Raw genomic sequence first — 56094 nt, 5'->3', positions numbered from 1 at the left:
TTCACTCCGGACATCTTTGATCGACCGGTTCACGATCTCATCTCCGCCACCGCCAGCTCTGCCTGGCGCCGTGAACGCAATCTTGAGATGCCCTCGATGCAGCGTTCCCGCCTGCGCCGGGTGGCCAAAGAGTATGTACGGCCCGGCGTCCACATCGCGGATCTTCACAGCTCCCTGGTCCTGGTCCAGGAGCAGCGGGCTTTGTGGGCTGGCTACGCAACAACCCAGAGGCACCCGGCGGTTCCCTCCGGCCTTGCCGATCTCGGGTCCCTCTACCGGGAACTTGACGGCGAGCTGCGTCGCCTTGGTGATGCGCTCAAGCACACATCCGATGGCGGCTCCCTCCACGGAACACCGTATCTGCAGCTCATGGAACGCCTGGAGCGGCTCGTTGCGGACACGGCCACGTTGGAGACACTTCCCGAGCGGACGCTCCTCATTGAGGAAATGCGCGAGCACGGTCTCGGTGAGCTCCTGGCGGACCTTGCTGCCCGCGAAGTCCCGGCAGCGTCCGTAGCCGCCGAGCTGGATCTGGCCTGGTGGCAGTCCGCTTTGGAAGCCATGATCAGTGGTGACGATTACCTCGCCATGTCGGACGGTGACTCGTTGCGCCGCCTCGAGGCTGAATACCGTCTGGCAGACCAGGCGCATATTGCCAGTGGTGCAGCCCGCCTCAGGTGGCAGTTGGCCCAGAAGTGGCGCCAGGGTCTTCTTGAGCACCCACGGCAGGCGGAGTTGCTCCGTGCCCTGTTGAAGGACGGCCGGGTGACACTGCCCGCCCTGAGCGCCCAAGCACCGGATCTGGTGCCCCTGCTGGTCCCGGTGTGGTCCGTCAGTCCATACTTGCTCACCGGTGTGCTCCCGGCGGAGCAGAAATTCGATGCCGTGGTGATCATCGACGCCGAATCCACTTCTCTGCAGGCTGTTCTCCCGGCAATCGCGAGAGCACGGCAGGTAGTCGCCTTCGGTGATGCCAAGATTGCACACGCACGCACCTTCAGCGTCGCCGTGGAGCCGCCGGTTGCCGGCGTGGCCAGCCATGAGAACGTGGACAGCGCATTCAAGGCACTGGCCAGAGTCCTTCCCACGTGGCAACTGAACTGGGTCTACCGCGCAGTGGACGAGGACCTGATCCTCCAGTTGAGCAAGAACTACTACGACGGCGGTCTGCGTCGTTTGCCCGACGGCAATTCGGTCACGGGCCTGGACCGTTCCATCCACGTGGAGTACATTCCCGACGGCACCGGGCTTCCCGGCGCGGACCACGAGGGCGTCGAGTCTGTCACTGCGGAGGTCAACCGCGTGGTGGATCTTGTCTTCGAACATGCCAGGCTCCGGCCCCGTACTTCCCTGGCGGTAGTGACCGCAAGCTTGCGCCATGCGGCCAGGATTGGCGAGGCCATCAGGCTCCAGTTGCCTAACCACGCTCTGCTGTCCAGCTTCTTCGGAGCAGGCTCTGAGTCCTTCCGCGTGGTGGACCTTGAGCGCGCCCAGGGCCTGGTGCGGGACCACGTCATCTTCTCGCTGGGCTACGGCCGCACGCCGCATGGCCGTGCGCTCCACTCCTTCGGTCCGCTGTCCACCGAGGGCGGTCGGAACCGTTTCGCCTTGGCCATGACCCGGGCCCGCCGCTCCATGCACGTCCTGTCGTGTTTCCGGCCCGAGGATCTTGACCTTGATCGCCTGGCCCATGGTGCAGTGGACTTCTACGAACTGCTGGACCGTGAGCTCTCCGGGAACAGTAACCTCGGAACACCTGCCTCGCGCGCTGTAGCCAGTGAGCAGGCATTGGGTGAAGATCCGCTGGTGGCCGATCTTGGCGAACGCTTGCGCGCCCGTGGAGCCCGGGTATGGCATCTTTACGATGGCGTGCTGGATATCGCTGCGGCTGCGGACCCCGTCCACACCATTGGCCGGGAGGGTGCCGAAATCCCCACTCCCGTTGCCATCGAATCCGATGGCACCGAACGGTACCGGCGGATGAGCGTCCGTGAACGGAGCCGGTTGCGGCCGCAACTGCTGGAGCGCATGGGATGGCGTTACATGTCGCTCTGGACCATCGAGGTCTTCACCGATCCTTCTTCCTGCGCGGACCGGATTGGCTCTTACCTGGGGCTTGAGAACCACATCGCCCAGTCGGCGTCGGCCCACCATGGTTTCCTGTACGCGGATGGGGAACAATTGAATCCAGGAAATGCCCAGCCCGTGCTGGCCGCCGGTACCGAGGACCATGCTGACCGGGAACCTCAAAGCGACGTTCATGAGGCAGAGAATGCGAAAGAAGCACCATTGATGGATCAGGAAACAGGCACTGAGGACACCGCTGCCCAGGAATCCAGCGAGACGGTCACCAGCAGTTCTGCTGAGGATGGTGCGGATCAGAAATCCGCCGCAGCCAAGACCGGCTCCACCGGGATTCTTCCCACCAAGGCCGCCGAGGATGATCCCCGGCGGTGGGGCGATGATTCCGGCTATGACCACGAACAGTGGCTCAAGGAACAGAAGCCCCCGCACTGGGGTTGAGCAGCCAGGGATAGTTGTGCCAACCACTACGGACTGACCAAAACAAAGAAAAGCTTGCCTTGCGTTGATGCGCCGGCAAGCTTTTCTACTTGTTGGGGATCGGCCGCCACCACTACCAGGCCATCAGTGTCACTTGTGCCCAACCATTCACCGGGCTTGCCGCCCAGGGCTGACGTCCAGAGGACAGGTACCGGGCCTGCAAGGATCTGGCTGGGCCTTGCTTCGTCATAGGACCCCGCTGATGTGAGGACCACAGTTACGAGTTGGCCCGGGGAGAGTAGTTGGATGGAGGAGGCATCGGCCATCCTGAGGGGGACCGCTGCTGATCCCGGAGGTGATCCCGTCAGGAGGCCCGGGCCCAGCAGGCTCGACTCCGAAGGTATCTGCCCCCTGCCAAGAGGCGACGCGAGCTGACGACCAACCAAGGCGCTGACGCTGTTCGGAGATCCACTGATAGCGAGGTCGGGTGGCACTTCGATAGTGGTGAAATCAGATTCAGCAAGGCTGGTCCCCGTTGGAAGGTCACGTGCTGCCACTAGGACGCTGACGCGCTTCTCCGGCGCAGGAGTGAGTTGCTGGACTGCGATGCCCGCAGCCACACACAAGAGGAGTGCTACGGCCAAGCGTCGGTTGCGTGCAACCCAGGAGCCGAATTTTGTCCGCTGCCCCCGTTGACCAGAGCGACCTCTTGGACGATTCCCGCTCAACCGCGAATTGGCGCGGGCGCGGGAAAGGCGTGGCGTGGAGGGCGGATGGTTTAGCGGTGGCCAATTACCGGCGGGTCCTGATGAGCGTTCGGCGCGGGCGAGGAGGGCGCTGCGTGACATGTGTGGCATGTCGCCACGTTAGCCAGCTTCCAGGGTCGCAAATAGCGCCCTGATGTCCTATGTGGAAAAGCGCTTAGCTGCTCGCAGCTGCGGTTGCCGGTGCTGCTGCAGGGGCCTGCGAAGGAGCTGCAGGAGCCGCCGAAACGGTGCTGCCCTTGGCGTCACGGGAATCAGTCCGATAGAACCCGGAGCCCTTGAAAACGACGCCCACGCTGTTGAACTTCTTCCGCAGCGCGCCCTTGCACTCGGGGCATTCCGTCAAGGAGCTGTCAGAAAAGGACTGGACGATGTCAAAGGCATGGTCACAGTCTTTGCAGGCGTATGCGTATGTGGGCACTGAGTTCCTCCTTTAGGACAAAATTCAGGTCCTGTGCGCCTTTGGTGGAAAAATCCGCCTTAGCAGTCGCAGGGCCTGAGTGCCAATTCTATCATCGGTCTACGCCAGGTGTACCAGTGGTTGTGCCGGACCTCACTCGATAAGCCAGCCTGGGTCAGCCGTGCTCGGCAGCGTCGTGGAGCTGAACTACGCCGGAAGGGGTCAGCACCTGGCGCACGGGGCGATCAAATGGCTCGGCGGGTATGGAACCTGAAGGTAACAAATCGTCGTCGAACACCACCGCAATGGTGGGCGGCCGCCCGCTGGAAGCATCCAGGCCCTGGAGCAGCCGATCGTAGTAGCCGCCGCCCTGGCCGATCCGGTTGCCGTCCCGGTCCACCGCAGTGGCGGGCATGAAGATACCCGCGGCTCCGGCTACCACCGAGCTTTCAAGGCGTTCACCCTCCGGTTCATCGATGGGCGCATAGGAGGACCGCACAAAGGCCGTTTCAGGTGTCCAATACACCCAGCTCAAGAGTCGCCCCGGCTCGCAAACGGGCAGAAGAACACGGTGCCCTGCCTCGTGCAGGGACGTGATCAGGGGGATGGTGGGTGGCTCGAACGCTACGCCCAGGTACACGGCAAAGGTGGCGGAGGCGCCGGGGGAGACCATGGCTGCCCAGGCTGTCCCGTGCTGTGCAAGTGTCTCGCCTGCATGTGCCAGGTGTTCCGGCGTGAGGGTCCGCCTGTGCAGCCGCCGGCTGCTGCGTATGTCTTCCTTGGAGGCCATGAGTGTCCGATCGTGTGGTCTTCGCTTGCGGGGAGGGCAGCAGGGGGTTATCCACTCCGGAACCCAAATGTGCTACCGACGCGGCGAGGGGTTTAGCCGTTGATGTGTTCCGTCCGTTACATTAGTCCGGTGACTCTAGAAAACAACGCTGTCCGTAAGGCCGTCATTCCCGCAGCAGGCCTTGGCACCCGGTTCCTTCCCGCCACGAAGGCGATGCCGAAGGAAATGCTGCCCGTGGTGGACAAGCCTGCCATCCAGTATGTCGTCGAAGAAGCAGTCAAGGTGGGCCTGCATGACGTCCTGATGATTACAGGGCGCAGCAAGCGGGCTCTGGAAGACCACTTTGACCGTGTACCGGCTCTTGAAGCCACCTTGGCTGAGAAGGGCGATACCGCCAAGCTTGAAGCCATTCAGTCCGCCACCAACCTCGGTGATATTCACTATGTGCGCCAAGGCGACCCGAACGGCCTTGGTCACGCTGTCCTTCGTGCAAAGCAGCACGTTGGCTACGAGCCCTTCGCCGTGCTGCTTGGCGATGACTTGATCGATGCCCGCGAGGACCTTCTGAGCGAAATGATCGCCGTTCAGCAGAAGACCGGCGGTTCCGTGGTTGCCCTCATCGAGGTGGAGCCTTCCAAGATCAGCGCTTATGGCTGCGCCGATGTTGAGGATATCGGCGAGGATGGCTACGTGCGCATCAAGCAGCTCGTTGAAAAGCCCTCTCCGGAAGAGGCGCCGTCCAACCTTGCCGTGATTGGACGTTACGTCCTTCACCCGGCCGTGTTTGACGTCCTGGAGAAGACGGCCCCCGGGCGCGGTGGAGAAATCCAGCTGACTGACGCCCTTGAGGTGCTCGCTGCCGGTGAAGGCGAAGGCTACGGGGTTTACGGCGTTGTCTTCCGCGGCCGCCGCTACGACACCGGAGACAAGCTGAGCTACCTCAAGGCGTGCATCGAGCTTGCTTGCGAACGCGAAGACCTTGGTCCTGAGCTTCGTGAGTGGTTGCCCAACTTCACCGCCACACTTCCCAAATAGACACATGATGTATGGCTCTGCGATCTGGCCGGTAACGCTGGAAAGCGGAGACCTGCTGCTTCGGCCTATCCGTTACCGCGACAAGCGGGAGTGGTCCGAAGTCCGTTCGCGGAACAGCGAGTGGCTCGCGCCGTGGGAGGCGTCCAACCCTGCTCCGGGTGGACGCCTTCCCAGCTACCGCCAAATGGTGCGTTCCTTGAACGACCAAGCCCGTCAGTCAACGGCTTTGCCGTTTCTCATTGTTGAGCGAACCGCGGGCTTCCACGAGCCGCAGATCGTGGGCCAACTGACGGTCTCGTCCATCGTGTGGGGATCGGCCATGATGGCTACCCTCGGCTATTGGGTGGATAAGGACCGCGCCGGGCGTGGCATTGCGCCCACAGCGGTTGCCATGGCAACCGATCACTGCTTCCGGGTGCTGGGTCTGCACCGTATGGAAATCAACATCCGGCCAGAGAATTCGCCGAGTTTGAGGGTTGTGGAGAAGCTCGGATTCCGCGATGAAGGGTATCGGGAGCGCTACCTGCACATCAACGGCGAATGGGCGGATCACCGGTCCTTCGCGTTGACGGCCGATGAAGTGCCGGAGGGACTTCTGCGCCGATGGCTCAGGGGATAAACGGGCAGGTCATCGGCCTTTTCGTCCATATCTCCAGTCATTTGCGGACTCGCCCACGACACACCGGCCGCAATGCCGCCGCACCCGGCGATTTGCTTCTACGGTTTTGAATGTGGACTTCCCTCTCAGCAGCTCAGTGATACTCGTGGTCACTGTCGCGCTGTGGATGGTCTGGGTGGCGCCGTACGTTCTGCGGAACAGGCGGCAACAAGTCCAAACGGCCGCTGGTCCAGCAGAGGCATTTGATGACGAACCAGACGAAACGCAGGCAGGGGTGGTACTGACTTTGGCACCTCAGCAGGAGAAACCGATGGAGACCATGCACAGCAAAGCACCGGCGTCGCCCCAGGAATCCCCAGCGGCTGAGCCTGTCCTCCGGAAGGCGCCCACTACGCCGTTCACGATCCGTTATGCCCGGCTCACACTGGCCTTGGCGGGCCTTGCCCTGTTGGTCACGGCAGCGGTTTCCGGAGTTCTAAGAATTCTTGGTATCGGTTCTGTGTGGTTGCCGCTCGTGTCGCTCGTTGGGGCGGTGCTCGCCGTCGTGACTTTGCGGAAGCTCGCCCTGCGGGACCTTCGTGAACGGAGGGCTCGCCGTGCGGCGCAGGCCTCGCCCATTCCAACACCGGCGCGGTACTTGCCCAAGGAACCGGCGGCCGAAACAAAGGAAACCAAGGTTTTCGACGCCGAAGCCACTAGCCGTGAAGCTGCGCGGTTGTCCGCCGTGGAACTGCGGCAGGCAGCGCTTGCTGTTGCTGTTGCCGCGGGTGATGAATCCGCTCAGGTTGCCAGCGACTCCAAGGGTGCCAGCTGGCAGCCAGTAGAGGTACCGAAGCCCACATACGTTGCTGCCGCCAAAGCGCCGCGTCCAGCTCCTGAGCCGTTGGATCTGCCTGAGGCACCAAAGCCGGTTGGCAAGCCTGTGCTGAAGCAGAACCTTGAACAGGCTGAGGCCTCAGCTGCTGTAGTTGCAAGTGCCAAGGGCCACAGTGCCCTGAGCAACTTGGACGATGTTCTGCAGCGTCGTCGCGCCTAAGAAGAACCCATGGCAACCATGTGCGTTGCGGGCGGAACCGGCCAGGTGGGTGGTGAGGTTGTCCGGCTCGCAGTGGCAGCCGGCCACAAGGTTTCGGTCCTAAGCCGCCACGTCCCGCCTGTTGGTTCGCCCCAGCACCACGACGGCGCCACGTACTTTGCGGGCGACGTCACCACCGGAAACGGATTATCGGCCGCCATGGCGGGTGCCGACGTCGTCATTGATTGCCTTGAGGGGCAGCTCGGTAAAGCCCAAAAGCAATTCGCCGACGGCGGCGGCAGACTTCTTGCCGTCGCGCACCTGGCAGGTGTTCGCAAGGCGGTGGCACTGTCCATCATCAACTGTGACCTGGGCTCGTTCGCCTACTACGCCTCAAAGGCTGCCAAAGAACGGAAGCATGCCGAGTCTCCTCTGCAGACCGGAGTGGTCCGGGCTACCCAATTCCATGGGTTGGTAGCGACGATCTTCGCCGCTGGTGCCAAGGTGCGGCTGATGCCGACGTTCAAAGGGGTCAGCTTCCAGTCGATCTCGCCCGTGGACGTTGCCTCGGCATTGATTCAAGCAGCTTTGGATGATTCGCAGCGGGAGAAGCACCGCGTGGTCACAATAGCGGGGCCGCAGACCCTGACCATGCGGGAGATGGCAGAGTCTTGGAAGTCAACTACGGGCGCGCGGGGCAGAATTGTTCCGCTGCCACTCCCCGGACCGATGGGTGACTTTCTTCGTGCAGGACACAACCTGACTCCGGAGCAGCCGTATGGCAAGGAGACGTTCGTGTCGTGGTTGGAAAAGCGTGGGGAAAGTTTGTAGCCTAGGGACACACTGGCCGGGCAGTAGAGGCTCGATCCAGGGGCTATAGCTCAGTTGGTAGAGCGCTTCGTTCGCATCGAAGAGGTCAGGAGTTCGAATCTCCTTAGCTCCACACTTTTCACGTTCCGGGGTTGTTACCCTGCCGCCAATCCGCCATTGTCCCTACGGGCAGTTCAACGTGCCCGTCAGAGGCTGACCAGTCCAGGCATTGGTTGAGTTGGGCACTTTGTAGTAGCCGCGGATCTGATAGGTCCATGTGCCGGACAAATTCGCCAGGTTCTGGACTCCCGAGCTGTAAGACTTCCCGGAGCTCTTGCTCAGATCGCCGGTGAACTGCACCACTCCGTCCGGATCGATGACCTTCAACTCGTGGTAGTTGGCGTATGCAACCGCCGTGAAGTTGCTGACGCTGATCTTGGCTTGGCCGAACCAGAGGAAGGAATCGCAGCTCTTGGTCACGGCCACCGTGTTGGCTGCCGGTGCAGGTATACGTGCGGCAGTCATGGCCATGGCACTTGAATCGGTATCGGTGAACCTGGCATGTGCAGGTGATATTTGGACAGCCATCAGGAGGAGTACTGCAGCCAGAATGACGGCTGGTATCTGCCAGATGATGCCCTTGCCCTGCATTGCGTGGTCCCCGTTCCCTTAGCGTGGTGTTCTCCTCCAAGTGTGCCGAGCCGGCCTCAGGAAAGACCTCGGTGAACACTCAAGGTCTGCTCAAGAACGGGATGGTTACGTGGCGGTTTCTTCCCCGGCCCCTGCGGCGCCTTCCGACGCTGTCTTGGTGGGGTTTTTGGGGTCTTTGGTCCAGATGGAGGCGAGCATTCCGATGACCAGGATGGCGGGTGCGCCGTACATGAGGGTGTTCATGACGATGGGTTCGCGGAGGGTGCGGATGGCGTTGCCGATGTGGGGGATGGTGGCGATTTGCTTGTCGACGGTTTTGCCTTGGAGGGTGGCGATCCAGGGGTCGATGCCGTTGTTGGCGTCGCCTTTGGTTTGGACTGCGATGCCTCCGTCGGCGGTGGTGGTGATTTCGGTGATGCGGTGGGTTTCCACTCGTTGGTCTTCGACGGGGATGTGGTAGGTGATGATGTCGCCTACTTTGACGTCGGTGATGGGGGTGGGGACGGTGACGACGACGTCGCCCGGGTTGATCAGTGGTGCCATGGATCCGGTGAGCATGGTGGAGGTTTGGTAGCCCAGGATCCGCGGCCCGATGGCCAGGAACAGGAACACCATTGCGGCCAGGATCAGCAGGCCCACACCGATGCCCCTGACCACTTTGCCGGCAACCCTGCGGAATGAGCTGGTCGTGGCCGGAGTGGCCGCTGCGGGCTGCTTCACAGCGGCGGTCTCGGTGGTCTGCAGGGGTTGTGCAGAGGCGGAACGCCGGCCGTGGACTGCGGGGGTGGGGATGGTGCTCAGTGCGCTCATGCCTGGCGTTCCTTTCAAGTGTTCGTTGTGATTTAGTCTGTCCGGACAAACTCAAAGCTGGGTGCGGTGTGGCCTCAAGACTTGCTCAGGAAATGGGCCGGGGACCGGCCTGAAGGGCAAACGGGCCGGTCCCCGGGGCTTCTGGGGGAGCTTTTGAACTCCCTTGGTGGTTCTGCGCTTACTTGGTGGTTTCGGTGCGTTGGGTGCCGGTGAAGGCGAAGGCGATGGTGGAGGTGGCGCCTTGGAAGTCGTTGTTCGCGGTGGTGGGGAACGCGGTGGTGACTTTGAGGTTGTCGGTCTTGGCCGAGGTCAGGGAGGTGAGGTTGGCCAGGGCTTTGTTCGCTGCGATCACGGGGCCGGAGGCCAGGACGGTGCTGCGGGTGCCGGTGCAGTTGTAGGGTGCGGTGGCGCCGGTCCAGGCAACGGAGCAGTTTTCGATGGTCAGTTGCAGGCCGTTGGTGGCGTCGGTGGTGAGCAGGGAGCCGGTGGTCCCGGCGGAGGTGGTGAGGGTGACGTTGTTCAGGTCTGAGTTGCCGGTGTTGGCCAGGGTGACGAGTTTTTCGACCTTGTCGCCGGGCAGCAGGCCTGCGACGGGGACGTTGAGGGTGTTGGCCGGTCCGGGTGCGCCCAGGGCGATGGTGACGGTTCCTGCGGTGACGGCCTGGGAGGCTGAGGTGGAGGAGGTGAACGCGCCGTAGGTGCCCATGCCGGCGACGGCGGCTGCGGTGCCGACCAGTGCGACCGAAGCGAGGATCTTGCCGGAGGTGGTTTTGAGGCTGATGGCCATGGGGATCAGTTTCCTTTCGGGAGGCCACCGTGAGACCGGCCGGCCGTTTCTTTCAGCCTCTCTGGCTGACAAGAACTACTGTGCCGGGCCCGGATCAAGAACAAATCCTGTGTACCGTCAACACTTCCTCAGGAAAACCTCAAGACTCCCGCACTCGCCTGATGGCTGGAAGTAGGCTGTAGCCGTGAATAAAGCGCTGGACGAGGGTCCCTTCTATCACGGCACCAAAGCCACCCTTCGGGAGGGGGATCTCCTCACCCCAGGCTTCCGGTCGAACTACCGTCCTGAAGTGGTGATGAACCACATCTATTTCACGGCTCTTCGGGACGGTGCGGGTCTGGCTGCAGAGCTCGCCGCCGGCGATGGCGAACCGCGGGTCTACGCTGTTGAGCCCACTGGCGCATTCGAAGACGACCCGAACGTGACCGACAAGAAATTCCCTGGCAACCCCACGCGGTCGTTTCGCAGCAGTTCCCCGCTCAAGGTCATCGGCGAAGTGACGGAGTGGACCCGCCTGACTCCCGAGGCGCTGCAGGAGTGGCGGGCACGATTGGCGGCAATCGTTGCGGATGAACGCGGCGAAATCATCAACTAAAACTTGCATCCCTCACCTAGGTAGGTAGTGCACGCTTCGCGGGCAGCAAAAGTCGAGTACCGATTACTCGTGCGGCTGTTCGCCGGCTCGTCTTTACTGAACCCAGCGGATCCACGCACCGGCCGGACGACCCCCCTCGTTGGCCGGAGCTGCCCCAGGATCCGCGGCAGGGGCCGGACGGCGCCACCCAGAAGTGCTGTCCGGCCCTGCGCAAACGAGCCATTGTCTCGGCGCCCATGCATGTATATCGTTAACTATCGTTCAGTATCGTTCGCGACATACCGAGGTGAGCTTGATGCACAATTCATTCCCTGCAAACGGTTTTATGGGAAACAACCTGGACGGCATGTGGCAGGCCGTGGAGGAGTTTCGATCGCGGTTTGAAAAGCGCTCGGGCACCCGGGCAGGCCGCGGAGAGTTGAGGACGGCCATTCTGGCTCTCCTGGCTGAGCGCCCCATGCACGGCTATCAGATCATCCGTGAAATCGAAGAGCGCAGCGGTGGAAGCTGGAAGCCAAGCGCCGGCTCGGTCTACCCAACCCTTCAGCTGCTGGCAGATGAGGGTTTTGTGAGTACTGAGGAATCCAACGGCCGCAAAATCTACTCCCTCACCGAGGCGGGCCGCGAGGACGTTGCAAGTGCTGAAACGGCGGCGCCGTGGGAATCCACTGGCAACTCCTCAGGTTTCGCCGCCCTACCCAAAGCTGGGGTGGAGCTAGCCCAAGCCGCGGCGCAAGTGGGGCGGACCGGAACTCCAAAGCAAGTGCAGGAGGCTGTGACGGTGCTGGAAGAAGCACGTCGTCGGCTGTATTCGATCCTCGCCCGGGACTGAAGGGGGTGACGTCGCCTCGACGCGACCAGATGGATCCCATGGCCGGGGAAGCCCGGGCCCGCTATCGTCGAATCCTCAGGTTTGCCGCATGGCACTTGTTGATGACCTGGTGGTTCGAGTTGTTCCTGCCTCGTGTAGGCCTCCGGAGACTGACAGAGCGTAACCGCTCACAAAGGATGCGGCGATTTGCCCGCCGGTTCCACAGCCTTGCTGTGGAGCTCGGTGGCTTGATGATCAAGGTGGGCCAGTTCATGTCCTCCAGGCTGGACGTGCTCCCGCCCGAGATTACGGCTGAACTGGAGGGTCTCCAGGACGAAGTGCCGCCGGTTCCGTTCCCTGCAATCCGGGCCCTTGCCGAGGCGGAGCTGGGCGCGCCCTTGGAATCCGTGTTCGCTTCGATCGAGGAGGTGCCCATAGCCGCGGCATCCCTGGGGCAGGCGCACCGGGCGAAACTCCTCGCCGGAAATGCGGAGGACACTGGCCTCAGCAGCGTGGTTTTCAAAGTGCAAAGGCCGGGCATCGATACGATCGTGGACGTCGATCTGGCCGCTTTGCGGCGCGTGGGAGGCTGGCTCAGCCGTATCCGCATCGTCTCAAACCGTGCTGATGTTCCGGCACTGATCAAGGAGTTTGCCCAGACCAGCCTGGAGGAGATCGACTACCTGAACGAGGCCGCAAACTCAGAGCGTTTTGCAGCCGACTTCGTCGATGACAACCGGGTGACGGTGCCGGGGGTGGTCTGGGAACGGACCACGCGCCGGGTGCTCACCCTCGAAGACGTCACCGCCATCAAGATCACGGATGCCGAGTCGCTTCGAATGGCTGGGATTGACCCGGCATCGGTTGCCCCCGTCTTCGCTTCGGTGATGTTTGACCAGTTGTTCACCAAAGGCTTCTTCCACGCCGATCCACACCCGGGCAATATCTTTGTCACCCCCGATTCCAGTTCGGGGGAACGGCAATGGAAGCTGACGTTCATCGATTTCGGCATGATGGGCGAGGTGCCGGCGAAGACCAGAAGCGGATTGCGCAAGCTCCTGATTGCGGCTGCCTCGCGGGACGGAAAGGGCCTTGTGGCCGCTATCAGCGATGTGGGTGTTCTGATGCCGTCGGCTGACACGGCTGAGCTGGAGCGGGCCATGACCCAGCTTTTCGCACGCTTTGGCGGCATGGGATTTGCCGAGCTTCGCGAAGTGGACCCGCGGGAGTTCCGTGATTTTGGTGCGGAATTCGGCAACGTCATCAGATCGCTTCCCTTTCAGTTGCCGGAGAATTTCCTGCTCATTATCCGAGCCATGTCACTGACGTCGGGTGTTTGCAGTTCTCTGGATGCCAGATTCAACCTGTGGGACTCGGTGGAACCGTACGCAGCACAGCTGCTGCGAGATGAACGCGGCAACCTCGTCTCTGACGTCGCGGGGCAGGCGTTCGACGCCGCCTCGGTCGCCTTGCGTTTACCGAAACGGCTGGACGGGCTGGTCACCAGATTCGAAGACGGAACGCTCCAAGTCTCCAACCGGCGGCTCGAACGCCAAATGGGCAGGCTCATCGTCTTGGCCCGGCGGGCAGTAGCTGCGGTGATCTTCGCAGCACTGTTGGTGGCAGGCTCGGTGATTCGATCCGAGGACCTCGTGCTCGGCAACCTGGTGATGATCGCCTCGGCAGTTCCGCTTCTCTATGGTCTATGGCCCGGCCGCGGCAATCTGTGAGCCGACTCCGTCGTCGTAGAATTGCGCTGTGACTGAGACCCCCGCACCCCATCCCGAGGCCTCCGGCAAGATGTCCGGACCCATCCTGGTAGGCGTGATGCCCGGGCAGCAGCCCGTGGTCCTGGAGCAGGCAGCGCAGGTTGCTGTACGTGCGGGACTCCCACTTGTTTGCGCGTATGCCGACGCCACGGTGTATCCGGTCGATGGAACCACCGGAGGGCCGGCCGCGCCGATCGACCCGGATGGTGTTGAAGGAGCCCAAGGGGTCCCGGAATCACTGTCGTCAACCATGGCCGAACACTTGGCCGGTTGGGACGTTGAATGGTCCATTGTGCCGCTTGCCGGCGAACCGGCGCACGCCTTGGCCCGTGAGGCTGCGAGCATCGGCGCCTTCATGATTGTGGTGGGCACACGCGAGCATAAGCTGACGGCGGCGCTCAAAGAGCTGACGGCGGGCTCCGTGGCCCGGCGCCTTATTCATCGCCAAGACGTGCCGGTCCTGGTGGTTCCCGTGAACCCCCGTGTCCCGGACGACGATGACGAAGACTGAGGCGAAAAGGCCACTTCACCTTCACTGGGGTTTCATTGGCATAGTGGCGGCCGGCGGCGTCTTCGGAGCGTTCGCCCGGTATGGCCTTGGCCTGATGATCCCAGCCCCGGATGCTTGGCCGCTACCTACCTTGGTCATTAACCTGTCGGGCGCGTTGGCGCTGGGGGCGCTCTTGGAGGGTCTCTCCCGCAGGGGGCCCGACGTCGGCAGTCGCCGGGTTCTGCGGCTCGCCTTGGGTACGGGGTTCCTTGGTGCTTATACGACGTACAGCACCCTGGCTTTGGATGCAGTGCACCTGTTCATGGCGGGGGCGGCACCCGGAGCTGCCGGGTACCTCGCAGCGAGCTTGTTTGGTGGGGCCTTGGCTACTACTGCAGGCATCTGGTTGGGTGCTTGGCATCACCGTCGCGTTACCGGGCGTGTGCCGTGACGGTGATATTTCTTGCCCTTGCTGGTGGAGTCGGTGCAGCGGTCAGGTTCATGGTGGATGGTTTGATCCGGCAGCGCATCAAGACGGCCTTCCCCTGGGGAACCGCGTTGATCAACGTCACGGGTTCGTTTGCTCTGGGGTTCCTTGCCGGACTGGTGATGCGGGGCCAAGCGCCTGAGTCACTGTTCCTGATCCTGGGGACAGGTTTTTTGGGCGGGTACACCACTTTCAGTACGGCGAGCCTGGAGACCATCCGGCTGATCCAGAGTGGAAGGACGGGACTGGCGCTCATCAATGGATTGGGTTCCATGGCAGCGAGTGTTCTTTCCGCTGCGGCCGGAGTGGGTATCAGCCTGTTGCTGCCCTGACTGCGTGTTCCCTTCAGCAGTGGCCAATCTCACCAACAAAAGTGTCAAGCCCCGCCTGTAGGATCGTGCCATGGCTAAGAAGACTTTCAATGAGCTGTTGTCCGCCCAGGTCGCCAACGAATTTGCGGCCTCCCAGCAATACATCGCAGTAGCTGTGTACTTTGACGGCGAAGACTTGCCGCAGCTGGCCCGTCACTTCTATCGCCAGTCCCTCGAGGAGCGCAATCACGCCATGATGATGGTCCAGTACATGCTGGACCGTAACGTGCACGTGGAGATTCCGGGTATCGCCCCGGTTCGTAACAACTTCACCAACGCCAAGGAACCCATCGCTCTCGCCTTGGAGCAGGAGAAAGAAGTTACCCGCAACATCGAGGAGATGTTCCGTGTTGCCCGTGCAGAGGGGGATGCCTTGGGTGAGCAGTTCATGCTGTGGTTCCTGAAGGAGCAGGTTGAGGAAGTTGCCTCAATGACCACGCTGCTGAACATCACCGAACGTGCCGAGAACCTCTTCGACATCGAGAACTACGTAGCCCGCGAGACTGTAGGCGACGGCGGAAACGACGCCAGTGCTCCCTCCGCTGCCGGCGGCGTCATCTAACAACCTGCCACGGGCACCTGCTTCAGGAGGCCGTTGGAAGCTTAGCTTCCAGCGGCCTCTTCGCGTTCCAGTTCTTCGTCCGGATGGGAACGCCTGAGCAGGGATAAACGGCTGGCGATGCGTGCGAGATCCACGGGCAGCACGTTCCCGCTTCCCTCAACGTCGAAGTCGAGGGGTCCGTTGCCGATCAAGAACAAGGTGATGTCCTGGTCGTAGAGCACATCCACCACGTTGCTGAACCGTTGCCAGGCAGGCGCGGATGCAGCATCAGCATCTGTTGGCGATGGAACGTCGTCAATGACCCACGTCCTGAACATTCCGGCCAGGACCAGAAAGTCAGACGTCGAGGTTAACCCACCGCACAGTTCCTCAAATCCAACCCACAAAAGGTCCGGGTCGGAGTTCTTGACCACCATCGGCTGGGTAGTCGGCTGCAATACACGGCCCTGGGATGGCGTTGGCCGGAAGAGGCCGAGGCGCCCCAATTGTCCGGGTGCGCCGGGGGAGATGATGCGTCCTGATCGGAAGGCCCCGGCCCCGGTGGAGGGGTGTGTTCCCGGCGTCGGATAGCGGCGAAAATCCGAGTCGCCGTTGATTTCCACCACGTCCATCATGTCCTTGATGGCCTCGATGGTGGGCAGGAAATGCTCATGCCAGAGGGGATTGGGCAGGAGGTCATCCGGCGCGTAATTGGAGGTGACTACCAAAACAACCCGGCGCTGCGCGGCTGTCCGGAGCAGGCGGGAAATGAACATGCCGTCGCCGATGTCGTGGACGTGGAACTCGTCAAAGAACAACACGTCAACATCGTTCAGGACGGCGTCCACCGACTGCTGGATCGCCGTGCCGTTGCCTGAGTCCAACCCATGGGTGCCGCCATGAAGCCTACGGAAAAAATCGTGAAAGTGGACACGCCGTTTCCGTGCCTCAAGCCGACCGTAGAAGCTGTCCATCAGCCACGTTTTTCCGCGGCCCACCGGTCCGTGAAGGTAGAGGCTTCGCGTCGTCTTTCGTGGAAGCGCCCGACGGCGGCCGGTCAGCTGGGCACCAAAGGTGGCCAACCGCTGGGCTGCTTGCCGCTGACTGGGTTCAAGCTCAAAACCGGACCGGACGGCGTCGCGCGCCATGGCCTCAAGCAAAGTCCTTGCGGTGTCCCGCTGTTTGCGGGGAGGTCCGAAGGGCGTCACAGCCATCCTTTGCGTTTGAAGATGACGTACATGAGCACGGCGGCGCCAAACATCAGACCCACGGCAAGGGGATAACCGAAATCCCAATGCAGCTCAGGCATATGGTCGAAGTTCATACCGTAGACGCCCGCTACGAAGGACGGGGCGAAAAGGATGGCAGCCCAGGATGAGATCTTCTTGACCTGCTCGTTCTGGGCGGCGCTGGCCTCGTTCTGTCGGTTGGCTGTCAGCGTGCCATCCAGGGTGAGGGCATTCTGCAACAGATCCCGGAAGGAGTTCACGCGGGAGATGACGCGCTGCACGTGGTCCTCTACGTCGCGGAGGGAGCGCTGCAATTCGATGTCCACGCCATACTTCTCAAAGCCCTTCTCCAGAAGCGCCATCATGTCCGGGAGGGGCTGGATGGCCCGCTGGAACTGGATCACTTCACGGGATAGCTCGTAAATGCGGCGCGACACTGTGCTGTCGCCGCTAAAGAGCTGGTCTTCGATCTCATCAATGTCGTTTTCAAGCCCTGCCACTACGGGGGCGTAATCATCCACCACCTGGTCCAGGAGAGCGTAGAGCACGGCTTCAGGCCCATGGCAGAGGAGGTCAGGACGTGTTTCCAGCCGGTGGCGGACCCTGGCAACCCCACCGGTTTCAGCGTGCCGGATGGTCACCACAAAGTTTGGTCCGGTAAAGACGTGGAGTTCGCCGAATTCCACCGTCTCGGTCTCATCGAGGTAGCGGGCCGGCCGGAGGACCGTAAAGAGGTTGTGGTCGTAGCGCTCCAGCTTGGGCCGCTGGTGCGCTGAGACGGCGTCCTCCACGGCGAGATCGTGAAGCCCGAATTCCTGGGCAACGGCGGCCATCTCGTCCTTGGTGGGACGATACAGCCCGATCCACGCCATGCCGCCGTGTTCTGACAGCGTCTCAAACGTCTGTTCGAGGTTTTGAGGGGTGGCAGTGCGGACGCCGTCCACATATACGGCGTTATCGATGATGGTCACTGGTTGAACGCTACTGCATGGCTCCGATGATGGCGCCCGCAATGACCATGGCCACGAGGTCGTGGCCGGAGTCGATGAGGGTCACTGCGGATGGCCGCCCGGCGAAACCATTGTGAATGACATGGCCGCCGGCACGGAATACCAAGGCGACGATCAACGCGAAGAAGCCGCCGGCAAGGAAGGTGTTGAGTTCCAGGGCGCTGATGAGGACAGCGAGGAGAATGCTGGTCACGGCCGCTGCCACCATCATGGGAACCCAGATGCCTGCTCCGCCTTCTATGTTCTTGAGGTCGTCTTCGGTTTTGCCGATCGCCTGCATCCACCTGCGGCCAAGGACGGCCGGCATGTACCAGACGAAGCCGATCACCATGCTTGAAACGAAAGCCAGAAGTACGGCAAGCCAGTTGATCTGGGAGATGTGTGAGAGCCAATCCATGCATGAAATCCTAGTGCGTTCAGACGCCGGGACCGGCGCTCCTGGCCTCCTGCCTGGACCGTGTTGGAGTGGCCGCCATTCTGCCGATGAGCGGCTCAGTGCGGTAGGGGATATGGGTGTGCAGTGCCAGCACGGTTTCGGTCCTGATGACTCCCTTGGTGCGTAGCACTGAGCGCAAGGCTGACTGCAGGTTATGGGTATCCGTTGCTACTACCCGGCACCACAGGTCACCGCGACCGGAAATTTCATGGACCTCCAGCACCTGGGGAATCAGGCGCAAGGCGCCGATGACGCCGTCGAGTTCCCGGTGGGTGACTTCAATCGTGACGAAGGCTACGACGTCGTAACCCACCTTTTCGAGGTCCACTTCCCGTCCCGCAGCATGAAGCACCCCGGACCGGAGAAGGCGCTTGACCCTGCTTTGGGCCGTGTTGCGCGCTATGCCCAGTTCGTCGCTTAGCTCGGCGATCTGGATGCGGGGATCCTTGATGAGTTCCAGGAGGATCTTCAGGTCCATGGGGTCAAGGGTGTTCAAATGGTCACTCCAGCTCACTTGGCTCGTAATACTTTGAGTATTTTGCTCAATTCTTGCATCCCTATGGCTCTTTGAGATCAGCGCCATTGCATTCTGTTGCCATCAACAGTGAGCGGGGTTGCGCTTCCCACAAGGAAATCTGCAGCCCGGCCACCTAGCCCGAAGGCAATGAAATGACTGTCTTGAGCGAACTCCGCATGCGTCCGGCTACCGCCGATCGCTGGGGATGGGATGCCTCCACCACCGCACGGCTGGTCCTGGCCGGAGTGGTGATCTTTACGCTGCTGGTCGGCGCCAACCTCGCCACTCCGTTGTATCCCTTGCTCCAGTCCCGTCTTGGCATGTCCTCGCTGGGCGTCACTGTTGCCTTCTCGAGCTACGTCCTTGCTTTGATAGCGGTCCTCATGGTGGCGGGTCATTGGTCGGACCACATCGGGCGGAGGGCAGCACTGGTCCTTGCTGTGCTGGTTGGCCTGGCAGGCGGGGTGATCTTCGCGAACGCGGATTCTCTGGTCTCGCTGTCCCTGGGCCGGGCGCTGCAGGGCGTGGCCGTTGGACTCGCCACGGGAGCCAGTTCCGCGGCACTGCGCGAACTGCTTCCCCAACGGCCCGACTGGGCTTCCCGTTTTACGCTGCTTTCCTCAGCCGGAGGCGTAGCGGCCGGCCCCGCAATCGGTGGCGTCTTGTCGCTTTTGCCGGACCCCACGCGTACCCCGTACTACGTCCATTCGGCGGTGTTGATAGCGGCCCTTATTCCTCTGTGGCTCCTCAAGGCAAGGCCTGCCATCGCTCCGGCGGAAGGCCCGAAACCCCTCAAGGTCCTTGCCCCCAGAAAGCCATCCATCTCACGGGATGCCCGCGGAGCATTCTGGATGGCTGCCGCTACCGGATTCCTCAGCTTTTCGGTGTTTGGCTTCTGCCTGTCCTTGGCGCCGGGTTATTTCGCCGGTGTGGTCCACGTAGATTCCAGGCCTCTCATTGGCCTCCTTGCCGGCCTCACTTTGGGGGCGTCAGCCTTGAGCCAGCTACTGGGTGCCCGCGGCCGCTTCGTTGTACCTGTGTCCCTTGGCGTGCTGGGCGTCTCCGTGGTTCTGGTGGGTGCCGCGGCAGCGTGGTCCAGCCCTTGGCTGCTGGTGACTGCCTGCATCACGGCAGGGGCAGGTCAAGGGATTGCCTTCCGGCAGGTCTTCAACGAGGTTGCCGGCAAGGTGGAAGCGGCACGACACGCCCAAGTCATCAGCACCGTCTACGTCATCACCTACTTGGGCAGTGCTGTTCCGGTGATTGGGCTGGGACTGGCTGTCACGGCACTCGGCCTGCAGGCCGCCGTCGTGGTTTTCACCGCTTTGTGCGGCGTGGCAGCCCTGGCGCTCGCGGCAGTGTCTCTTCGGAAGGCCCTGCGGGGCTGAAAGCCGCCTACTCGGGCAACGGTCCCCGGTTGCCGGGGATGTGCTGGAAGACCATAGTGGTCTCGGTGTGACCCACCACGGGGTCGGTGGCGAGGTTGTCCAGGAGCCAGTTGCGGAGGTCGTCCGTGTTGGCCACTGCAATATGGAGAAGGTAATCCACGGAGCCGGTGGTGTGGAACGTGGAAATGACCGCCGGAAGCTTGGGGACGCGCGCCGTGAAGCGGTCAATCTGGTCCCGGTCATGGGCTCGCAGGCGTACAGCGATGAGGGCCTGAACAGAGCGGCCGATGGCCGGCAGACTCAACACGGCCTCGAAGCCTTCAATGATTCCGCGTTCGGAGAGTGCCCTGGTACGCATCAGGGCCGTGGAGGGGGCGATCCCCACAAGTTCAGCCAATTGCTTGTTGGATATGCGGGCGTCGTCCACCAACGCTGCGAGAATCCGCTCATCGATCGCGTCCAGAGGCTCTGCGCTGCCCGTGGTTGACCGAACATTCTTCGTGGGGTTGCTCACGGATCCTCCTGAAATTGCCTTTCAACCATCTTATGCGGTCAATTCTTCAGGTGACTATCGTTTCGCGGGCGAGCGGCTACCTCGTCGCCGGTCCAACCGTTGGAGCGGTTCGCTGAGGAGCATCAACAGCAGAGGCCAGTTTCCTGCACCGGGAATGACAACGGCCAGAACGAGCGCAGCAAGGAAGAGCCCGGAAACGATCCAACTCGCTCGAATGCCCATCACGGCGTCATAGTCAGCCATGTCGTGGAGGTCAGCGTGGGACCGAAGATAGATGCGGGCCAAAAGAAGCATCAGGCTGGTGGCGAACAAGGTGCCTATATAGACGAGGGGCTGTGCCCAGTCGGACGTCATCTGGGTGGAGAGCGATGTGGCCACGGGCATCACCACAATGGTGAACATCCATGCCACCGTTAACCACAGCAAGCCCGAATCAACCCGCTTGACGCTGCGAAACAGCTTGTGGTGGTGCACCCAAAACACTGCGATGAGGATGAAGCTGAGGACAAAGCCGAGCAAGGCATACTGTTCCTCAGCCAACCACTGAGCCGTTGTGCCGTCATGGTCGGCAAGTTCTCCCACGCTTTCCATGAGCGGCAGGATCAACAACGTCAAAGCAATCGCCACCACGGCATCCGTAAACGCCTGCAAACGCTCCGGCGACGACAGCTCCCGGCTTTTCGTGACCTGTGTCATGCCTCCGATTGTAGGGGCAGATAGGGCGAAATCAGCGGGGGTGGCGCGGTGATCGGTGAACTATCAAGGTGACTGCCGCCGTCGTGCAAGACAGCGCGATCACGCTCAACGCCAAAGCCGTCCAGCCAAATGCCTGAAAGGCAAGGCCGCCCGCCCAACCAATGACGCTGGAACCCAGGTAGTAGGACAGGTTGTACAAGGACGCTGCTTGCGCCCTGCCTGTTGTGGCGATGGCCCCGGTCCACCCTGAACCAACGCTATGGGCGGCGAAGAAACCGCCGGTGAAGATCACCAGCCCCACTAAGGTGGCTGCCAGGTTCTCCACCAACGTCATTGCCAAACCTGCCGACATAATGGCGATACCTGCCACCAGGACGTTCCGCCGGCCAAACCTGGTGGTCAGGCCCGCTGCCCAGCGCGAACTGACCGTCCCGGACAAGTACGCCAGGAAAATGAGGCTGACGACGGTGGCAGGAAGCCCAAAGGGTTCTGCGTGCAAACGGAAGCCAAGGTAGTTATAGACGGCCACGAAGCCACCCATGAGCAGGAACGCCTGCAAGTAGAGGGACAACAGCTTGGGATTGCTTGAGTGCCCACCAAGGGTCCGGAGAGCTCCGCGCAGTCCCAAAACAGGGGCTGGACTGAACCTGCGTTGCTTGGGAACAAGCACCAGGAACAGGACAGCTGAGACCGTGGCCAGCAGGGATACCGCCAGGGCTGCGGCGCGCCATCCCCATAGTTCTCCAACGGGCCCGGCCACCAGGCGCCCGGCCAATCCGCCCAGGGTGGTTCCGGCAACGTAGGTGCCCGCTGCGAGGGCTGTGTGGACTTTGGTGACTTCCTCGTTGAGGTAAGCGATGGCGATTGCGGGGATGCCGCCCAAGGCCATGCCTTCCAAGGTCCGCAGTCCCAACAGCACGGGCACGGTGGGCGCAAGGGGCACCAGTAATCCCAACAATGTGGCGATGGCGATGCCAAGGGCCATGGCGCGGACCCGGCCAATCCTGTCCGCCAGGAAGGACCATGGAAGTACGGTGGCAGCCAGACCCACAGTGGCAAGGGAAATGCTCAGCGCGGCTTCGGCTGCAGTGATCTTCAGGTCAGCTGCCATGAGTGGAAGCACGGCCTGGGTTGAGTACAACTGCGCGAAAGTCGCGACGCCGGCAAGGGCCAGCGCTGCCAGGACGCGGCTGTAGCCCCTGGAGCCTTTGGCATGGCCATCCCAGAATTCGGTGCTGGCTACGGAAATTGCTTTGCTCACCGAGTCAGATTAGGACGGCGCGAACTCCTTATTCCAATGCATAGGTCATCTAGGATTGATGCACAGAAGCATGAATCACCAGCGAAGGAATGCAGTGGAGCCGGATCATCACCAACTCGTTCAGCTACTCCCGTTGCTGCCAGTCCTTGCCGAACTTGGCCGCACGGAACATATGACTGAAACAGCGGAAATCCTCGGCGTTCCACAGTCAACTGTGAGCCGGGCTGTGGCCAGGGCTAGCGCCATAGTGGGCATGGACCTGCTGATCCGGGATGGCAGGGGCATCCGGCTGACCCCTGCAGCCCGGACCCTGTTGCCCTATATCGAGGCAGCACTGCAGGATTTCCAGGCCGGGTTGGACAGGGTACGGCACGAATCGGACGTGGTCCGGGGGCGCATCGGGGTCTCCTTCCAACACACCTTCGGTGAAGCGACACTGCCCCTGCTCATCAGCGCCTTCCGCGGCCGCCACCCACACACTGTTTTCGAATTCTGGCAGGGTCCTCGCGACGATTGCCTGACGCAACTGGCCAACGGGGACATGGACTTCGCGTTGACAGCACCCATCGCCCCGGAAGGGCGGGGCATTCACGCCATGCCGCTGTACCGGGAACCCTTGCGAGCCGTGCTGCACTACAGGCATCCCTTGGCGGAACGGAACAGCGTGCACCTCTCCGAGCTCCGGCACGAGCCCTACATCACCCTTCCCGAGGGAGTGGGGCTGCGGGCGCTGGGTGAGGCGCTGCTGCGGGAAGCCGGCTTTCGTCCGCGGATTGCCTTTGAAGTCCAGGAGTCCACCTCGGCCCGTGGCCTGGTCTCCGCCGGGCTGGGGTTCAGCATCCTGCCCCCGGCAGGACCCGGGTCCGGGACAGGGCAGTTCCTTCCGAAGGCCGAACTCGGGCTCGTGGAAGTAGCCATCGAATCGGACCTGGCCTTCCGGCAGATCGGTCTTGCCTGGCGGGAGCGAAGCTTTGAGCCGGACGCCGTGAAGCTGTTCCGCGAACTCGTGGTCAATGAGGGCGGGGAATTGCTCGCCGAACTCGTCAGAGCCCGTTCAGGAACCCCATGACCACGTCCGTCGCGGATCCTCCTCTGGCCTGCTGCCAGCCTGTCCCGGCCCATAGGTTGAGGCGGTGGGGATCTCCGGCAGCAGATGCTGCACCCCGGACAGGGCTGGTGAGATGGTGGATCGCGGGATAGCCTTCCGGCGCGTCCCGGTGGTCCCGGACGAAGTCGTTAACCAGGGAACGGGCCCATCGTCCCGTGAAAGCCCGGGTCAGTGCCGTCTCCGTAAAAGCCGGATCGCCGAGGGCGTCCTTGTGTGGCTTCCGTGCACCGCTCTCTTCGGTGCGCACCAAGGCGGTACCCACCTGCGCGGCCTCCGCACCCGCTGCCAGCACTTCACGCAGGCCGGAATTGTCCATGATGGCGCCTGCCGCAATGAGCGGAAGTCCGACGGCGCCACGCACCTGGGCCACCAGCTCCGCCGTCGTGTTGGCTGCTGGTCCGGGCCGGCCGGGGAGGAAAGCTGCCGTGTGTCCGCCCGCGGAACTGTGCTGCACCGCAAGGGCGTCAGGCCCCTCCTCCGCAGCAGCCAGAGCTTCTTCAACAGTGGTGACGCTGGAAATAACCCGGCTGCCCGCCTTCTGTAGTGCATGGACCACCGGCTTTCCCGGGAGGCCAAAGGCGAAGCTCACAAACTCCACTGGGTCGGCCAGCAGGGCGTCGATCTTGTCCTGCCACGCGTCGTCGTCATCCAGCCGCAGGGGAGGAAGGGTCACGCCGTAGCGGGCTGCCTCAGGTTCCAATTCGGCCCGGTATGCCTCAATCTGCGCCCGGGCTTCAGGACGTGGCGGGAGCTGACGTGCATCCGGTACGAACACATTCATGCCAAACGGGACCTTGAACTCCCGCGTGGCAGCTATTTCGGCAATCATGGCTTCGGGGCTCTTGTAGCCGGCGGCTATGAATCCCAGCCCGCCACCCTCATGAACTGCCTTCACCAACGCCGGCGTGGACGTTCCGCCGGCCATGGGAGCTGCAATAAACGGTGTACCAAAAAAGGATTCGGGCATGTGCGGTTTCTCCTCCGGACGCTCCAAGCTAGTCTTTCACGGTGAACAATCCTGACTCTGTCCAGCATTCCCACGCCCCTCTGAAAGTCGTGAGCGGCACCGTCATAGGGCTCGACATCGGCGGCACCAAAACCCGCGGCGTGCGGTTCGAGGACGGGTCTCCGGTTAGTGACCAGAGCGCTGGCAGCTCCAATGTCCAGAACGTGAGCCGTGAGGTGGCCGCAGCGAACCTTGCTGAGTTGTTCGGGAAGATCGGTGGCGGCCACATTGACCAGGTGTACGCCGGTGCCGGTGGGATCGATACCGACGAAGACGCCCAAGCGCTCGCAGACCTCATCGCACCCCATGCGCCCGGTGCGCGCATCACTGTGGTCCACGATTCACGCCTTCTGTTGGCGGCCGGGGGAGCGAGCACGGGCGTAGCAGTCATCGCCGGCACCGGCTCAGCCGCGTGGGGCAGGAACGACGCCGGCGAGGAAGCTCGCGCGGGCGGCTGGGGCTACCTCCTGGGCGACGAAGGAAGCGGTTACTGGTTGGGGCGCGAAGCGGTGCGCCACAGCCTGCGCCGGATGAACCAAGGTTTGGAGGCTGATCAGCTCAGCCGTGCACTCTTGGACTCCGTGGGTGTTGACGAACCCGGCAAGCTGATAGCGCTGTTCCATTCACCGGACACCGGGCGCCGTTTTTGGGCGCAGCAGGCCCGGCTGGTGGTGGAAGCAGCCGACGCTGGCGACGAAGTCAGCACGGCCCTCGTGGAGCAAGCGGGACGCGACCTGGCTGACCTCGCCGAACAAGCCGTCCGCCAGCTGGGCCTCGACGGTCCGGTGATCCTCGGAAGCGGACTCGGCATGAACGTCCCGCGGCTTCAGGACGCGTTTAGAGCCAAGCTGGCCGAAAATGGGATCACTGATGTTCGTATTCTTCAGCAGGATCCCGTGTTCGGTGTCCCTCGGTTGGTGGCCGAGCAGCGCCCCTAGCCGCGGGTGCGTGGGCGGAGCTTCACTCCTGGCAGGGGCGGGGCGGGAATGCGTCCGGCCTCCGGCCCAGCGTCAGGACCGTGGCCCGGGACGAAGCCAAAGCGTGAGGTGGCGGCAGCGTCGTCGTCGAGCAGTCCTTCGGCTTCCCATTCCTCGCGCGCCTTTTCCACTTCTTCGTGCGTCCTGCCCACGAAGTTCCACCACATGAGCAGGTCTTCACCGAAGGGTTCGCCACCGAGGAGCATGAAACGGGTTTCCGGCTGCGCCTGGACCGCGAGGCTGGACCTTCCGGCGCCCAGGTAGGCCAGCGGTCCGGCCTCGATGTCCTGGCCGTCTATGACGAGGTGGCCGTCAAGGACCAGGACGGCGTGCTCAAAGTCCGGCCGCAGCGGTAGTTCAAGGGTTCCTGTGCCGGTGATGTCCGCTCCAACAATGGGGCTGAACATGGTGGCGGGGGAGCGCTGGCCGGCAAATTCTCCCACCATGACGGTTGCCCTGAAGCCTTCGCCCACGGCCACCGGCAGGTCCTTCACTTGTTCAAAAGATGGCGCACGGTGCCTGTGCTCCTCAGGTAGTGCAACCCACAGTTGGAGCCCTCGGGACACGGGAATTTCTTCCACCAGAGCAGCAGACCCTCCATCGGCACCGGCCGCGAGGACTGAAAATTCAGAGTGTGAGATGCCATGGCCTGCTGTCATGATGTTCAGCTCACCCGGCTGGACCACAACATCGCTGCCCACACTGTCGCGGTGCCTCACTGACCCTTCCATGGGCCACGTGACGGTTTGTAGTCCGCAATGTGGGTGGGGGAGTACGCTCATGGCCACCCTGTCCGGACCGAAGCTGTCCAGAAAGCACCAAGCGCCTACGGTCGGCAGTCCCCGCTGGGGCAATGTCCTCATGACGTTCATGGCCCGCACGCCACCCAACGGAACCTCTCGCTCGGGCCACAGCTGAACGCAGGGACCTTGACCTTCCGGCGCTGCGGGGCAGACTTCCTGTGCGGGAGAAGTATCAAGATTGGTCATGTGATCATCGCCTGTGCATAAATGTTGGAAATTGAGCTAATCTGTTGCACGTGAACAACGCCCTCCTGAGCTACCGTGACGCTGTCCTTTACCGTTCGGGTGAACCGTATCGCATCCTCGCCGGAGCCATCCACTACTTCCGTGTTCACCCGGCCCTATGGCAGGACCGGTTGCGTCGACTCAAAGCGATGGGCGCCAACACGGTGGACACGTACGTTGCTTGGAACTTCCACCAGCCTAAGCGCGATGAGGCGCCGGACTTTAGCGACTGGCGCGACCTGGGCCGGTTCATCGACCTCGCCGCCGAGGAAGGGCTCGATGTCATCGTCCGCCCCGGCCCCTATATCTGCGCCGAGTGGGACAATGGCGGCTTCCCCGCTTGGCTGACCGGCACTCCCGGCATCGGCCTGCGCTGCATGGACCCGGTGTTCACCGCCGCCATCGAGGAATGGTTCGATCAGCTCCTCCCCATCGTGGCTTCACGGCAAGCGTCCGAGGGCGGTCCGGTGGTGGCCGTGCAAATTGAAAACGAATACGGCAGCTACGGCGACGATCACGAGTACATCCGCTGGAACCGACGTGCCCTGGAGGACCGCGGCATCACTGAGCTCCTTTTCACAGCCGACGGCGGCACGGACTACTTCCTCGACGGCGGTTCCATAGAGGGAACCTGGGCGACGGCAACGCTGGGAAGCCGGGGCGACGAAGCGGTGGCCACATGGCAGCGACGCCGGCCCGGCGAGCCGTTCTTCAACGTGGAGTTCTGGGGCGGATGGTTCGATCACTGGGGCGAACACCATCACCGCCGGGACGCCGAAGACGCCGCCGCGGAGGCCCGCAAGATGCTCGATCTCGGTGGCTCGATCTGCGTCTACATGGCCCACGGGGGAACGAATTTTGGCCTGGGGTCCGGCAGCAACCACGATGGCACCATGCTCCAGCCGACAGTCACCAGCTACGACTCTGATGCGCCCATTGCAGAGAACGGGGCACTGACTCCTAAGTTTCATGCCTTCCGCAAGGAGTTCTTCCGCGCCCAGGGAATCGAAGAGCTGCCCGAGCTGCCCGCGGAATTGCTGGCTGACGCTCCCGTACTGCCCGCCCAGTCCTTGCCACTGAGCGACGGCCCGGACCTGTTGGAGTTGGTGCGCTCCGCCGGAACACCGATCACCAGTGTCAAGCCACTTGGCTTCGAGCAGCTGGGACTCGACGCTGGCATGGTCCTCTATACCTCTGAAGCCATTCTTCCCGGTCGCGCCGACGCTCCCACCCAGAGCCGGTTGAAGATCACCGGGCTCAACGACCGTGCCTACATCTGGGTGGACGGCACCTTCGCCGGGGTTCTGGACGACGTCACCGGAGCGGAGGGCCTCGCCGTTACAGGCACAGGCGTCGCCGCCAAGCTGGAAATCCTGGTGGAAAACCTCGGTCGCATCAATTACGGGCCCCTGACGGGTCACGGCAAGGGAATTCTGGGGGGTGTCCTCGTCAACCAGCGCTACACCTTCCACTGGACGCAGACCCCTGTGGCGCTCGCCGACTGGAATCTTGAAGACCTGGAAGGCTTGGCAGGAGCCGACTTCGAGGTCACCGAGCCGGCCGACACCTACATCGCATTGCCGGATTCCGGGAAGGGCTTCGTTTGGCTCAACGGTTTCCTGCTGGGCAGGTACTGGGAGAAGGGCCCACAGGTGACCCTCTACGCACCCGCTCCGTTGCTAAAAGAAGGCCGCAACAGCATCAAGGTGCTTGAACTCGTGAAGCCGGGGACCGTCGTCGAACTTCGCGAGGCGCCGGACCTTGGTCCCGAAGAAGCAGGCCCCATCGAGGCCGCCGAACTTCCATAGCGCTCGATGCAAGGAATTATGCTGACTCCATGACCCTGCAGTTCGATACCCGCCCAGCCGCTTACGCCGTGATTGTCCGCGAAGAGAAGATCTTGCTGGCGTATTGGAAGCAGGACGGCAAAGAAGGCTGGACGTTGCCGGGTGGAGGCTTGGATCTGGCCGAACATCCTGTGGATGGTTGCCGGCGTGAAGTCTTTGAAGAAACCGGATACGAAGCCCGTATTGAACGAATGCTGGGTATCGACGTCGGACACTGGCCGGGCGAGATCCGTCCCGACGGTTCGGTGAAGGATTTTCAAGCCCTCAGGCTGGTCTACGAGGCCAGCGTCGTAGGCGGCGAACTGACGCACGAAGTGGACGGCAGCACCACCCACGCCGCATGGATCCCGCTGGAGGACGTACAGAAACTCAACCGCGTCTCCTTGGTGGACACTGCACTGCGCTTGCACCGGGAACGCCCTGCCAACGGAAAGCTGACTTAAAGCCCTAGCCAAGAGCACCTCGTCTTGGCTACGCTAAACAACGTTGCCGGCCCACCACTTGCCGGCCCGCATGCCGAGGAGGTGGATTTGATGATTGCCGAGACCTTGCGCGCTCCGCACTCAGTTGCGGCGCGCCGTCATCAGCCCACCATTCCTGTCCCGGCATCAGCCTGCCAAAACTAGGCGGCCGGGCCTCATCAGAGGCATTCCATTGAACACTTACGCTTCTTCAAGCGAACCATTTTTCAGCACCACATCAGAACAATTGCAGGGGCCTGTGGAGTACGGTTTCACAGCTTCAACCGCAGCCCTTTTCAGTACACACACCGCACCTGATTCCCAGGACTCCGCCGTCCCCGGCAGGGTAGTGCGCTTGGACCGGAATCGGGTGCTCGTAGCATCGGCCGAGGGGCAGCTTCATCTGCCCTACCCAACCCAGGGCCTGGTACCCGCTACGGGGGACTGGGTATGGCTCGGCCACAACAGCGCCGGTGAGCCCGCCGTCGTCGAGGTCCTGCCCCGGCATTCGGCGTTGAGCCGTAAGCGCGCGTTTGAAGCCTCTTCGGAGGAACAGATCCTGGGCAGCAACATCGACATTGTGGCTGTTGTGGTCCCCGTGGATCGTCCGTTGACGCACAACCGACTCGAACGGACGTTAGTGGCGGCGTGGGATTCCGGTGCTACGCCGCTGGTGGTCATCACCAAAGCCGACCTCTCCCACCTCGCGGACGATGTTGTAGGGGAGGTCATCCTGCAAGCTGCAGGCGTGGATGTTGTCACCACTTCCGCGGAGCAGGGCGACGGCCTCGAGGAACTGATGCAACACATTCCCCACGGCGCAACGCTGGTGTTGCTGGGTCCTTCCGGCGCCGGGAAATCAACGCTCATTAATGCCCTCGCGGGGAGGAACGTCCAACAGACGGGCGCGGTGCGGGCCGGCGACGGCAAGGGTAAGCACACCACCACCTCGAGGGAATTGGTGCCTTTGACCAATGGCTCGGTGCTGATGGACACGCCGGGGGTCCGTGGCTTCGGGCTCTTCGATGCGGACGAGGGAATGGAGGAAATGTTCGGCGATCTGGAGGAACTTTTCTCTAAATGCCGCTTTACGGACTGCGCCCATCAAGCAGAGCCAGGATGCGCAGTTCAGGAGGCGCTCGCGGAGGAAACCCTTGACCACAGGCGTTGGGCCAGCTACCTGAAGCTGCAACGCGAACTGGCAGCCTTGGCCAGGAAACATGATGCGGCGGCCCGTCGGGCGTATCAGCGCGAATGGCACCAAAAGGTGATGTCGGCGGACCGGGGCCAGCGCGCGGCCGAGCGATACAGGCATGATCAAGCCGAGGAACGGGTGGCGAAGGGCGGCAAGAGACGTAAACGCTGAACATTGCCGATTCATTACGGAACTCGTGGCGGCGCTGACATCGTGAGTGGTGCTGGCTACGCTGGGTGAAGATTGCTTTGCAGCCAAGTAATAAGAGTGCATATGATCATCTGGCTCTACCGATGTTCTCCACCACAGATAGGTAAGCCCTGGTATGGCCGAAGCCATGATTGAGTTCAAGAGCGTTACCAAGCAATACCAAGGCGGGCAACCGGCGGTGGATGCCCTCACCATGTCCATCGACAAGGGCGCCATCACCGTGTTCGTCGGCCCCTCGGGCTGCGGCAAGACAACGTCCCTGCGCATGATCAACCGGATGGTGGAGCCCACCAGCGGAACCATCACTGTTGCCGGAGAAGACGTCTCGCAGGTTCCCGCGGCCCAGCTACGCCGTTCCATGGGTTACGTCATGCAGTCGTCGGGCCTGCTCCCGCACCGGTCCGTCCTGGACAACATCGCCACTGTGCCACGGCTCAATGGCGTTCCCAAAGCGGCGGCGCGGAAACGCGCTGCGGAACTGCTCGACGTCGTCGGGTTGGCTTCTATCTTGGGCAAAAGGTACCCGTCCCAACTCTCAGGTGGTCAGCAGCAGCGCGTCGGGGTTGCCCGGGCGCTTGCTGCTGATCCGCCGGTGCTGCTGATGGACGAACCTTTCAGCGCCGTGGATCCCGTGGTCCGTGACGAACTGCAGCAGGAACTTTTGCGCCTGCAGCGGGAGCTGGCCAAAACCATCGTTTTTGTCACGCATGACATCGACGAAGCCACTGTTCTTGGCGACAAAGTGGCTGTCTTCGCCGTCGGGGGGAAACTCGCGCAGTACTCGGCTCCGGAAGAGATTCTTCGCGCACCTGCCAACGACTTCGTGGCCTCCTTTGTGGGCCGCGATCGCGGCTTCCGGCACCTTGCCTTCAACCCAGCGGACGCCGTGACCTTGCACCCGGTGACCATGGTGAGTCCCTCCGATGGTCAGCACGCGGGCCGCCAATCGGGGGAGTGGGCGCTGGTGGTCGATGACGATTCGCGTCCGCTGGGTTGGTCCTCGCCACGCGAGGGCGCCGGGCTGATCCCCGGCGGTTCACTCTTCCGTAAGGGCGACACGCTGCGGCGCGCGCTGGACGCGGCGTTGTCGTCGCCGTCGGGCCTTGGCGTTGCGGTGGACGACGACGGCCGGGTGGCCGGCGTCCTGAAGGCGCCGGAAGTCCTGGCACTGATCGAAGAAGTCCGCCACCACAGGGAGGACCCCACCTGATGGAGTGGTTCCTCGCCAACAGTGGCATGGTCCTGGGACTGGCTGGCCAGCACATGGTGCTGGCCATCATTCCCATGATCCTGGGCCTCCTGATTTCGGTTCCGTTGGCCCAACTGGCCAGACGCAACAGCGCGCTGAGGTCGGTGGTGGCGACAGCCACCTCACTGCTCTACACCATTCCATCGCTGGCTCTGTTCATCATTCTTCCCACCATCCTTGGCACGCGGATCCTGGATCCGCTGAACGTGGTGGTGGCGCTGACCATCTATGCGGTGGCCCTGCTGGTCCGTGCCGCGATGGACGCGTTCGACTCCGTGGACGACGACCTCCGGAATGCTGCGGTGGCCATGGGCTTCAAACCCCTGGCGCGCTTCTTCCAGGTGGACCTTCCGTTGTCTTTGCCGGTCATGTTCGCGGGTCTACGGGTGGTTTCGGTCAGCAATATCTCCCTGGTGAGTGTCGCGGCGCTCTTGGGCGTTGGCAACTTGGGAGTTCTGTTCACGGACGGTCTCCAGCGCACGTTCATTACCGAAGTGGTGGTGGGTATCATCGCCATCCTGGTACTGGCGCTGTTGATGGATGCAGTTTTGGTGGTCTTGGAGCGGCTGCTGACTCCGTGGACCCGGGCCGTTGCTGGAAAGTCGCCGCGTCCGGACGCCAGCGCCCTGGCAACTGAGCCCAAGGCCGGATCTGCGGCATCCGCAGCGGGACTCGGTCCGGACCCGGGAGCATCCGCATGAACATCTTTGCTGAAACGATTGCCTGGCTGACCAACCCCAAGAACTGGACCGGGACCGGGGGAATCCCCACACGTTTGCTGGAGCACCTGCAGTACAGCGGTCTGGTCCTGCTGATCGCCGCAGTGATTGCCGTGCCCATCGGCCTTTACATCGGGCACACCGGCCGTGGCCGCGTGGTTGCGGTTGCCGTGGCCGGAGCTTTACGTGCCCTCCCGACACTCGGTTTGCTGGTCCTCTTTGCCTTGCTGGCCGGCAGTGGCCTGATGCCTCCCGTGTGGGCGCTTGTCATCCTCACTGTGCCGCCGCTCCTGGCCGGGACCTATGCCGGCATTTCCAGCGTGGAAGCCACCGTGGTTGACGCGGCCCGGGCCATGGGCATGACCGAACTTCAGATCCTCTTCCGTGTTGAACTGCCCAACGGATTGCAAGTCATGTTCGGCGGTATTCGCACGGCTGTTCTGCAGGTCATCGCCACAGTCTCTGTGGTTGCCTACCTTCCGTTGGGCGGGCTGGGGCGGTACTTGTTCGACGGCCTCGTCCTGCAGGATTTCCCCAGGATGCTCGGCGGCTCCCTGCTCATCGCGGGGCTGGCCATCGCCGTGGACCTTATCCTTGCCGGCGTTCAAAGACTCGTCATTTCGCCCGGCCTGACCCTCGATTCAAGCGGACGCCAGAAGGCGTCCGACGATCTCACAGCCACGGTTCCCGCCGGGGCTGCCGTTCAAGGAGGTACACCATGAAAAACACCGTCCCCATGACCCTTACGCGCCGTGGTCTCGGCGGCCTGGCCGCCGGAGTGGGTGTGGCCCTCGCCTTGAGCGCGTGCGGCGGCAGTCCCTTGGCGACGCCTTCCACCTCGGCACCCAGCGGTTCCTCCGGCGGTGGCTCGTTGGTGGTTGGCTCGGCTGACTTCCCGGAGAGCCAGGTCATCGCGGAGATCTATGTTGGCGCCCTCAACGCCGCTGGTCTTACGGCCACGTCCAAGCCGAACATCGGCTCGCGCGAGATCTACTTCAAGGCTGTCCAGGACGGCTCCGTAGACCTCGTTCCGGACTACTCCGGCAACCTCCTGTCCTACGTGGACACGGAAGCTACCGAGGTGTCCGCCGAGGACGTCTACAAGGCACTTCCGGGCAAGCTTCCGGACGGACTTGGAGTCCTGGAGCCGGCCAAGGCCGAGTCCAAGGACGCCATGGTGGTCACCAAGGCCACGGCCGAGAAGTACCAGTTGAAGTCCATTGAGGACCTGGCGAAGGTCTGCAAGGACTTCACCATGGCGGCACCGGCAACTTTTGAGACCCGCGCTTACGGCTTCCCCGGGCTGAAGGCCAACTATGGTTGCGAGCTGAAGGGCCTGCAGCCCTTCAACGACGGCGGTGGCAACCTGACGCTTCAGGCCCTCCTCGAGGACAAGGTCCAGGTGGCGGACATCTACACCACCACGCCGTCCATCGCCGACAACGACCTGGTAGTCCTTGAAGACCCGAAGAACAACTTCAAGGCCCAGCAGGTCCTGCCGTTGGTCAAGGAAGCCAAGATGACGGATAAGGCCAAGGAAGCGCTCAACAACGTCTCCAAGATCCTCACCACTGATGACCTCATCAACCTGAACCGCGCCGTCAGTGGCGACCAGAAGCAGGCGCCCAAGGACGCAGCCGCTGCATGGCTGAAGGACAAGGGCATCGTCAAGTAACACCTGAACAAAACCGCGTACGACGGCGGTGACGGACCCGTGCGGGACCGTCACCGCCGTCGTCGTATCTGTGAGTCAAGTCTCAGCTGAACTACATCACCCGTGTGGCATATTTGAGGGATGGCGAATTTCAAGCAGTCCACCAAGCTTCATAATGTCCTCTACGACATCCGTGGACCGATTCTTCAGGCCGCCCAGCAAATGGAAGCGGAGGGTCACCGGATCCTCAAACTGAACATCGGAAACCCGGCACCTTTTGGTTTTGAAGCCCCCGACGCCATCTTGGTGGACATGATCCGCCACCTGCCTAATGCCCAGGGCTACAGCGATTCCCGTGGCATTTTCTCTGCCAGGACCGCGGTATCGCAGTACTACCAAACACGTGGCATCCAGAACATCCATGTTGACGACATTTACCTTGGCAACGGGGTCAGTGAGCTCATCACCATGTCCCTGATGGCGCTCTTGGACGACGGCGACGAGGTATTGATTCCTACTCCGGATTATCCGCTGTGGACCGCGTCTGTCGCCCTTGCCGGGGGCCGTCCCGTGCACTACCTCTGCGACGAAGAGTCCGGATGGCAGCCCGATCTTGAGGACATGGAATCCAAGATCACGCCGCGGACCAAGGGCATTGTGGTGATTAACCCCAACAACCCCACCGGCGCCGTGTACCCGGAGGAGACACTCAAGAAGATTGTGGCTTTGGCGGAAAAGCATGGGCTGGTTCTTTTCGCTGATGAGATCTACGAAAAGATTCTTTACGAAGACGCCGTCCACGTGAACCTTGCCGGGCTCACCGGGGATGACGTGCTGTGCCTGACGTTCAGTGGATTGTCCAAGGCCTACCGTGTGTGCGGTTACCGCGCCGGCTGGATGGCTATCTCCGGTCCCAAGAAGGATGCCGCGGATTACCTCGAAGGCATCAACCTGCTGGCCAACATGCGGTTGTGCGCCAACGTCCCAGCGCAACATGCCATCCAAACCGCTCTGGGCGGCTACCAGAGCATCAACGATCTCATACTTCCCGGCGGCAGGCTCCTGGAGCAACGCAACAAGGCCTACGACCTCTTGAACGCGATCCCGGGAGTCAGCACCCAGCAGGCCAGGGGCGCCCTGTACCTGTTCCCGAAGTTGGACCCGGATGTGTTCCATATCAGGGATGACGAGAAGTTCGTCCTCGATCTGCTGAAGGAACAGAAAATTCTGGTGTCCCATGGGCGTGCGTTCAACTGGGTTCGCCCGGACCACTTCCGAATGGTGACTTTGCCCAACGTCAAGGACATCGAAGAAGCCATTGGGCGCATGGCGGACTTCCTGTCGAGGTACCCGGGCAACTAGCCTGAGGTCCATGGCCGCGCCACAGGGGCGCGGCCTGGCAGAAAGGCACGCCAATGGCTGCAGCAGTTGAGTTCGCCAAAAGTCCGGCCGAAGTACTGAGGGTGGGGTCCGGGTTTTCGCTGGCAGGCGTGGATCCTGACTCCACTCCCGGCTACACGGGCGGGAAAACGGAGGGCAAAGCACTGCTGGAGGCACAGGATGCGCGGCTGGCGGAGCTGCAGGAAAAGCTCTTTGCCGAGGGCAGGGCGGGCAGCGAGAAACGGCTCCTGTTGATACTCCAAGCCATGGACACTGCCGGGAAAGGTGGCATTGTCAGCCACGTAGTGGGCGCCATGGATGTCCAAGGCGTTCAAGTATCAGCATTCAAGGCCCCAACTGACGAGGAAAAGTCGCACGATTTCCTGTGGAGGATCGAGAAGCAAGTCCCTGCCGCCGGAATGGTGGGAGTCTTTGACCGGTCACAGTACGAGGATGTCCTGATCCATCGCGTTCACGGATGGGCCGACGCTTCCGAGTTGGAGCGCCGGTATGCTGCGATTAATGACTTCGAGACCCGTCTTGCCGAGCAGGGAACCACCGTGGTCAAGGTCATGCTCAACATCAGCAAGGACGAGCAAAAGAAGCGACTCATTGCCAGGCTCGACGATCCCACCAAACACTGGAAATACAGTCGGACGGACCTCGCTGAGCGGGCCTTCTGGGATGACTATATGGACGCCTATAGCGTGGCCTTCGAGAAGACCTCAACGGAAAATGCTCCCTGGCACGTGGTGCCGGCCAACAAGAAGTGGTACGCGCGCATCGCAGTGCAGCAGTTGCTGTTGGATGCGCTCGGGGGTCTGCAGCTGGACTGGCCCAAAGCAACCTTCGACGTCGCCGAGGAGCGCGCCCTCGTCATGGAGTCCTAAGCCGCTAGGTGGCCGCCCGTCGTTGGAACGGGCCGTTTGCTGCTCGTACCTGGGTGCTTTGCGTCCCTACTTGCTGCCTGCCGACGCTCCGCCGTCCTCGCTTGCCTCGCGGGCGGTCGCCAGCCGTTTGCGGGCGCCTTCAAGCCAGTCCTCGCAGCGCTTGGCCAGTGCCTCGCCACGCTCCCAGAGCGCCAGGGATTCTTCCAGGCTGGCTCCGCCTGCCTCCAAGCGTCCCACTACCGCCACAAGTTGTTCGCGGGCTTCCTCGTAGCTCAGTCCGTCAAGGGATTCCGGCGTCGGGGCGCCTTGAGGGGTCGGTGCTGCCTGGCTGTTTTCGGTCATGATGGTCCTTCGTGGTTGTGACGGTGTAACCGGCGAATCAAGGGGCGACTGTGCGGTGCATTCTGGAAGAGCTGTCAGCGTTCCATGATGTGACCTGCCCCAGCGGAAACGGCCCTGAAACGGCCCTCAGCAACGCGGATGCTCAAGGATGTTCCGTCCGGAGCTTCATCGGGGCTGCTGACCACGTGATGACCCGCTTGGTCCTCACCCATGAGCTGAACAACGGCATAGCCGCGGTCCAGCGTCTTTTGTGGGGACAAGGCACGGACCTGCGCACGCAAGTGGTGGACTTGGTCCAACGCCCTGAGAACCGCGGTGCTTACCGCGGAATGGGTCCTTCGCTGGAGGCGGTGGATGTCTTCGAAGCGGGCATCCACCATGGAGGCAGGAGTGGCCAATACGGGCCGGGACCTCAACGCGTGGAGTCGATCCGTCTCCCGGTCCACCATGCGGCTGATACTTCTGCGGAGATGGTCCCTGGCCTGCCGGACCATGGCCAGTTCCTCGGCCACGTCCGGAACGATGCGCTTGGCGGCATCCGTTGGCGTAGACGCCCGGAGGTCCGCGACGTCGTCCAGGATGGGACGGTCCGCTTCGTGGCCGATCGCGCTGACAATCGGTGTAGTGGCTGCTGCCACGGCGCGAATGAGGTCCTCATTACTGAACGGCAAGAGGTCTTCCAAGGCGCCGCCGCCGCGGGCAAGGACAATGACATCCACGTGTGGGTCAGCGTCCAGTTTCTTCAACGCTCCAATGATCTGTGAAACGGCGGTGTTGCCTTGAACAGCTACTTCGCGGACGTCGAACTCAACCGCTGGCCAACGCAAGGCCGCGTTGCGCATGACGTCCTTTTTGGCGTCGGAATCCCTGCCGGTGATGAGGCCGATTCGATGAGGGAGAAGGGGAAGCTTCCGTTTCCGGGAGTCCGCGAACAGGCCCTCGGCTGCCAACGCTTGGCGTAGCCGTTCAATCCTTGCCAGCAGATCGCCCAGGCCCACAGGACGGATGTCCTTCACGGACATGTTGAGGCGTCCGGTCTTGACCCAGAAGTCCGCCTTCACCAAGGCAACCACCCGGGAACCGCGTTCCAGGGGTACCTTTTGGCGGTCAAGCACCGTTGACCAGACTGATGCGGGCAAGGATATTTCAGCGTCAACATCACGCAGTGTCAGGAATGCGTTGCCACCCCGCCGGTTCAGTTCAATGACCTGACCCTCAATCCATGCGGCCGGCGCCCGCTCAATGTGTGCTTTGAGCTTGCGGGACAGCAATTGCAAGGGCCAGGGGTTGTCCGGGCTGGTTTCTGCCGCCGTCCCGGGCAAGGTGGATTCCGGCGTTGCTTCAGCGGACATGGGTGGCCGTTGCCTGGTTCAGTCGCCGTGCTTGTACCTGCATTGTCATAGTCCTCGCTCAGGGGTGCGGCTGTGAGTGCCAACCGGCCTTCCAACTCTATCCATAGCTTGGGCGGGGCCTCCGACATTTTTCCTGTCATGTGGACAGACCTAGGATGGTGGCATAGCCCCCGAGCCTCAAGGATGACCTTGCGTACTTTTGTTTCAGCATTGGGAGTGATCCTCGCTTTACTACTCACAGCGGTTGCAGTTCCGATCGCGTGGGTTGACCAAAACATCGTCAAAGAAGAGGGCTTCGTCCGTTTGGCGGGTGGGCTGGGCAACGATCCTGAATTCCAAAGCCGGCTGGCCGCCGCCGCCGTGGGGACCTTCGAGGCCTCCGTGGAACTTCCAGGACCCATCCAGTCCTTGGCGGCCGACGCGCTCCGCAGCGCAGCATCGGGCATGCAATCGTGGAGCGACTACCCCCAAGCGTGGGAAGAGACAGTACGCAACAGCCACAGATTGAACTTCGGCGCGGTGAACCAAAGCGAGGAGACTGCTGCCACCACTGCTTTGGTCCTTGATATCAGCCCGTTGGTCCGGCTCATCCGCGATCATTTCGCCGAGGCAACCCGGATCAGGATTGATGTTCCTGCCGAAAGCCTGGTGTCGTTGGGAGAGCCCTCACACCGCCAACTGGTGGAGCGGGTGGCTGCTTTTGCGCCCCTATGGTGGGTGGCCGCCCTCGGTGCTTTGATATCCCTGTTGCTGGCCCTTGTTGCCGCGCGACGTCGTTCGCTGGTGCTGGTCTTACTGGGGCTTGGCGGATTGGCGCTTGCTGCACTCTGGACGGCAGGTGCGGACCTCGCAGGAGGAGTGGTTGGCAACCTGTCCAGCGCTAACGGCGTGGCTGAATTGTTCAAGCAGGAGTTCCTCACCGCAGCCAAGACCGGCTTCGGCGAATGGATCCTGATCGCAGCGGTGGCATCCGGTGCGGTCTTTGTGGCAGGCGTCATAGGCTCTGTCGTGTCAGGGCGACGAGGGTCACGTTCGGCCAGCAGCTAAAGTCCAGCCCGATAGCGGGGAGGCAAAGTTCGGCCCGGTAGCATGGAGGAATGACCAGCACAGCAGTTTCCATTCCTATGCCCACGGTGCCCCGCAGACGCCGTTCCCCGGAAGAGGTTCAGGCAGCGGCGCCCGTAACGGGTCCCAAGAAGGTTCTGTTGGCAGCTCCTCGAGGCTATTGCGCCGGGGTGGACCGGGCTGTCATTGCTGTGGAGAAGGCCCTGGAGCACTACGGTCCTCCCGTCTACGTACGCAAGCAGATCGTCCACAATGTGCACGTGGTCAGCTCCTTGGAAGAACAAGGGGCCATCTTCGTCGAGGAGACCGATGAGGTTCCCGAAGGCGCTCTGGTGATCTTCTCCGCGCACGGTGTCTCCCCGGCAGTGGTGCAATCAGCCGAGGATCGCGGCCTGCGCACCATCGACGCAACCTGTCCCTTGGTCACCAAAGTGCACAAGGAAGCCGTGCGCTTCGCCAAGGAAGATTACGACATCCTGCTCATTGGTCACGAAGGCCATGAGGAAGTCGAAGGAACAGCCGGTGAAGCCCCGGAGCATATCCAGATCATCAACGGACCTCATGAAGTAGACAAAGTCACCGTCCGTGATCCGGAGAAAACCATCTGGCTTTCTCAGACCACCCTCAGCGTGGACGAAACCATGGAAACCGTTCGCCTCCTCAAAGACCGGTTCCCCACGTTGCAGGATCCCCCCAGCGATGACATTTGCTACGCCACCACCAACCGTCAGGTGGCCATCAAGAAGATCGCACCCCAGGCTGACCTGGTGATCGTTGTGGGCTCGGCTAACTCCTCCAACTCTGTGCGGTTGGTTGAAGTAGCCCTCGAATACGGCGCCAAGAGCTCATACCGCGTGGATTTCGCCAACGAAGTGGACGAGTCCTGGTTCGAGGGTGTTGCCACCGTCGGTGTCACTTCGGGTGCGTCCGTTCCTGAAGTGCTCGTCAAGGACGTCCTGCGACTCTTGGCTGACTACGGTTACGGCGAGGTCCAGGAAGTGGTGACTGCTGAGGAAGATCTTCTCTTTTCGCTTCCGAAGGAACTGCGGGCCACCTTGAAGAAGGCCGGCGACGTGACACGGGCCCTTGGCGGCCGTGGAAACCGTCCGACGTCCTAACAAATACACGTTACAAAACAGGCCCGCCGTGGTTGCTTTCCTTCGGGAAAGTCCACTGCGGGCCTGTTCAGTTAAGCCGCTAAACCATTAGGCTGCCGACTCCCGGTCCTCGCTGTCATCTTGCTCGCGGGCCGTGTCCTGATGACCGCGGGTGTCCACGGCAAGAAGCTCCGGAGCTGCCAACGCACGCGGGACAACCTCAACGGACATCGGCGCGGCGAGGCCAGCATCGTCCATGGTGTTGAGCTTGCGTGCCGTCGGGAGCACGCGAGCCTCCAGCGTGCCCACCATGGCGTTGTAGCGATCCACAGACGTCTTCAAGGAGCTGCCGAGCTTGCTGACATTCTCACCGAGTGTGCCCATGCGTTCGTAGAGCTGCTTGGCGAGCTCAAACAGTTCGTGGGCGCTATCGGTGAGGACATCCTGTCGCCAGGTAAATGCCACAGACTTGAGGACTGCCAGCAAGGTGCCCGGCGACGCCAGAACCACATTCCTGGACAAGGCATGTTCCAGTAGAGCGGGATCGGCTTCAAGGGCTGACGCCAGGATGGACTCTGCCGGAAGGAAGCAGATCACCAGCTCGGGGGAGTTCCCCGGAATGTCCCAGTATTTCTTGGCCGCCAGAGCATCGATGTGGGCCTTCAGAGCCTTCGAGTGCTGTGCCAGCAGGGTCTTGGAGTCATGGTTGACGGCGGGGCCCACAGATTCGCCGAATGAACCGTCTCCGTGGAGTTGTTCCTGGGCAGCGAGATAGGAAGCCAAGGGCACCTTGGCATCTACTACCAGTTGCTTACCACCAGGAAGCTGGACCACCAGGTCCGGACGCAGCGTGTTGTCGTTACGTCCCGAATGAACCTGCTCATGGAAATCCACGTGCCTGAGCATTCCGGAGGCCTCCACCACCCTGCGGAGCTGAACCTCGCCCCATTGGCCGCGTGCACTGTTGGAACGCAATGCTGAGGCCAAGGCGTGTGTTGACCGCAGGAGCTGCTCATCAGACGATCGCGCATCTTGCAGCTGCTGGGCCAGCTGGCCGTACTGCTCCACCCTGTCTCGCTCAAGGAGCGAAACCTGCTGCTGGACCGCTGTGAGCTTTTCGGCCACGGGAGCAAGCGCGCGCAAAACGCTTCCGTCAGAATTCCTTGCTGCGCTCAACTCGCGGTTCTGTGTAAACAAAAGCCGGCGTTCGGCGTCGGCCGCTGCGAGCTGTGCCGTCACTTCCGAAAGCCGTGAGGAAACGGCGTCGAAGTCTTCTTCCAGGCCGGCGCCCCGGCGTCGGAAGACAACATAGCCGGCCGCGAGACCAACCGCTGCACCAATCAGCAGCATGAGCAGGGCCAATACCAATCCAAATCCATCCATGTGGCAACCCTGTCACAGGGCTACGACAGTTTAAGCGAGGCGGCAGGCGTGGGCCGGGTTTGCAGGTGGTGACAACCCCGGACGTGGTTCCAACGGGTAGAATCAATGCTCGTGGCTCTTACTATTGGCATCGTCGGACTGCCCAACGTCGGCAAATCAACTCTTTTCAACGCACTGACTCGTAACCAGGTGCTCGCTGCGAACTATCCGTTCGCAACGATTGAACCCAACGTCGGCGTGGTCAACCTGCCGGATCCGCGTCTGGCCAAGCTGGCTGAGATCTTCGGTTCGCAGAAGTTGCTGCCGGCTCCCGTGTCCTTCGTGGACATCGCCGGCATCGTCAAGGGTGCCTCCGAGGGCGAAGGCCTGGGCAACAAGTTCCTGGCCAACATCCGTGAAGCAGAGGCCATCGCGCAGGTTGTCCGCGTCTTTGACGATCCCGACGTCATCCACGTGGATGGCAAGGTTGATCCGCGCTCCGATATGGAGACCATCAACACTGAGCTGATCCTGGCAGACCTTCAGACCATCGAAAACGCCATCCCGCGTATCGAAAAAGAAGTCAAGATCAAGAAGCGTGAAGCAGCCGAACTGGCCGCCATTAAGGCAGCCCAGGCGGTTCTGGAACGTGGCGACACCATCTTCTCCTCGATCAAGAGCGACAAGCTGGAGATGGAGCACCTCAAGGAGCTCGGACTCCTGACCGCGAAGCCGTTCATCTACGTCTTCAACGCCGACGAAGGCATCCTGGGAGATCAGGAAAAGCAGGATGAGCTGCGTGCTTTGGTGGCCCCTGCTGATGCGGTGTTCCTTGATGCCAAGCTCGAATCCGACCTCGTTGAACTGGACGAGGAAGAGGCCCGCGAAATGCTGGAAATGAACGGCCAGAGCGAATCCGGCCTGGACCAGTTGGCGCGTGTTGGTTTCCACACCCTTGGCCTGCAGACCTACCTCACGGCTGGCCCCAAGGAAACCCGTGCCTGGACCATTCGCCAGGGCGACACCGCACCCCAGGCGGCCGGCGTAATCCACTCCGATTTCCAGCGCGGCTTCATCAAGGCTGAGGTTGTCTCGTTCGATGACCTGATCGACGCCGGTTCCATGGCCGAGGCCAAGTCCCGCGGCAAGGTTCGTATTGAAGGCAAAGAGTACGTGATGGCCGACGGCGACGTGGTGGAGTTCCGCTTCAACGTTTGATGCTGCCAGGCGACCCAAAGAAGCTGTAGCGCTTTAGCAGGCCGCAGGCTATGAAGTCCAAGACTTCGTTGCCTGCGGCCTGCTTTTTTCACGCGCCATCTGTGTGTCCGGCGTGGAGTCCGTTAGGAATCTCCGGTCTCGTTGTCAGTTTGTTCTTGTTCAGTGTCTGGCTTGTCGTGCGTTTTTCTGGGGATCTTTCCCTCAACATCAGCCGGGACGGGCGGGTCCTTCTCTTCATCGGTAGACATTCGCCCAGCATAATGGGTCAGGATGTAGCAGCCTCGCGTACCGGCAACTTCAAGGAGAACCATGAATCGTGATCTAGACCTCGTGATCGAGCGGGTCATACGGGCCTCCCGGGCCACCGTTTGGAGCGCCTGGACTACGCCTGAACTCTTCGAGCAGTGGTGGATTCCCGAGCCTTACACATGCAGCGTGGAATCGTTCGCACCGCATGCCGGTGGCGGATTCATAACTTCCATGAGCGATGACGGTTCTGCGTTCGTTCCTCATATGGACGCCGCTTTCCTCGTTGTTGATCAGGGAGAGCGCCTGGTGTTTACCAATGCCGTTGACAGCAGTCTTCGGCCCGCCCGCCCGATGCCCGTCGCGGTGACTGGGGAGGTTACTTTCACCGACCACACAGAAGGAACCTTGTACCGCATTGTGGCGCGGCACGGGGATGCGGAGTCGCTCGCACAGCATGAACAGCTTGGCTTACAGGAGGGCTGGAGCCTGGTCACCGCACAATTGGCCGCAGTAGCCGAGCGTCAATAGCCTCCACTACGTCTGTTCTTCAAACGCAAGGACTGAGCCTCGGACCCATGGGACCGGGGCTCTTTCTCTGCCCAAAAATCGCCCTGTCCTGCTGTCAGACAGCGAATGCTACCACCGGGTAACGTTTGACTTGAAATCCGCGCCAATTTAGGCATGTGTAGGTTGCGGAACGGTTACAGTTTGGCCAGCATGTCCCATCATCTGGACACAATGTGGGTAGGCTTACACTCACATGTAGGCAACGTCACAGTAGGAAACTGTGCCTGTGCCTGGGGGATATCACGAATTTCCCCTGCTCAACTCCACGACTCATAGGAGGCGGAATGCGTTTCTCGCGCACTTCCAAAGCTCTAGGCGTAGCGGCGATCATCGCCCTCGCAGCGACCGGTTGCGGCGGCGGTGGCGGCAGCAATACGAATAGCTCGGCCGCAACTGACCCGAACAAGGTCATTTCCGCATACAGCAACGAACCGCAGAACCCGCTGCTCCCCGCCAACACCAATGAGGTGTACGGTGGCCGCGTCGTCGAGCTGCTGTTTGAAGGCCTTCGCGCCTACGACTCCGACGGCAAGCCCGTCAACGCCCTGGCGGAGTCGATTGAGACAACCGACTCGCAGAACTGGACCATCAAGGTCAAGTCCGGCGCCAAGTTCACCAACGGTGAGGCCATCACGGCCAAGACCTTCGTTGATTCCTGGAACTTCGCCGCGCTGAGCACCAACCTCCAGAACAACGGCTTCTTCTTCGAATCCATCGAAGGCTACGCCGATGTAAGTGCAGTCACCGAGACCACCGGAGCCGACGGCAAGAAGACCTCTACTCCGGCCCCGACGGCACAGACCATGTCCGGTCTTGCTGCGACAGACGATCAGACCATCACGGTCAAGCTTGCTCAGCCTGAAGCAGACTGGTCGCTGCGCCTCGGCTACTCCGCTTTCTACCCGCTTCCCTCTGAGGCTCTGAAGGACCCGAAGAAGTTCGGCGAGAACCCGATCGGCAACGGCCCGTACAAGTTCGAGAAGGAGGGTGCCTGGGTACACGACCAGTCCATCTCCCTGGTCAAGAACGCTGACTACACGGGTCCGCGTGCTGCTAAGAACGGTGGCGTGACCTTCAGGTTCTACACCGATCCAGGCCCCGCATACACGGACCTGCAGGGCGACAACCTCGACATCACCGACGTTGTTCCGTCGAACGCCTTGAAGACCTACACCACGGACTTCCCGGACCGTAACTCCACGCGTCCGAACGCCAACAACGCCACGCTGAACATCCCGGGCTACAACCCGAACTTCCAGGGTGAAGCTGGTCTCCTGCGCCGCCAGGCTATGTCCCATGCGATCAACCGCGACGAGATCACCAAGGTCATCTTCAACGGCACGCGTACCCCGGCCACTGAGTTTACGGCCCCGGTCCTCGACGGTTACAACGACGCCATCCCGGGCAGCGATGTCCTGAAGTTCGACGCTCAGAAGGCCAAGGATCTCTGGGCACAGGCCGAGAAGATCAAGCCTTACGACGGTTCAAAGCCGCTCCTCATCGCCTCCAACACTGACGGTGGCAACAAGGAATGGATCGACGCCGTTGCCAACGGTTTCAAGAACAACCTCGGCATTGAGGCTGAAATCCAGCCCTTCGCGAAGTTCGCTGAAGTTCTGGACCTGCGCAAGTCGCAGTCCCTCCCGGGCCTGACCCGCGCCGGCTGGCAGGGTGACTACCCGTCGCTCTACAACTTCCTCGGACCTGTTTGGGCAACCAACGCATCGTCCAACTACGAGAAGTACTCGAACCCTGAATTCGACAAGCTTCTCAAGGAAGGCCTTGCAGCCAAGACTCCGGAAGACGCCAACAAGAAGTTCAACGAGGCACAGGAGATCCTGTTCAAGGACCTCCCAGGCTTGCCCCTGTGGTACCGGGCAACCCCGATCGTTTGGAGCAACAACGTTGTCTCAGCCGAAACGGGCTGGAACGGCGGCATCCGTTACTTCGACATCGAGGCCAAGTAGTCCTCAGGATCTGAACTTGCCTTAGGGCAGAGGGGGTCCGGCCAAAGCGCCGGGCCCCCCTTGCTTGCTTGGCAGGAAGGCGCACATGAAACAGCAACACCCGACCACCGGAGAGGGGTGACCCGTGGTTCGCTTCATTTTCCGTAGACTCCTCCAGGTCATCCCGGTATTTCTGGGGACCACGCTCCTCGTGTACTACATGGTCTTCGCACTACCCGGCGACCCCATTGCCGCTCTCTTCGGGGATCGCCAGCCACCGCAGAGCGTCATCGACGCTTTGCGGGCCCAGTACAACCTGGATCAGCCGTTCTGGGTTCAGTACGGGCTCTTCATCAAGAACTTGTTCACTTTCAACCTCGGCGTTGACTTCACCCAGCAGCCAATTGCCGACTCCCTTGCCAGGGCTTTCCCTGTCACGGCGATGCTCGCCATTGAAGCCCTCATCATCCAGGCCGTGTTCGGGATTGCCTTCGGCGTTTTTGCCGGTCTCAAAAAGGGCAAGTGGTTCGACTCCACCGTCCTGGTCGTCTCGCTTCTGGTGATTGCAGTCCCGACCTTCGTTTTGGGCTTCGTTTTCCAGCTTGTGTTCGGGGTCCAGCTCGGCTGGGCCAAACCCACGGTGGGTGCCAACGCTGATTGGGGCAATCTGATCCTTCCTGCGGTTGTGCTGGGCCTTGTCTCCTTTGCATACGTACTCCGACTGACGCGTGCTTCTGTCAGCGAAAACATGAACGCGGACTACGTACGAACCGCTACTGCCAAGGGCCTTTCCCGGCCGCGCGTGGTGATGGCCCACATCCTCAGGAACTCGCTGATCCCGGTGGTGACCTATTTGGGTGCCAACCTCGGTGGGCTCATGGGTGGCGCCATTGTTACCGAGGGCATCTTCAACGTCCCCGGAGTGGGTAACAAACTCTTCCAGGCGATCTCACGCAGCGAGGGCCCCACCATCGTTGCCATCGTGAGCGTCTTGGTCTTGGTTTTTGTTATCACCAACCTCCTGGTTGACCTCCTGTACGCCTGGCTTGACCCGAGGATCCGCTATGACCAGTAATTACGAACACTTTGTGGCCCCCGTTGAGGAGACGCCCCTTCTGGCCACTGATGCCGTCAAGACAGATCAGGCGCCCCTGAGTCTTTGGGCTGATGCCTGGCGCAAGCTTCGCCGCCGCCCGCTGTTCATCGTCTCCTCTCTGCTCATCCTGCTCCTTGTGGTAGTTGCTCTCTTCCCAGGGTTGTTTACCAGCGTGGAACCTAACAACGACTGCCAACTGGCCAATTCGGAGGGCGGTCCTACTGCAGGCCACCCGCTCGGTTTCACCCTGCAAGGCTGCGACGTATATTCCCGTGTGATTCACGGAACGCAGGCCTCCTTGTCGGTCGGCGTCCTGTCCGTGCTCGCTGTCGTCATCATCGGCGTCTCCCTTGGTGCGCTGGCTGGATACTACGGCGGCTGGTTGGATTCTGTTCTCGCGCGTCTGGGCGATATCTTCTTTGCCCTGCCGATCATCCTCGGCGCTTTGGTCATCACGCAGCTTCCGCTGTTCCGCGAGAACAGGAGCGTGTGGACGGTGGTCCTGACGATTTCCCTGCTCGCATGGCCACAAATGGCACGCATCACCAGAGGCGCCGTCATCGAAGTGCGCAATGCGGACTTCGTCACGGCTGCCCGTTCGCTGGGTGTCTCCAAATTTGGTGCACTGGTCAAGCACGCGCTGCCGAACGCTTTGGCTCCCGTGATTGTCCTCGCCACTCTGGAATTGGGCGTTTTCATTGTCCTCGAAGCCACCCTGTCCTTCCTGGGTGTCGGGCTGCCCGGCAGCGTGATGTCGTGGGGTAACGACATCTCCGCGGCCAACGCGTCCATCCGCACCAATCCGGGAATCCTGCTCTACCCGGCAGCCGCCCTGTCCATCACCGTCCTGAGCTTCATCATGCTTGGCGACGCCGTCCGCGATGCTCTTGATCCCAAGAGCCGTCAGCGCTAAGGAGGCGAACATGACTTCTGCCAACATCAGAATTGATGAAGCCACGGCACCAGTACGGCCCATCCTGGAGATCAAGGACCTGGCCATCACCTTCAAGACCGGTTCCGGTGAGGTCAAGGCGGTTAAGAACGCCCACTTGTCCATCATGCCGGGCGAGACGGTCGCCATTGTGGGGGAGTCGGGTTCAGGAAAATCGACGACGGCGCTGGCCGCCATCGGCTTGCTGCCCAACAACGGACGCGTCTCCTCCGGGCAGATACTGCTCGACGGCGAAGACATCGCGCACGCTTCGGAGAAGCGCATGATCGAGCTCCGTGGCAGCCACATCGGCATGGTTCCCCAGGACCCGATGTCCAACCTGAACCCGGTATGGAAGATTGGCTACCAGGTACGCGAAACCCTGAAGGCCAACGGTCGACCTGACAGCCCCGAGGACGTTGCCCGCGTCCTTGCTGAAGCGGGCCTCCCGGACGCTGCGCGGCGTGCCAAGCAGTATCCGCACGAATTCTCCGGCGGTATGCGTCAACGTGCGCTGATCGCCATCGGCCTGAGTTGCCAACCCAAGCTCCTGATTGCCGACGAGCCAACCTCGGCATTGGATGTTACGGTGCAGCGCAGAATCCTGGACCACTTGGACAAGATGACCACTGAGCTTGGCACTTCCGTGCTGCTCATTACCCACGACCTCGGCTTGGCAGCCGAGCGGGCTGACAAAGTCATTGTCATGTACCAGGGCAACGTGGTTGAGGCAGGTCCTTCCTTGGATCTGCTGCGCAATCCCCAGCACCCGTACACCCGTCGTTTGGTTGAATCTGCACCTTCCTTGGCTTCGCGCCGTATCCAGGTGGCCAAAGAGCAGGGTGTGGAATCTGAAGATCTTCTGGCACCTGTGGCAGTTGCGCAGGACCGCGCCCAGGACGAGGTCCTCCAGATCAAGAACCTGCGCAAGATTTACAAGCTGCGTCAGGGACTCGGCCAGACGTCGGATTTCGCTGCTGTTGACGATGTCAGTTTCAGCGTCAAACGCGGAACAACCACCGCAATTGTGGGCGAGTCCGGTTCGGGCAAGTCAACTGTCGCCAAGATGGTTCTGCAGCTGGAAAAGCCCACAGAGGGCCAGATCATTTTTGATGGCGTGGACACCGCGGGGCTGAAAGGCAAGGAACTCTTCAAATTCCGCCGCCGCGTGCAGCCCATCTTCCAGGACCCTTACGGCTCCTTGGACCCGATGTACAACATCTTCAGGACCATTGAAGAGCCGCTGCGCGTGCACAAGATCGGTAACGCGGCCAGCAGGGAGAAGAAGGTACGCGAGCTCTTGGACCAGGTGGCTTTGCCGCAGTCCATGATGCAGAGGTACCCTAACGAGCTCTCAGGTGGCCAGCGCCAGCGCATCGCGATCGCACGGGCCTTGGCTTTGGACCCCGAGGTGATCATCTGTGATGAGGCTGTCTCAGCACTCGACGTTCTTGTCCAGGCACAGGTCCTGAACCTGTTGGCAGATCTTCAGGACAACCTTGGCCTGACCTATCTGTTCATTACCCACGATCTCGCGGTTGTCCGCCAAATCGCAGACCACGTCTGCGTGATGGAAAAGGGCAAGTTGGTGGAGACGGGCAGCACGGATGACGTCTTCGACAACCCGCGCGAGGCGTACACGCAAGCACTCCTGGATGCCATTCCGGGTGGTTCTCTGCTGTTGCCACCTGCCGTGGCCTAACCGGCGTCGAGCGTTTAGCGGCTGCCTAGCAACAGAGCCGGTGGTGCCCTTCCGAAGGGAACCACCGGCTCTAGCCGTTTAACACACTTGTTGTGGGGCCTGCTTTGCGCGCCAAAGAGCGCAGTAAGCACGCAGGGCGGGCCCCACAACGCCAGTTATGACGACGCCGCGGGCTACTTAGCCGGCTCGGAACTGTCCAAGCGTGCCGTGAGGCCAAGGGCGGTGAATTCGCGCGCCAGTGCGGCGCCCAGCTTTGCGTGCCCGGCAGGCTTCAAGTGCACGCCGTCTTGGAGATCTCCGATCGCGTCGTAGCGGGTGAGCCAGTCGCCCGCGCTGACGAAGGGGATGGCGTGCTTGGCAGCGATCCGGCCAAGGAGCGCATCGACTTCCGTGCGACGTCCACCGCCATTGCTCACGCCCCTGGCAAGGGTTCCAATCATGGCCAAGGTGGTTCCCGGGTAGCTTTTCTTCAGGGCAGCGAGGAGTCGCTCGCAGTTACTGGTGATCTGCGCGTCGGTGGCTCGTTGGGTGGCGTCGTTACCGCCGCCCTGGATCACAATCAACGGTGGGTCTCCGAAGGGAAGCACCCAGTCACCGCGTTGCAACGCATCGATGTAGTTGCCGGTCTTCCCATTGCTTGCCACATAGCCGGTGCCGCCCATGCCCACGACATGCAGTTTGTAGCCCATGGCTGCGATGCCTTGCTGGGGCCAGGAGTCCTTCGGCATTGACTGGGAATCGCCAATAAGCACCGCGGTGTGCCGAACGTCGGCCAGAACCAGTTCGCTGCGGTTGTTGGCGGGGTTCTTATACAGCGAGCCCACGGGCAGGTTGAGGGAACTGGGAGCAGGGGCAATCCGCAGCGGCTTGTCCGCGGCTGCCGTCTTCGCGGGCCCGGGCACGGTTGATCCAGAGGGGGCCGTGATTGGCGCTGGGCTTGGTCCGCAGCCCACCAAGAGAACGCCTGCGGCGATCAATGGTGCGAGCATGCGGAACACGGCCGGAGCTTGTCGCATCGTTGTTCTCCACGTGGCACTGGTTCTGATGCCAATCATGGTGCACGCGACAGGGAAAATCCAGCATTTGGACTTGCGTTTACGTAACATCACAGCCGTGTGAGCGGGGCCACAATGCAGCGCTCAATAGCTTGCTTTTTAGGCTCAGAAATGCAACTGCGTTTAGACTGGATGCAGGTGCCCTGTGTCCCGGGGTCTTTTCGCTGTGTGTTCCGATCATGTGATCAGGTATGCGCGCGGATACAAACAGCTGACTTCACCACTGAAACGAGTCATTAACGCATGTCTGAAACCATCACCAACACTGCGTCGCGGAGCGATCTGCGCAACGTCGCGATCGTCGCACACGTTGACCACGGCAAGACCACCCTGGTTGACGCCATGCTCAAGCAGACCAACTCCTTCGCTTCCCATGGTGAGGTTGAGGACCGTGTCATGGATTCCGGTGACCTGGAGCGCGAAAAGGGCATCACCATCCTCGCGAAGAACACCACGGTTGCCTACAACGGCCCGTCGTCCAACGGCGAGACCATCACCATCAACGTCATCGACACCCCCGGCCACGCCGACTTCGGTGGCGAGGTAGAGCGCGGTCTCTCCATGGTTGACGGCGTCGTCCTGCTGGTCGACTCCTCTGAGGGCCCCCTGCCCCAGACCCGGTTCGTGCTCCGTAAGGCTCTCGCCGCGCACCTTCCGGTCATCCTCCTGGTCAACAAGACCGACCGTCCCGATGCCCGCATCGACGAAGTGGTCCACGAGTCCATGGACCTGCTCCTCGGCCTCGCCTCGGACCTCGCCGACGAAGTTCCGGACCTGGACCTGGATAAGGTCCTCGAAGTTCCCGTCGTCTACGCCGCTGCCAAGGTTGGCCGCGCCTCCCTGGACCAGCCGGCCAACGGCTCAGCACCGGAGAACGAGGACCTTGAGCCCCTCTTCAAGACCATCATCGAGCACATCCCCGCTCCGACGTACAACCCGGACGGCGTGCTGCAGGCACACGTGACCAACCTGGACGCATCGCCGTTCCTTGGCCGCCTTGCCCTGCTCCGCATCTACAACGGCACCCTCCGCAAGGGCCAGACTGTGGCCTGGGCACGTGCCAACGGCGAGCTCAAGAACGTCAAGATCACCGAACTGCTTGCTACCAAGGCCCTGACCCGCGTTCCCGCTGAGTCTGCCGGTCCGGGTGAAATCGTTGCTGTTGCCGGCATCGAGGAGATCACCATTGGTGAAACCCTGACGGATGCCGAGAACCCGCAGCCGCTGCCGCTGATCACCGTGGACGATCCCGCGATCTCCATGACCATCGGTATCAACACCTCGCCGCTGGCCGGCAAGGTCAAGGGCGCCAAGGTCACTGCCCGCCAGGTGAAGGATCGCCTGGACAAGGAACTGATCGGTAACGTCTCCATCAAGGTTCTCCCCACCGAGCGTCCCGACGCCTGGGAAGTTCAGGGCCGTGGTGAGCTCGCGCTGGCCATCCTGGTTGAGCAGATGCGCCGTGAAGGCTTCGAGCTGACCGTGGGCAAGCCGCAGGTTGTCACCAAGACCATCGATGGCAAGCTCCATGAGCCGATGGAACACATGACCATCGACGTACCGGAAGAGTACCTCGGTGCTGTCACGCAGCTCATGGCTGCCCGCAAGGGCCGCATGACCAACATGGCCAACCACGGTACCGGCTGGTGCCGCATGGAGTTCATCGTTCCTGCGCGTGGCCTGATCGGCTTCCGCACCCGGTTCCTCACGGACACCCGCGGCGCCGGTATTGCTGCTTCCATCTCCGAAGGCTACGAGCCGTGGGCCGGCCCGATCGAATACCGTACCAACGGTTCCATGATCGCCGACCGCGCCGGTGTTGTGACGCCGTTCGCCATGATCAACCTGCAGGAGCGCGGTTCCTTCTTCGTGAAGCCCACCTCCGAGGTCTACGAAGGCATGATCGTGGGCGAGAACTCCCGCGCTGACGACATGGACGTGAACATCACCAAGGAAAAGAAGCTCACCAACATGCGTGCGGCTTCCTCTGACACCTTCGAGAACCTGACGCCGCCGCGCGACCTGACCCTCGAAGAGTCCTTGGAATTCGCCCGTGAGGACGAGTGCGTTGAGGTCACCCCGGAATCGATCCGTATCCGCAAGGTCATCCTGGACTCCAACGAGCGCGCCAAGGCTAACCGCGCCCGCGCCAAGTCCTAGCCCGAACTGACTGACACGGTCAGGCATAGCTGAATGAAGAGAGGGGTCGCCGGTACGGTACGCGGAATTTTCGCGGCTGTACCGGCGGCTCTTTTCGTTGCCCTGGGAGGGACGGGGCTGCACCGGCAGACCATACTGTGGTCCGGCGTTGAACTCCCGTGGGGCGTCATCGCAGCCCTGCTGCTGCTGGCGTCCGTACAGTTGTGGCTCGCTGCCTGGTCCCGCTCGGTGGTACCGGCGGCGGTGGCAGGCGTGGTGAGCTACGCCGTCGTCGGAATCCTGTCCTCAGCCGGTCCGGCCAAGCAGTTAATTCCGGGCGACGCCGTGGGGAACGTCTGGGTTTTCGGCATCGGCGGAGTGACGTTAATCATGCTTGTGGTCATCAGTCGGCTGCCCGTCAGTCGGACGCGGCGCGCACGGATTGCCGGCGCGGCGGCGGAGGTGGAACCTCTTTCGCCGCGATAACCATAGCCAGCGGAATGTCGACGTCGGTCGTGCGGGTCCGGACTGTACAGGCGCCTTCGGTGGTTCCTACGAGATAGCCCAGAGCGTCCGTCAGCCCGTCCTCGATCCTGTACCGGACCACCACCCGGATTCCTGGCTCTGCGTTGAGGAGGAACTGTTGGGGCGGCAAATTCGGGGGAGTCACCGTTTCATACTAAGACGCGGGCTAGGTTGGCGTTAGCGCACTGTTGGATAATAGGCTCGGAAGTTGAGTGCCCGGCATGATGCCGGCAGTGTTACCCCGGCCATCGCCGGGACAAACCGTGGAGAGGTCTGGGACGTGACGTACGTAATCGCGCAGCCGTGTGTGGATGTCAAGGACAAGGCATGTATTGAAGAGTGCCCTGTCGACTGCATTTACGAAGGTGAGCGTTCCCTCTATATCCACCCCGATGAATGTGTCGACTGTGGTGCCTGTGAACCCGTGTGCCCTGTTGAGGCCATTTACTACGAGGATGACACCCCGGAAGAATGGGCCGACTACTACAAGGCCAATGTTGAGTTCTTCGACGACCTCGGTTCCCCGGGTGGAGCGGCCAAGATCGGCAATACGGGTAAGGACCACCCGTTCATCTCCGCACTGCCCCCGCAGAACCAAGACCACTAAGGGCGGTTGTTTCGTTGATTTCCGCGGCGCCGGCTTTCGGCCTGAACCTGCCTGACTACCCGTGGGAGGCTATGGCGCCGTATGTTGCCACAGCCGCTAAACACCCCGGTGGCGCAGTGAATCTTTCCATCGGCACGCCGGTGGACCCCACTCCCGGACTCATCCGTGAGGCACTTGCTGCGGCTTCGGACGCCCATGGCTACCCCACGGTGCACGGCACCGAGGCCCTGCGCCAAGCCGTGGTGGACTGGTTCGCCAGCCGCCGTGGAGTGCCGGGGCTGGACCCCAAGGACGTCATGCCAACCGTCGGCTCCAAGGAGCTCGTGGCCTGGTTGCCGTTCCTGCTTGGTTTGAGTGCCGGCGATGTTGTTGTCAGGCCTACCGTTGCTTACCCGACGTACGATATCGGCGCCTCACTTGCAGGTGCCACGGCGGTTGCTGCGGATGACCTCGACGAACTTGATGCAGCCACCCGCGCGAAGGTTCGTTTGATCTGGATCAACTCGCCCGGCAATCCCACGGGCAGCGTCCGTGATGTTGAGTCTCTCCGCAGGATCGTTGGCCAGGCCCGCGAGCTCGGCGCCGTTGTGGCTTCGGATGAGTGCTACGCCGAGCTGGGTTGGGGCGAATGGGATGCCCAACGCGGGGGAGAAGCTGTGCCCAGCATCCTGGATCCCCGCGTCACCGGCGGCTCCACGGACGGCCTGCTGTGCGTGTACTCGCTGAGCAAGCAGTCCAACCTTGCTGGATACAGGGCAGCCTTCGTAGCCGGGGATTCCGCCATCATGGCCAACCTGGTGAACAGCCGTAAGCATGCGGGCATGATTGTTCCCTACCCCGTGCAGGAAGCCATGCGCGTTGCACTGGGCGATGCCGGCCACGTGCTGGCCCAGAAGGATCTGTACCGCGGACGCCGCGAGAGGATTGTGCCTGCGCTGGAAAAGTTCGGGCTGACCATCCACGAATCCAAGGCCGGGCTCTACTTGTGGTCCACGGCCGGAGAAGCAACGTGGGACACCGTGGCGCGGTTCGCTGACTTCGGCATTGTGGTGGGCCCGGGCGTTTTCTATGGAGACGCCGGTAACGGATTCATCCGGGTGGCCCTCACCGGCAGTGATGAACGAATTGATGCCGCCGTGGAACGGCTTACCACAGGGTCATAACAATGCTGTGACTTGCACCACTAATAGCGTCATTCCGCCAGTAACCGGACGGTACGGATTAGTTCCGTAGGGTTACTGGCGGTAGCTTTTTAACTGACTATCAATGGTGGCCTTCTCTAAGAATGCACTTCGGCCGTTGGAGCCCTGCAACAGTAGGGCCGAAGGCGGCGGCACCAGAAGGTGGTTGGACAAGCGTTCGATAGAGGCCCTGAGGCCTCATGAAGGGGACTCCATGACTGAGACCACCAGCGCGACACTGCGCCATGCCGGCGGCGAACTCGAACTGCCGCGCATCAAGGTTGTAGAAGGAAACGAAGGCTACGACGTTTCCAAGCTGCTGAAGCAGACGGGCGCCGTTGCCTATGACCCCGGCTTCATGAACACAGCGGCCACTACCTCGGCCATCACCTACATCGACGGTGACGCAGGCATCCTGCGCTACCGCGGTTACCCCATTGAGCAGCTCGCGCAGCACTCGAGCTTCCTCGAAGTTTCCTACCTGCTGATCTACGGCAACCTTCCCACTCCTACGGAGTTGGAAGAGTTCGATCAGAAGATCCGCCGCCACACACTCCTGCACGAAGAGCTCAAGGGCTTCTTCGGCGGGTTCCCGCGTGACGCCCACCCCATGCCGGTGCTCTCCTCGGCTGTTTCTGCACTGTCCACGTTCTACCAGGACTCGCTGGATCCCTTCAACGCGGAGCACGTGGAAGTTTCCACCATCCGCCTGATGGCCAAGCTGCCGGTCATCGCCGCCTACGCGCACAAGAAGTCCATCGGCCAGCCGATGCTCTACCCGGATAACTCCATGAACCTCGTGGAGAACTTCCTGCGCCTGAGCTTCGGTCTTCCGGCCGAGCAGTACGAAATGGATCCGGTAGTAGTCAAGGCACTGGACCTCCTGCTCATCCTGCACGCAGACCACGAGCAGAACTGTTCCACGTCCACCGTGCGCCTTGTGGGCTCCTCCAACGCCAACCTCTTCGCGTCGGTTTCCGCGGGCATCAACGCCCTCTTCGGCCCCGCACACGGTGGCGCCAACGAGGCCGTGCTGAAGATGCTCCGCCAGATCCAGGCCGACGGCATCAAGCCCGAGGACTACATGGAGAAGGTGAAGAACAAGGAAGACGGCGTCCGCCTCATGGGCTTCGGACACCGTGTCTACAAGAACTACGATCCCCGCGCCAAGATCATCAAGGCAACGGCACACGAAGTTCTGGGCAAGCTCGGCGGCAACGACGAACTGTTGGACATCGCCATGCGCCTGGAAGAGAAGGCCCTGGCTGATGACTACTTCATCCAGCGCAAGCTGTACCCGAACGTCGACTTCTACACCGGCCTGATCTACAAGGCCATGGGCTTCCCGGAGAAGATGTTCACGGTCCTCTTCGCCATTGGACGCCTGCCGGGCTGGATTGCCCAGTGGCGCGAAATGATCAACGATCCCCAGACGAAGATCGGCCGTCCGCGGCAGCTCTACACAGGGGAGCCGGAGCGCAACTACCCGGCCAACTGACACGGTAACAGCGTCAATTACGACGGCGGGGGGGGCCCCCCCCGGGGGGGGGGGGGGGCCCGCGGGGGGGGGGGGGGGGGCGGCTAGTGGGGGGGTGGGCCGGGGGGGGGAGCGGGGGGGGTGACCCAAGTGTGGGTGTG

The 56094-nt window shown here is 61.8% G+C and carries 57 protein-coding genes and 1 tRNA gene (1 of these 58 only partly in view); 38 read left to right on the top strand and 20 right to left on the bottom strand.

Annotated features, from left to right (window positions below; genetic code table 11):
* Window positions 1–2523 carry the 3' portion of an AAA family ATPase gene (locus ACIQH5_RS03560; protein ID WP_400400342.1) on the top strand. Its footprint begins 1632 nt before the window's first position, so only the last 2523 of its 4155 coding nucleotides appear in the window; its start codon lies beyond the left edge, outside the window; it ends in the stop codon at window positions 2521–2523.
* A 26-nt stretch (window positions 2524–2549) separates the two neighbouring features.
* On the opposite strand, the gene cpaB is transcribed toward ACIQH5_RS03560, so the two are convergent.
* The 3 genes from cpaB to ACIQH5_RS03545 form a co-directional block, all read right to left on the bottom strand.
* Window positions 2550–3146 (bottom strand): Flp pilus assembly protein CpaB, encoded by a 597-nt coding sequence (cpaB, locus tag ACIQH5_RS03555; protein ID WP_400400341.1) that lies wholly within the window; start codon window positions 3144–3146, stop codon window positions 2550–2552.
* A 277-nt stretch (window positions 3147–3423) separates the two neighbouring features.
* Entirely contained in the window at window positions 3424–3687 is a 264-nt protein-coding gene (locus tag ACIQH5_RS03550; protein ID WP_400400339.1) for an FmdB family zinc ribbon protein, read from the bottom strand.
* Window positions 3688–3841: 154 nt separating this feature from the next.
* Window positions 3842–4456, bottom strand: coding sequence for a 5-formyltetrahydrofolate cyclo-ligase (locus tag ACIQH5_RS03545; RefSeq protein ID WP_400400337.1), 615 nt, complete (start codon window positions 4454–4456; stop codon window positions 3842–3844).
* A 102-nt stretch (window positions 4457–4558) separates the two neighbouring features.
* Here ACIQH5_RS03545 and galU point away from each other — a divergent pair, with 102 nt between their 5' ends.
* The 5 genes from galU (at window position 4559) to ACIQH5_RS03520 (ending at window position 8068) form a co-directional block, all read left to right on the top strand.
* Complete coding sequence (gene galU / locus ACIQH5_RS03540; RefSeq protein WP_181151705.1) at window positions 4559–5491, top strand: UTP--glucose-1-phosphate uridylyltransferase GalU; 933 nt, start codon at window positions 4559–4561, stop codon at window positions 5489–5491.
* A gap of 7 nt (window positions 5492–5498) precedes the next feature.
* Window positions 5499–6110, top strand: coding sequence for a GNAT family N-acetyltransferase (locus ACIQH5_RS03535; RefSeq protein WP_400401071.1), 612 nt, complete (start codon window positions 5499–5501; stop codon window positions 6108–6110).
* A 145-nt stretch (window positions 6111–6255) separates the two neighbouring features.
* Window positions 6256–7146 (top strand): hypothetical protein, encoded by an 891-nt coding sequence (locus ACIQH5_RS03530; RefSeq protein ID WP_400401069.1) that lies wholly within the window; start codon window positions 6256–6258, stop codon window positions 7144–7146.
* A 9-nt stretch (window positions 7147–7155) separates the two neighbouring features.
* The gene (locus ACIQH5_RS03525) at window positions 7156–7956 is read left to right on the top strand and encodes an SDR family oxidoreductase (RefSeq protein WP_400400335.1); all 801 of its coding nucleotides are present in this window, start codon (window positions 7156–7158) and stop codon (window positions 7954–7956) included.
* A 39-nt stretch (window positions 7957–7995) separates the two neighbouring features.
* Window positions 7996–8068, top strand: a tRNA-Ala gene (locus ACIQH5_RS03520).
* Window positions 8069–8118: 50 nt separating this feature from the next.
* Here ACIQH5_RS03520 and ACIQH5_RS03515 read toward each other — a convergent pair.
* The 3 genes from ACIQH5_RS03515 to ACIQH5_RS03505 all read right to left on the bottom strand — a co-directional run bounded on the left by ACIQH5_RS03515 (window position 8119) and on the right by ACIQH5_RS03505 (window position 10183).
* Window positions 8119–8586: a hypothetical protein gene (locus tag ACIQH5_RS03515; protein ID WP_400400333.1), complete on the bottom strand. Its 468-nt coding sequence runs from the start codon at window positions 8584–8586 to the stop codon at window positions 8119–8121.
* 105 nt (window positions 8587–8691) lie between these two features.
* Window positions 8692–9396 (bottom strand): signal peptidase I, encoded by a 705-nt coding sequence (locus ACIQH5_RS03510; protein WP_400400331.1) that lies wholly within the window; start codon window positions 9394–9396, stop codon window positions 8692–8694.
* A 178-nt stretch (window positions 9397–9574) separates the two neighbouring features.
* Window positions 9575–10183, bottom strand: a complete 609-nt coding sequence (locus ACIQH5_RS03505; RefSeq protein ID WP_400400329.1) for a TasA family protein — start codon at window positions 10181–10183, stop codon at window positions 9575–9577.
* Between the two features lie 184 nt (window positions 10184–10367).
* Here ACIQH5_RS03505 and arr point away from each other — a divergent pair, with 184 nt between their 5' ends.
* The 7 genes from arr to ACIQH5_RS03470 all read left to right on the top strand — a co-directional run bounded on the left by arr (window position 10368) and on the right by ACIQH5_RS03470 (window position 15268).
* Entirely contained in the window at window positions 10368–10778 is a 411-nt protein-coding gene (arr, locus tag ACIQH5_RS03500) for an NAD(+)--rifampin ADP-ribosyltransferase (protein WP_400400327.1), read from the top strand.
* A 295-nt stretch (window positions 10779–11073) separates the two neighbouring features.
* Window positions 11074–11610, top strand: coding sequence for a PadR family transcriptional regulator (locus ACIQH5_RS03495; RefSeq protein WP_400400325.1), 537 nt, complete (start codon window positions 11074–11076; stop codon window positions 11608–11610).
* Window positions 11611–11615: 5 nt separating this feature from the next.
* Window positions 11616–13319 (top strand): ABC1 kinase family protein, encoded by a 1704-nt coding sequence (locus tag ACIQH5_RS03490; protein WP_400400323.1) that lies wholly within the window; start codon window positions 11616–11618, stop codon window positions 13317–13319.
* A 28-nt stretch (window positions 13320–13347) separates the two neighbouring features.
* Window positions 13348–13869, top strand: a complete 522-nt coding sequence (locus ACIQH5_RS03485) for a universal stress protein (RefSeq protein ID WP_400400321.1) — start codon at window positions 13348–13350, stop codon at window positions 13867–13869.
* Window positions 13856–14299: a fluoride efflux transporter FluC gene (locus tag ACIQH5_RS03480; protein ID WP_400400319.1), complete on the top strand. Its 444-nt coding sequence runs from the start codon at window positions 13856–13858 to the stop codon at window positions 14297–14299. The genes ACIQH5_RS03485 and ACIQH5_RS03480 overlap by 14 nt, the downstream gene beginning before the upstream one ends.
* Window positions 14296–14667: a fluoride efflux transporter CrcB gene (gene crcB, locus ACIQH5_RS03475; RefSeq protein WP_400400317.1), complete on the top strand. Its 372-nt coding sequence runs from the start codon at window positions 14296–14298 to the stop codon at window positions 14665–14667. Before ACIQH5_RS03480 ends, crcB begins: the two co-directional genes overlap by 4 nt.
* 70 nt (window positions 14668–14737) lie before the next feature.
* On the top strand, window positions 14738–15268 hold the full coding sequence (locus tag ACIQH5_RS03470; protein ID WP_024817501.1) for a ferritin: 531 nt from the start codon (window positions 14738–14740) through the stop codon (window positions 15266–15268).
* 41 nt (window positions 15269–15309) lie between these two features.
* Here ACIQH5_RS03470 and zapE read toward each other — a convergent pair whose 3' ends face one another.
* Genes zapE through ACIQH5_RS03450 form a run of 4 tightly spaced genes read right to left on the bottom strand, consistent with a single transcriptional unit; the run spans window position 15310 to window position 18418 of the window.
* A complete protein-coding gene (zapE, locus tag ACIQH5_RS03465; RefSeq protein WP_400400315.1) occupies window positions 15310–16461 on the bottom strand; it encodes a cell division protein ZapE in 1152 nt (383 codons plus the stop codon).
* Window positions 16452–17447, bottom strand: a complete 996-nt coding sequence (gene corA, locus ACIQH5_RS03460) for a magnesium/cobalt transporter CorA (RefSeq protein ID WP_400400313.1) — start codon at window positions 17445–17447, stop codon at window positions 16452–16454. Before corA ends, zapE begins: the two co-directional genes overlap by 10 nt.
* A gap of 10 nt (window positions 17448–17457) precedes the next feature.
* Entirely contained in the window at window positions 17458–17883 is a 426-nt protein-coding gene (locus tag ACIQH5_RS03455) for a DUF1761 domain-containing protein (protein ID WP_400400311.1), read from the bottom strand.
* Window positions 17884–17902: 19 nt separating this feature from the next.
* Complete coding sequence (locus ACIQH5_RS03450; RefSeq protein WP_400400309.1) at window positions 17903–18418, bottom strand: Lrp/AsnC family transcriptional regulator; 516 nt, start codon at window positions 18416–18418, stop codon at window positions 17903–17905.
* A 173-nt stretch (window positions 18419–18591) separates the two neighbouring features.
* Between ACIQH5_RS03450 and ACIQH5_RS03445 the strand changes: the two genes are divergently transcribed.
* Window positions 18592–19827: an MFS transporter gene (locus ACIQH5_RS03445; protein ID WP_400400307.1), complete on the top strand. Its 1236-nt coding sequence runs from the start codon at window positions 18592–18594 to the stop codon at window positions 19825–19827.
* A gap of 7 nt (window positions 19828–19834) precedes the next feature.
* Here the strand turns inward: ACIQH5_RS03445 and ACIQH5_RS03440 are convergent, their stop codons facing one another.
* The 3 genes from ACIQH5_RS03440 to ACIQH5_RS03430 are packed head-to-tail and all read right to left on the bottom strand — an operon-like array spanning window position 19835 to window position 22298.
* Window positions 19835–20341 (bottom strand): Lrp/AsnC family transcriptional regulator, encoded by a 507-nt coding sequence (locus ACIQH5_RS03440; RefSeq protein WP_024817495.1) that lies wholly within the window; start codon window positions 20339–20341, stop codon window positions 19835–19837.
* Window positions 20342–20395: 54 nt separating this feature from the next.
* Window positions 20396–21037: a TMEM175 family protein gene (locus tag ACIQH5_RS03435; RefSeq protein WP_400400305.1), complete on the bottom strand. Its 642-nt coding sequence runs from the start codon at window positions 21035–21037 to the stop codon at window positions 20396–20398.
* Between the two features lie 31 nt (window positions 21038–21068).
* Window positions 21069–22298: an MFS transporter gene (locus ACIQH5_RS03430; protein WP_400400303.1), complete on the bottom strand. Its 1230-nt coding sequence runs from the start codon at window positions 22296–22298 to the stop codon at window positions 21069–21071.
* A 94-nt stretch (window positions 22299–22392) separates the two neighbouring features.
* On the opposite strand from ACIQH5_RS03430, the gene ACIQH5_RS03425 reads away from it, so the two are divergent.
* Window positions 22393–23367 carry a LysR family transcriptional regulator gene (locus ACIQH5_RS03425; RefSeq protein WP_400401067.1) on the top strand — a complete coding sequence of 325 codons (975 nt, stop codon included), beginning with the start codon at window positions 22393–22395 and terminating at the stop codon, window positions 23365–23367.
* Here the strand turns inward: ACIQH5_RS03425 and ACIQH5_RS03420 are convergent.
* Window positions 23342–24373, bottom strand: a complete 1032-nt coding sequence (locus tag ACIQH5_RS03420; protein ID WP_400400301.1) for a nitronate monooxygenase — start codon at window positions 24371–24373, stop codon at window positions 23342–23344. The genes ACIQH5_RS03425 and ACIQH5_RS03420 overlap by 26 nt on opposite strands.
* Before the next feature lie 41 nt (window positions 24374–24414).
* Between ACIQH5_RS03420 and ACIQH5_RS03415 the strand changes: the two genes are divergently transcribed.
* Window positions 24415–25350 carry an N-acetylglucosamine kinase gene (locus tag ACIQH5_RS03415; protein ID WP_400400299.1) on the top strand — a complete coding sequence of 312 codons (936 nt, stop codon included), beginning with the start codon at window positions 24415–24417 and terminating at the stop codon, window positions 25348–25350.
* Here ACIQH5_RS03415 and ACIQH5_RS03410 read toward each other — a convergent pair.
* Complete coding sequence (locus tag ACIQH5_RS03410; RefSeq protein ID WP_400400297.1) at window positions 25347–26378, bottom strand: pirin family protein; 1032 nt, start codon at window positions 26376–26378, stop codon at window positions 25347–25349. The genes ACIQH5_RS03415 and ACIQH5_RS03410 overlap by 4 nt on opposite strands.
* A 50-nt stretch (window positions 26379–26428) precedes the next feature.
* On the opposite strand from ACIQH5_RS03410, the gene ACIQH5_RS03405 reads away from it, so the two are divergent.
* The 9 genes from ACIQH5_RS03405 (at window position 26429) to ACIQH5_RS03365 (ending at window position 36022) form a co-directional block, all read left to right on the top strand.
* On the top strand, window positions 26429–28225 hold the full coding sequence (locus ACIQH5_RS03405) for a beta-galactosidase family protein (RefSeq protein ID WP_400400295.1): 1797 nt from the start codon (window positions 26429–26431) through the stop codon (window positions 28223–28225).
* A gap of 29 nt (window positions 28226–28254) precedes the next feature.
* Window positions 28255–28707, top strand: coding sequence for an NUDIX hydrolase (locus tag ACIQH5_RS03400; protein ID WP_400400293.1), 453 nt, complete (start codon window positions 28255–28257; stop codon window positions 28705–28707).
* A gap of 211 nt (window positions 28708–28918) precedes the next feature.
* On the top strand, window positions 28919–30091 hold the full coding sequence (rsgA, locus tag ACIQH5_RS03395; protein ID WP_400400291.1) for a ribosome small subunit-dependent GTPase A: 1173 nt from the start codon (window positions 28919–28921) through the stop codon (window positions 30089–30091).
* A 154-nt stretch (window positions 30092–30245) separates the two neighbouring features.
* Window positions 30246–31340, top strand: coding sequence for an ABC transporter ATP-binding protein (locus ACIQH5_RS03390; protein ID WP_400400289.1), 1095 nt, complete (start codon window positions 30246–30248; stop codon window positions 31338–31340).
* Window positions 31340–32080 (top strand): ABC transporter permease, encoded by a 741-nt coding sequence (locus ACIQH5_RS03385; protein ID WP_400400287.1) that lies wholly within the window; start codon window positions 31340–31342, stop codon window positions 32078–32080. The genes ACIQH5_RS03390 and ACIQH5_RS03385 overlap by 1 nt, the downstream gene beginning before the upstream one ends.
* Window positions 32077–32820 (top strand): ABC transporter permease, encoded by a 744-nt coding sequence (locus ACIQH5_RS03380; protein WP_400400285.1) that lies wholly within the window; start codon window positions 32077–32079, stop codon window positions 32818–32820. The genes ACIQH5_RS03385 and ACIQH5_RS03380 overlap by 4 nt, the downstream gene beginning before the upstream one ends.
* A complete protein-coding gene (locus ACIQH5_RS03375; protein ID WP_400400283.1) occupies window positions 32817–33773 on the top strand; it encodes an ABC transporter substrate-binding protein in 957 nt (318 codons plus the stop codon). The genes ACIQH5_RS03380 and ACIQH5_RS03375 overlap by 4 nt, the downstream gene beginning before the upstream one ends.
* Before the next feature lie 120 nt (window positions 33774–33893).
* Complete coding sequence (locus ACIQH5_RS03370; protein WP_400400281.1) at window positions 33894–35114, top strand: pyridoxal phosphate-dependent aminotransferase; 1221 nt, start codon at window positions 33894–33896, stop codon at window positions 35112–35114.
* 53 nt (window positions 35115–35167) lie between these two features.
* Window positions 35168–36022, top strand: a complete 855-nt coding sequence (locus tag ACIQH5_RS03365) for a polyphosphate kinase 2 family protein (RefSeq protein WP_400400279.1) — start codon at window positions 35168–35170, stop codon at window positions 36020–36022.
* 66 nt (window positions 36023–36088) lie between these two features.
* Here the strand turns inward: ACIQH5_RS03365 and ACIQH5_RS03360 are convergent, their stop codons facing one another.
* Window positions 36089–36364: an exodeoxyribonuclease VII small subunit gene (locus ACIQH5_RS03360; RefSeq protein WP_400400277.1), complete on the bottom strand. Its 276-nt coding sequence runs from the start codon at window positions 36362–36364 to the stop codon at window positions 36089–36091.
* Between the two features lie 74 nt (window positions 36365–36438).
* On the bottom strand, window positions 36439–37716 hold the full coding sequence (xseA, locus tag ACIQH5_RS03355; protein ID WP_400400275.1) for an exodeoxyribonuclease VII large subunit: 1278 nt from the start codon (window positions 37714–37716) through the stop codon (window positions 36439–36441).
* A 183-nt stretch (window positions 37717–37899) separates the two neighbouring features.
* On the opposite strand from xseA, the gene ACIQH5_RS03350 reads away from it, so the two are divergent.
* Window positions 37900–38763 (top strand): hypothetical protein, encoded by an 864-nt coding sequence (locus tag ACIQH5_RS03350; RefSeq protein WP_400400273.1) that lies wholly within the window; start codon window positions 37900–37902, stop codon window positions 38761–38763.
* A gap of 50 nt (window positions 38764–38813) precedes the next feature.
* Complete coding sequence (locus ACIQH5_RS03345) at window positions 38814–39899, top strand: 4-hydroxy-3-methylbut-2-enyl diphosphate reductase (protein WP_014922310.1); 1086 nt, start codon at window positions 38814–38816, stop codon at window positions 39897–39899.
* Window positions 39900–39986: 87 nt separating this feature from the next.
* On the opposite strand, the gene ACIQH5_RS03340 is transcribed toward ACIQH5_RS03345, so the two are convergent.
* Window positions 39987–41261: a DNA recombination protein RmuC gene (locus ACIQH5_RS03340; protein WP_400400271.1), complete on the bottom strand. Its 1275-nt coding sequence runs from the start codon at window positions 41259–41261 to the stop codon at window positions 39987–39989.
* Window positions 41262–41372: 111 nt separating this feature from the next.
* Here ACIQH5_RS03340 and ychF point away from each other — a divergent pair, with 111 nt between their 5' ends.
* The gene (gene ychF, locus ACIQH5_RS03335; RefSeq protein WP_026546223.1) at window positions 41373–42458 is read left to right on the top strand and encodes a redox-regulated ATPase YchF; all 1086 of its coding nucleotides are present in this window, start codon (window positions 41373–41375) and stop codon (window positions 42456–42458) included.
* 122 nt (window positions 42459–42580) lie between these two features.
* On the opposite strand, the gene ACIQH5_RS03330 is transcribed toward ychF, so the two are convergent.
* Window positions 42581–42706 (bottom strand): hypothetical protein, encoded by a 126-nt coding sequence (locus tag ACIQH5_RS03330; protein ID WP_400400268.1) that lies wholly within the window; start codon window positions 42704–42706, stop codon window positions 42581–42583.
* A gap of 61 nt (window positions 42707–42767) precedes the next feature.
* Between ACIQH5_RS03330 and ACIQH5_RS03325 the strand changes: the two genes are divergently transcribed.
* From ACIQH5_RS03325 to ACIQH5_RS03305, 5 genes are all read left to right on the top strand, one after another.
* A complete protein-coding gene (locus ACIQH5_RS03325; protein ID WP_400400266.1) occupies window positions 42768–43235 on the top strand; it encodes an SRPBCC domain-containing protein in 468 nt (155 codons plus the stop codon).
* A gap of 323 nt (window positions 43236–43558) precedes the next feature.
* The gene (locus tag ACIQH5_RS03320) at window positions 43559–45241 is read left to right on the top strand and encodes an ABC transporter substrate-binding protein (RefSeq protein WP_400400264.1); all 1683 of its coding nucleotides are present in this window, start codon (window positions 43559–43561) and stop codon (window positions 45239–45241) included.
* Between the two features lie 124 nt (window positions 45242–45365).
* The gene (locus tag ACIQH5_RS03315) at window positions 45366–46295 is read left to right on the top strand and encodes an ABC transporter permease (RefSeq protein WP_400400262.1); all 930 of its coding nucleotides are present in this window, start codon (window positions 45366–45368) and stop codon (window positions 46293–46295) included.
* Entirely contained in the window at window positions 46285–47229 is a 945-nt protein-coding gene (locus ACIQH5_RS03310) for an ABC transporter permease (protein WP_400400260.1), read from the top strand. Before ACIQH5_RS03315 ends, ACIQH5_RS03310 begins: the two co-directional genes overlap by 11 nt.
* A 10-nt stretch (window positions 47230–47239) precedes the next feature.
* Complete coding sequence (locus tag ACIQH5_RS03305; protein WP_400400258.1) at window positions 47240–48949, top strand: dipeptide ABC transporter ATP-binding protein; 1710 nt, start codon at window positions 47240–47242, stop codon at window positions 48947–48949.
* Between the two features lie 173 nt (window positions 48950–49122).
* Here ACIQH5_RS03305 and ACIQH5_RS03300 read toward each other — a convergent pair whose 3' ends face one another.
* On the bottom strand, window positions 49123–49965 hold the full coding sequence (locus ACIQH5_RS03300) for an SGNH/GDSL hydrolase family protein (RefSeq protein ID WP_400400256.1): 843 nt from the start codon (window positions 49963–49965) through the stop codon (window positions 49123–49125).
* A gap of 282 nt (window positions 49966–50247) precedes the next feature.
* On the opposite strand from ACIQH5_RS03300, the gene typA reads away from it, so the two are divergent.
* The 5 genes from typA to ACIQH5_RS03275 all read left to right on the top strand — a co-directional run bounded on the left by typA (window position 50248) and on the right by ACIQH5_RS03275 (window position 55954).
* Window positions 50248–52164: a translational GTPase TypA gene (gene typA / locus ACIQH5_RS03295; protein ID WP_062072937.1), complete on the top strand. Its 1917-nt coding sequence runs from the start codon at window positions 50248–50250 to the stop codon at window positions 52162–52164.
* A gap of 33 nt (window positions 52165–52197) precedes the next feature.
* Window positions 52198–52629: a hypothetical protein gene (locus ACIQH5_RS03290; RefSeq protein ID WP_400400254.1), complete on the top strand. Its 432-nt coding sequence runs from the start codon at window positions 52198–52200 to the stop codon at window positions 52627–52629.
* A gap of 319 nt (window positions 52630–52948) precedes the next feature.
* Window positions 52949–53275, top strand: coding sequence for a ferredoxin (gene fdxA / locus ACIQH5_RS03285; protein ID WP_024817464.1), 327 nt, complete (start codon window positions 52949–52951; stop codon window positions 53273–53275).
* Between the two features lie 14 nt (window positions 53276–53289).
* Window positions 53290–54438 carry a succinyldiaminopimelate transaminase gene (gene dapC, locus ACIQH5_RS03280; RefSeq protein ID WP_400400252.1) on the top strand — a complete coding sequence of 383 codons (1149 nt, stop codon included), beginning with the start codon at window positions 53290–53292 and terminating at the stop codon, window positions 54436–54438.
* A gap of 232 nt (window positions 54439–54670) precedes the next feature.
* The gene (locus ACIQH5_RS03275; RefSeq protein WP_024817462.1) at window positions 54671–55954 is read left to right on the top strand and encodes a citrate synthase; all 1284 of its coding nucleotides are present in this window, start codon (window positions 54671–54673) and stop codon (window positions 55952–55954) included.
* The last annotated feature ends 140 nt before the right edge of the window (window positions 55955–56094 follow it).

This window comes from Paenarthrobacter sp. NPDC091711, from assembly GCF_044756605.1.
Lineage (GTDB): Bacteria > Actinomycetota > Actinomycetes > Actinomycetales > Micrococcaceae > Arthrobacter.
Note: the sequence above shows the minus strand (reverse complement) of the source record. Positions and strands in the feature narration are given on the sequence as shown.

Excerpts from the sequence above, each read along its gene's own strand:
- ACIQH5_RS03275 (WP_024817462.1), top strand. The coding sequence starts at position 54,671 with ATGACTGAGACCACCAGCGCGACACTGCGCCATGCCGGCGGCGAACTC.
- typA (WP_062072937.1), top strand. The coding sequence starts at position 50,248 with ATGTCTGAAACCATCACCAACACTGCGTCGCGGAGCGATCTGCGCAAC.
- ACIQH5_RS03545 (WP_400400337.1), bottom strand. The coding sequence starts at position 4,456 with ATGGCCTCCAAGGAAGACATACGCAGCAGCCGGCGGCTGCACAGGCGG.
- ACIQH5_RS03345 (WP_014922310.1), top strand. The coding sequence starts at position 38,814 with ATGACCAGCACAGCAGTTTCCATTCCTATGCCCACGGTGCCCCGCAGA.
- ACIQH5_RS03380 (WP_400400285.1), top strand. The coding sequence starts at position 32,077 with ATGAACATCTTTGCTGAAACGATTGCCTGGCTGACCAACCCCAAGAAC.
- ACIQH5_RS03535 (WP_400401071.1), top strand. The coding sequence starts at position 5,499 with ATGTATGGCTCTGCGATCTGGCCGGTAACGCTGGAAAGCGGAGACCTG.
- ACIQH5_RS03420 (WP_400400301.1), bottom strand. The coding sequence starts at position 24,373 with ATGCCCGAATCCTTTTTTGGTACACCGTTTATTGCAGCTCCCATGGCC.
- ACIQH5_RS03330 (WP_400400268.1), bottom strand. The coding sequence starts at position 42,706 with ATGTCTACCGATGAAGAGAAGGACCCGCCCGTCCCGGCTGATGTTGAG.
- ACIQH5_RS03325 (WP_400400266.1), top strand. The coding sequence starts at position 42,768 with ATGAATCGTGATCTAGACCTCGTGATCGAGCGGGTCATACGGGCCTCC.
- ACIQH5_RS03455 (WP_400400311.1), bottom strand. The coding sequence starts at position 17,883 with ATGGATTGGCTCTCACACATCTCCCAGATCAACTGGCTTGCCGTACTT.
- ACIQH5_RS03305 (WP_400400258.1), top strand. The coding sequence starts at position 47,240 with ATGACTTCTGCCAACATCAGAATTGATGAAGCCACGGCACCAGTACGG.
- ACIQH5_RS03435 (WP_400400305.1), bottom strand. The coding sequence starts at position 21,037 with ATGACACAGGTCACGAAAAGCCGGGAGCTGTCGTCGCCGGAGCGTTTG.
- ACIQH5_RS03410 (WP_400400297.1), bottom strand. The coding sequence starts at position 26,378 with ATGACCAATCTTGATACTTCTCCCGCACAGGAAGTCTGCCCCGCAGCG.
- ACIQH5_RS03505 (WP_400400329.1), bottom strand. The coding sequence starts at position 10,183 with ATGGCCATCAGCCTCAAAACCACCTCCGGCAAGATCCTCGCTTCGGTC.
- ACIQH5_RS03525 (WP_400400335.1), top strand. The coding sequence starts at position 7,156 with ATGGCAACCATGTGCGTTGCGGGCGGAACCGGCCAGGTGGGTGGTGAG.
- ACIQH5_RS03510 (WP_400400331.1), bottom strand. The coding sequence starts at position 9,396 with ATGAGCGCACTGAGCACCATCCCCACCCCCGCAGTCCACGGCCGGCGT.
- ACIQH5_RS03385 (WP_400400287.1), top strand. The coding sequence starts at position 31,340 with ATGGAGTGGTTCCTCGCCAACAGTGGCATGGTCCTGGGACTGGCTGGC.
- ACIQH5_RS03300 (WP_400400256.1), bottom strand. The coding sequence starts at position 49,965 with ATGCGACAAGCTCCGGCCGTGTTCCGCATGCTCGCACCATTGATCGCC.
- ACIQH5_RS03290 (WP_400400254.1), top strand. The coding sequence starts at position 52,198 with ATGAAGAGAGGGGTCGCCGGTACGGTACGCGGAATTTTCGCGGCTGTA.
- ACIQH5_RS03370 (WP_400400281.1), top strand. The coding sequence starts at position 33,894 with ATGGCGAATTTCAAGCAGTCCACCAAGCTTCATAATGTCCTCTACGAC.
- zapE (WP_400400315.1), bottom strand. The coding sequence starts at position 16,461 with ATGGCTGTGACGCCCTTCGGACCTCCCCGCAAACAGCGGGACACCGCA.
- ACIQH5_RS03340 (WP_400400271.1), bottom strand. The coding sequence starts at position 41,261 with ATGGATGGATTTGGATTGGTATTGGCCCTGCTCATGCTGCTGATTGGT.
- ACIQH5_RS03365 (WP_400400279.1), top strand. The coding sequence starts at position 35,168 with ATGGCTGCAGCAGTTGAGTTCGCCAAAAGTCCGGCCGAAGTACTGAGG.
- ACIQH5_RS03445 (WP_400400307.1), top strand. The coding sequence starts at position 18,592 with ATGACTGTCTTGAGCGAACTCCGCATGCGTCCGGCTACCGCCGATCGC.
- ACIQH5_RS03320 (WP_400400264.1), top strand. The coding sequence starts at position 43,559 with ATGCGTTTCTCGCGCACTTCCAAAGCTCTAGGCGTAGCGGCGATCATC.
- ACIQH5_RS03310 (WP_400400260.1), top strand. The coding sequence starts at position 46,285 with ATGACCAGTAATTACGAACACTTTGTGGCCCCCGTTGAGGAGACGCCC.
- ACIQH5_RS03480 (WP_400400319.1), top strand. The coding sequence starts at position 13,856 with ATGACGAAGACTGAGGCGAAAAGGCCACTTCACCTTCACTGGGGTTTC.
- ACIQH5_RS03390 (WP_400400289.1), top strand. The coding sequence starts at position 30,246 with ATGGCCGAAGCCATGATTGAGTTCAAGAGCGTTACCAAGCAATACCAA.
- ACIQH5_RS03470 (WP_024817501.1), top strand. The coding sequence starts at position 14,738 with ATGGCTAAGAAGACTTTCAATGAGCTGTTGTCCGCCCAGGTCGCCAAC.
- ACIQH5_RS03375 (WP_400400283.1), top strand. The coding sequence starts at position 32,817 with ATGAAAAACACCGTCCCCATGACCCTTACGCGCCGTGGTCTCGGCGGC.
- galU (WP_181151705.1), top strand. The coding sequence starts at position 4,559 with ATGTGTTCCGTCCGTTACATTAGTCCGGTGACTCTAGAAAACAACGCT.
- ACIQH5_RS03400 (WP_400400293.1), top strand. The coding sequence starts at position 28,255 with ATGACCCTGCAGTTCGATACCCGCCCAGCCGCTTACGCCGTGATTGTC.
- ACIQH5_RS03515 (WP_400400333.1), bottom strand. The coding sequence starts at position 8,586 with ATGCAGGGCAAGGGCATCATCTGGCAGATACCAGCCGTCATTCTGGCT.
- ACIQH5_RS03350 (WP_400400273.1), top strand. The coding sequence starts at position 37,900 with ATGACCTTGCGTACTTTTGTTTCAGCATTGGGAGTGATCCTCGCTTTA.
- ACIQH5_RS03360 (WP_400400277.1), bottom strand. The coding sequence starts at position 36,364 with ATGACCGAAAACAGCCAGGCAGCACCGACCCCTCAAGGCGCCCCGACG.
- xseA (WP_400400275.1), bottom strand. The coding sequence starts at position 37,716 with ATGTCCGCTGAAGCAACGCCGGAATCCACCTTGCCCGGGACGGCGGCA.
- ACIQH5_RS03495 (WP_400400325.1), top strand. The coding sequence starts at position 11,074 with ATGCACAATTCATTCCCTGCAAACGGTTTTATGGGAAACAACCTGGAC.